Raw genomic sequence first — 57,207 nt, 5'->3', positions numbered from 1 at the left:
TTTGTGCCGTGTTACTGATAACTGTTAATTGAAAACATGCCCACCGTTCAAGACCTGGCCCGCCTGCTAGAGGCCGCCGCGCCCCTCGCCTACCAAGAAAGCTACGACAATGCTGGCCTGCAGTGCGGCGACCCGCACGCCGAAATCAAAGGCGTCTTGATTGCCCTCGATTGCACGCCCGCCGTAGTAGCCGAAGCGCTGCGGCGCGGCTGCAACGTGGTCGTGTGCCACCACCCGGTTATTTTTCGGCCCCTTAAGCGGCTCACTGGTGCCAATGAGGTGGAGCAAACCATCATTGCGGCGCTCAAAAATGATGTGACCATCTACGCCGCTCATACCAACCTCGACAACGTACGCGGCGGCGTCAACGACAAGCTGGCTGAGAAGCTGAGCCTGACCAAAACCCGCGTGCTGGCCCCGCAGAGCGGCATCCTGGGCCGCCTCATTACCTACGTGCCGCATCGGCCCGAAGACCAGCAAGCCGACGTGGCCGGCCGCGTGCTAGCCGCGCTCTACGCGGCCGGAGCCGGCCAGGTGGGCCAGTATTCGGAGTGCAGTTTTCAAACTTCAGGCACTGGCACCTTTACGCCAGGCGCAGGCACCCAACCAGCTATTGGGGCTCAAAATCAGCCCGAAGCGGTGCCTGAGCTGCGATTGGAAGTGCTGCTTCCCCTGCACCGGCAGGCGGCCGTGCTGCGGGCCTTGCGCGCCGCGCACCCGTACGAGGAGGTCGCCTATGAGCTGATTAAACTCGAAAACACGCACCAAGAGGTGGGCGCCGGCTTGGTAGGTGAATTGCCCGCCGCCCTGACACCCGCTGCCTTTCGTGCCCTGCTCAAGGCGCAGCTGTTGGTGCCCGTGGTGCGCCACACACCGTTTGAAAAAGAAATCCGTACTGTGGCCATTTGCGGGGGAGCCGGCGCCTTTCTCATCGGGGCGGCGCGGGCGGCGGGGGCCGATGCTTACGTAACCGGAGATGTGAAATACCACGAGTTTTTTGGAGCCGAGGGGCAGCTCATGCTTTGCGACGTAGGCCATTTCGAGAGTGAACAGTTCACCGGTGAAGTGTTTCGGGATTTGCTAACGGCCGGATTTGAACGTACTTTTGCGGTCTTAATCGCCGAAACCCCTACGAACCCTGTTCAATATGACTGCTAAAAGTGCCGCCGTGGCTCCCGCCGACGTTCCCGTAGCCGCCAAGCTCGAAGCCCTGCTCACCTTGCAGCACCTCGACTCGCAGCTCGATGAAATCCGGCGCGTACGCGGCGATTTGCCCGAAGAGGTTCGGGATTTGGAAGATGAAATTGCTGGCTACGAAGTGCGCGTTAAGAAATTTGACGAAGAGATTCAGGGTCTGAACGACTTTATCAAGAGCCGCAAGCAGGCCAGCAAAGACGCCGAGTCGCTCATTAAGAAGTACGACGAGCAGCAGCAGAACGTCCGCAACAACCGCGAGTTCGAAGCCATTGCCAAGGAAATTGAGCTTCAGCGCTTGGAAATCCAGATTGCCGACAAGAAAATCAAAGAAGCCCAGTACCAGATTGACGTGAAAAACGCCGAAATCAGCGGTACAAAGCAAAAATTGGAGGAGCGCCGCAAAGACCTCGACACCAAAAAAGGCGAGTTGGAAACCATCGTTTCCGAAAACGAGGAAGAAGAGCGCGCCATCATGACTCAGCGCGAGGAAGCCACCAAACCGGTGGAAGAGCGCCTGCTGACGGCCTACACTCGCATCCGTGGCAACGTGCGCAACGGCTTGGCCGTGGTGCTGGTGCGCCGCGACGCCTGTGGCGGCTGCTTCAACACGGTACCACCCCAGCGCCAAGCCGACATTATTTCGCACAAGAAAATCATTGTGTGTGAGCACTGCGGCCGTATTCTGGCCGATGTAGAAGTCCGCACGGCATAATATTCAGCCTCTGCTTGTTAACTGAAAAAGGAACGGTATAGCCGTTCCTTTTTTGTTGCCCTTGCCATGTTCTATTGCTTCAGCGACGTTGCTGTTTTTCGAATCAATGCCCGGCTTGTCGTGCTGCTGATGGTAGAGGCTTTGGCCGGGGCGCTATTGCCTTTGCCAACCAGCGCGGCCCATCAGGCACCCACCGCGCCTACTCAGCAAGAAACCAGCAGCGAAAAACCTCAAGCCCTCACCGCTAATAGCCGCCGAGCTTATGCGGAGGTTCTGAAGCTCCGCATCGGCCCCGCTCGCGACCTGCTGAGGCCCGAGCTGGTCAGCACACCAGCAGCGCCGGCTCCTCTGCTAGTCGCCAACACCGCCGATTTTGTCGAGCTCCTCGTCACTCAGGATGCCGACCGCTACGAGACCTTAGAAGCCAGCCAGGAGGCCCGCTTGGCCACCCTGGATAAAGCGCCTGCCAGCGCGATGCGCGATTACGCCCGCGCCGAAATCACGCTGCATCTGGGGTTAAGCCAGATGCTGTTTAAGCACATAGTCATAGGGGGGTACCATCTGCGCAGCGGCTACCACCAGATGCAGGATGTGGTACGGCATTATCCAACCTTTACTCCGGCTCGTAAGACTTTAGGTGTCTGTCAGTTCGCGGTAGGGTCGTTGCCGCAGGGCTACCACTGGCTCCTGCGCCTGCTGGGCCTGACCGCCAACGCCGACACTGGCTTGAAAAACCTGGCCGTGGCCGCCGCGCAGCCGCACGATTTCCAAACCGAAAGTCAGATTTACCTGGCCATGATTCGGGAAAGCTACTACAAGCAGCCCGAGGAAGCCCTCCGCTTGGCCGAGCGCCTGGCCACTCAGCATCCTGATAATCTGCTATTTGCTTACTTACTTGTGAGCCTCAATAAGCGCCAGCATCGGGGCGAGGCCGCGTTGGCCGCTTACCGTGCCCGGCCTACCGGCCCCGGCTATCTGCCCATCGCCTATCTGCACCACATGGCGGCCGACCTACTACTTTATCGGGGTGATTATGCGGCTTCGGAGCGGGAGAACCTGACGTTTTTGCGCGAGTTTAAGGGCCAGCACTACCGGAAGGATGCGGCTTTCAAGCTTTACCTGGCGGCATGGCTGGGCGGACAGTCCACCGCTGCGGTGGCCCGCTACCGCGCACAAATCAATCTCCCCGGCCCTGCTGACGTGGAGGAAGACAGCTACGCCCAGCATTATTACCAGGAGGCCCAGGGTCTTCATCCCGTCCTCACCCGCGCCCGTCTGCAGTCCGATGGCGGCTACAACCAGGAGGCGCTGGCCACGCTCCACAACTTCCGCGTGCTGCCCACTACGCTGTGGCGCGACCGGATTGAGGAGCCCTACCGCCGCGCCCGCGCCTACCAGGGGCTGGGCCAGCTCGATTCGGCCTGGTTTTACTTCGAGCGCACGCAGACCGTAGCGGGCCCTAAGGCGCCCTATTATTATGCTCCCCAGGCCGCCTTGCAACAAGGGTATATAGCCCAGTCGGTGGGCAATAAGGTGCAGGCGCGGTTTTATTTCGAAAAAGCCCTGAATTACCCCTGGCACGAGTACAAAAATAGCACCGATGCTAAAGCCAACCTAGCTCTGCGCGAACTGAGGTAAGACCAATTCAACGCATTACCTGTTACCACCATGGCCGTGCCTTTTCTGACGCGGCATGCTTATTAATCCGTGTCCACTCCATCCACTGCTTCCTGCATTATTCTTCCCCTCTCGGACTTGCCGGCTGATTTTCGCAGGCGGGCGCTGGCTTGGGCCGCCGCTTTTTTGCACTGTGCTTACTTTGAACCGAATGGGCTGGCTTATCCCCATGGCCCCTTCGACCACGTGCTGGCCGTGGCTACGGAGGCAGCTACTGCCGCTGGCTCGCTGGCCGAACTACGGGCACTAGCCCAGCCAGCCCCCGCACCTAGGCCGCGCTGTGGCTTTATCACCTACGATACCAAAAACGACATTGAAGCTCTGACCAGCCAGAACTTCACTGGATTTGCCTGGCCCCAGCTGCATTTCTTCACGCCTCAGACCTGGCTTTTATGGCGCGCCGACGCGGTAGAAATTCATGGGCAAACAGCGGACATATTAACTCAAATTCTGGCGCAGACGGTGCCGGCCGGACCCACCCTGCAAGTGCCCCTGTTGCGGCCCCGGCTAGCGAAGGCCGATTATTTGCGCGCCGTGGAAGCCATTCGCGAAGATATTTTGAATGGAGAAGTCTACGAACTTAATCTGTGCCAGGAATTTTATGCCGAAAACGTTACGCTGGCCCCCGCAGACGTTTTTTGGCGGCTGATGGAAACTTCGCCTGCTCCGTTTGCGGGCTTCATTCGCTGGCACGACCACTTTCTGCTGTGCGCCTCCCCCGAGCGGTTTTTAGCCCACCGCGCCCCGCGCATTATTTCCCAGCCCATCAAGGGCACCATCCGGCGCGGCACCACACTCGCCGAAGACGAGCAGCAGCGGCAAACCCTATTGCACGACGAAAAAGAGCGCGCTGAAAACCTGATGATTGTGGACCTCGTGCGCAACGACCTGGCCCGCGTGGCCCAAACCGGCACCGTGCGCGTGCCCGAACTGTTCGGCCTCTACCCTTTCCGCCACCTCTGGCAAATGATTTCCACCGTAGAAGCCGACCTACGCCCCGACGCCAACCTGGAGGACGTGCTGCGCGCCACCTTCCCGATGGGCTCGATGACCGGCGCCCCTAAAATCAGGGCCATGCAGCTCATTGAGCACTACGAAAATACCCGGCGTGGCCTCTACAGCGGCAGCATCGGCTACGTATGGCCCGACGGCGAATTCGAATTCAACGTCGTCATCCGCTCGCTCCAGTACCGGCAAGACACTGGCTACCTCAGCTTTCAGGTTGGCTCCGCCATCACCTACGACTCTGACCCCGAGCGGGAATATGCGGAGTGCTTGCTCAAAGCCAAAGCCTTATTAGAAGTACTGGGAACCGTTATTCAGCAAGCTTGATTGCAGGAGCAACTCCCTTCCTCAACTGAGGAAGGCATATTCGGGCCGCAGGCCTGGCCGGGGCTTGCGTCGTCGAACGAGGCCGGAACGAAACGCTGCCGAATCACTCGCTGCCATTCCTCAGCCTCCGCTGCACGGCCGCGTCGCCTCGTTGGCAAGGCGGAAAATGTGATTCTTTCTTCGTCAACAAGCTCTGCCATTCTGTCATTTTGCGTTGCGCTGCCATATCTTTGCACTCCGCCGAAACGCGCTTCTATTATGCCTCAAGCCCTGTTAACCCTTGATTTTTTAGACAAAGCCACTCCCACCCCCGAGGCTACTCCGAGCGGTGAGGTGCGCGTGAGCGCGGCCACTCGCACCGGTCGGCAACGCAAGCTCTACATCGAAAGCTACGGCTGCCAGATGAACTTCTCGGACTCCGAAATTGTGTCGAGCATCTTGTTCGATGAGGGGTTTGATACAACTGACGACCTAGCCAACGCCGACCTGGTGTTGCTCAATACCTGCTCTATCCGCGAGAAGGCCGAGCAAACGGTGCGCATGCGCCTGAAGCAAATTAACTCGCACAAAAAGCGCCGGCCGGGCATGCTGGTGGGCGTGCTGGGCTGCATGGCCGAGCGCCTGAAAAGCAAGTTTCTGGAGGAAGAGAAAATCGTGGACCTCGTGGTTGGCCCCGATGCCTACCGCGACCTGCCACAGCTCATCAGCCAGGTGGATGGCGGGCAGAAGGGCGTGAACGTGCTACTCAGCCGCGAAGAAACCTACGCCGACATCACGCCGGTGCGCCTGAATTCCAACGGGGTTTCGGCCTTCATTAGCATCATGCGGGGCTGCGACAACATGTGCTCGTTCTGCGTGGTGCCCTTCACCCGCGGCCGCGAGCGCAGCCGCGACGCCCACAGCATCCTGCAGGAAGCCCGCGACCTCGTGGCCCAGGGCTACAAGGAAGTAACCCTACTGGGCCAGAACGTGGACAGCTACAAGTGGGCCAGCGCTGATGGCACCGAGCATGTCAACTTCGCCCAGTTGCTGGAACAAGTAGCCCTTGTGAGCCCCGAGCTGCGCGTGCGCTTCTCTACCTCGCACCCCAAGGACATCACCGATGAGGTGCTGTACACCATGGCCCGATACGAAAACATTTGCAAGTACATCCACCTGCCCGCTCAGAGTGGCAATACCCGCGTGTTGGCCCTCATGAACCGCACCTACGACCGGCCGTGGTACGAGGAGCGGGTAAGCGCCATCCGCCGCATTCTGGGCGAGGACTGCGCTATTTCCACTGATATGATTTCGGGCTTCTGCTCCGAAACCGAGGAAGAGCACCAGGACACGCTAACGCTCATCGACTTCGCGCAGTACGACATGGGCTATAATTTCTTCTACTCGGAGCGCCCCGGTACGCTGGCCGCCCGCAAGCTCGAAGATGATATTCCGCTGGAAGTAAAAAAGCGCCGCCTGCAGGAAGTGATTGACCGGCAGCAGGTGCATGCCCGGGCCCGCTACGCTCGCATGGTGGGCAAGGTGCACCGCGTGCTGGTAGAAGGCTCCTCGAAACGTTCGGCCGAGCACCTGAGTGGCCGCAACAGCCAGAACCAGGTCGTCATCTTTCCAAAGCAACACTTCAAGAAAGGTGACTACGTGGATGTGCTGGCTACCAGCACGACCGGTGCTGCTTTATTAGGAGACGCAGTGTAGATGGTCTTTCGCATTCTTTTCATTGATGAAAAACTCCGCCTGACCCTACTGGAGCTAGAAACTTTCTTCCGCATCAAACTTGATAAGGCAGAAATAGAGCGAGTGTTTGTTGATGCTGAGAATGACCAAATTTCAAACAAGAATTACCGCTTCTACCAGGAGAGAAGTCTATTCTTTCCTTGGAAGATTTTAGGAGTAGTTGATGAATACGAGCCTGATACATTGTTTCTGCAAAGCAGCGGCGGATTTGGCAAAAACAAAAAGTTCGAGGACTTTTTTGCTCGCCATGAATAATAAGCGGTTTCTACCTTTCGCTTTAAATACCATCTAGCCTTGACCAGCCAAGAAATTCAATCCATTAAGCTCCGGTTCGGCATCATCGGCAATGCGCCCGCGCTGAACTATGCCATTCAGGTAGCTGCACAGGTCGCGCCTACCGATATGACGGTGCTCATCACCGGCGAAAGCGGGTCGGGCAAGGAGTCATTTTCTAAGATTATCCACGCCTTGTCGCCGCGCAAGCACGGGCAGTTCATTGCCATCAACTGCGGGGCTATTCCCGAGGGCACGATTGACTCTGAGCTGTTTGGCCACGAGAAAGGCTCGTTCACCGGCGCCAACGAAGCCCGCAAGGGCTACTTCGAGGTGACCAACGGCGGCACTATTTTCCTGGACGAAATCGGCGAAATGCCGCTCGGCACCCAGGCCCGCCTGCTGCGCGTGCTGGAGAACGGCGAATTTATTCGTGTGGGCAGCAGCAAGGTGCAGAAAACCGATGTGCGCGTAGTGGCCGCCACCAACGTGAATCTGCTCGACCGCGTGCAGGCCGGCACCTTCCGCGAGGACCTGTACTATCGCCTCAACACGGTGCCCATCACGGTGCCGCCCCTGCGCGAGCGCGGCGAGGATATTTACCTGCTGTTCCGCAAGTTTGCCTCAGACTCGGCTGAGCGCTACCGGACCCGGCCCATCACCCTACTGCCCGACGCGGTACAGGCCCTGACGCGCTTCCGGTTCCCCGGCAACATTCGCCAGCTCAAGAATATAGCAGAGCAAATATCGGTGCTCGAAACCGAGCGAGAGCTGGATGCCCGCCGCTTGGCGCCCTACCTGCCGCAGGACCAGGCCAGCCGCCTGCCCATGCTGCTGGGCCCCGGCGCGGCCGAGGGCGCCACGGCCGGTTACTCCGAGCGGGATTTGCTCTACAAAATCCTGTTCGACATGCGTCGCGACATGACGGACCTGAAGAAAATGGTGCTGGAAATGGCCACCGGCCAACGCCCGCACGAAGCCCAGGAATTACTGCGCCAAAATAGCCACCTCTTCAACAATACACCTTCGTCTGGTGCGTTTGAGAGCGGCCAAGCTGCCGAATACTTCCTGCCCTCGCCGCCCAGCACCTACAATGCCGAGCCTCCAACGAGCTATGACGACGAGGCGCCCGTAGAAGACATTCCGCACGAAACTGAGGAAGAAACCCTCTCTCTGGACGTCAAGGAACGTGAAATGATACTCAAGGCGTTGAAAAAACATAACAACAAGCGCAAGTACGCGGCCCACGATTTGGGCATTTCGGAACGCACCTTGTACCGTAAACTGAAGCAGTATGATTTGGAGCAAGTGTAAAAGGGCTTTTTGCTTTCCGCTAATAGCTCTTAGCCTTTTAATGGGCCTCAGCAGCTGTGGCATCTACTCGTTCAATGGCACCAACATTGACCCGGCCGTGCGCACCATTTCTATTTCTACCATTCAAAACAACTCGCCCACCGGGCCGTCCTTCCTCACCCAGCGCTTCACCGAGGACCTGAAAGACTACTTCCAGCGCAATACCAACCTCAAACTGGTCCCGCGCGACGGCGACTTGCAATTCGATGGCAACATTGTGGCATATGATTTTGCGCCCGCGTCTGTCCAACAAGTCAATGGCCTTGACCAGGCCGGCTCCAACCGCCTCACTATTCAGGTCAAAATCCGTTTCACCAACACGAAAGACGACAAGCAGAGCTTCGAGCAAATCTTTCAGAATTTCGACGACTACCCGGGCAATCGGAACATTGCCACCATCAACAGTGACCCGAACGCGGTTCGCACGACTACAACGAAAATCATTACCGACATTTTTAATAAGTCAGTAGCTAACTGGTAGCGGCCGAACTGGTTGAGCTTTCGCAGACTGAGATAAAGCTATAACTAATCGTAAAAACTCAAGGTAAAGTCAGGGGATTTGGGCGGTAAATGAGGGGGGCTTTGCGTAAATTAGCGTAATGTTGCGCCCCTGTTAATTCGTTCGCAGCGCAGATTAGCAGGAATTGACTCCTTCAATCTGCTTCTCTTACAAAGCCGCCTTTACCTCTGTGACCCGCGCCACGCTTCTGCACGTTCTTGACCACACCACCGCCCTCGGCCCGGCGGAAGTGCGCGAGTTGGAACAGCTAGCCCAGGCCTTTCCCTACTGCCAGACGGCGCACCTGCTGCTGGCCAAAGCAGCGCACGACCAGGGCACCATGCTAGCCGGACAGCGGCTGCGCCGCGCCGCCACCTACGCCGCCGACCGCACTCTGCTCCGCCGCCTCATTGAGCAGGTAGCCCCGGCCGCTGTCGAGCCAGCAGCCACAGAAGAACCAATCCTACCGCAAACAGCAGTTGCTACGGAGGCGGTTGCGGCCGTAGCAATCGCAGTTCCCGCGCCTTCTATAGTAGCTGTACCATCGCCTGCCGAACTGGCAGCCGCGGAATCGGAGGTCTTGGTTTCGGCAGTAGTTCCGCCGACTATAGAAGCCACGCCGCTAACAACGGTTGAGCCGATGCCCGACGTGGAAGCCCCAGTGAGTACGCCCGTAGCAGAGCCTGTTCTGGTAATTGTGGCTTCGGTAGAGATTCCTGATAAGTTGGCCGAGCCGGTTTCGGCAGGTACTCTCACCCCGGAAGAAGCGCTATTTGAGGAGCTGTCTGCACCCATAGAGCCGGAAACGGAGCCCGTGAGTAACGTAGAAGAAGCCGATAATTTCATATTTCTCGATCAGGAAGGCGTTGACATTCTCGCCGCTAATACGGCGCCTGCAATAATTTTAACCCTTGAGACCGAAGCTGAAACGGAGGGAGATTTGCCTGCTCAGGCACCGGCTATCCGCCCGCCCGTGGAGGTAGGAGAAGCACGGTTTGAGTTTGGTTTGGCCGAGACGCCGCCACCGCTCGTGCCAACGTACGAGTTACCCGGCCTGGTTGATGAATGGGCCGCGGCGGCCGTTACCCTGAGCCTGGGTAGCAAAGACCCACTGCCGGAATTCATTGCCCTCACGAGCACAAACAACACGCCAGGGCCCGCAGCTTTTACCCCGGTGGCCTTTACCGGCGATGATACTATAGGCTACGGTTTCGGCGAAAGCAGCCGCCTGGGTTTTTCTATGCAGCTACTGAGCTTGTTGGCGGACAGCATTGAAACTTCGGAAGATACTTCGGCATTGGCTTCTGTGGCTCAGCCGCCGGCAGCGCCGCTGCCGCCGCCGGGCGCTTTTTTCGAGCCCGACCCGCTGCTGCTCGACCACTGGGCTACTCACTACCCACCGCCCCCGGTCTTACCTTCCTCGCTGGACTTGATTAATAACTTCCTGCGCCGCCAACCCCGTCTCACACGGCCCGCCATGCTGCCACCCGCCGCCAACCATCAGGCCGACTTGAGCGTGCGCAGCACCCGCGCCGAGCCCGACTTAGTGTCGGAAAATCTCGCCCGCATTTTCGTGCGTCAGGGCAAAACGGCCCGAGCCATTGAGATTTATGAGAAGCTCATGGTGAAACAGCCGGAAAAATTGGCGTACTTTGCGGCCCAAATCCAACAATTGCAACCCCCGGCGTAATTCGCTTCCTCAGCTTTCCTGCCTCTCATGTATACTGCTCTCGTTATCCTCATTCTCGTTGTGTGCTTCCTGCTGGCCCTCGTGGTACTGGCACAAAACCCGAAAGGCGGCGGAATCTCCAGCCAGTTTAGCGCTGGCGGCGCGGCCAGCATGATGGGCGTGAAACGCACCGGCGACCTCCTCGAAAAGCTCACCTGGGGCTTTGCCATCGGTTTGGTAGTGTTGTCGCTCGGCACGCACATGCTGACTTCGACTGGCGGTGGCCCCGTTCGTAGTGTGAACCAGCAACGTGCCCTCGAAACCAAGCTACCGGCTCCGGCCCCTGCTCCTGGCGCACCGGCTCCGGGTGCCGCAGCCCCTGGCAGTGCTCCGGCCCCTGCTGGCAGCAGCACGGCGCCCGCTACGGCTCCGGCCCAACCTGCTGCTCCGGCAACTCCTGCTCAGAAGCAGTAATTTCCGCTCAACTGACCTGCTAAAGCCGGTGGTTCCTTCGGGAGCCACCGGCTTTTTTGTTTCAAAACATTCCAGTTGGCAACGGGCTTGCTGCCGGCGCACCTCCAGCAGCGCACCAGCTGCTGGCCGGCTCATACCTGAAATTTCTGCCACGCTTTGGTTCCCGATACTGCCTATTTTGTCAGGTTTATGGCGCTGGCACGGGAAATGAGAGAGGGCCGGACACGTAGTTTTTCCACCTAATTCAAACCAAACACACACAGAATGGCACTTAGCATGAAACCGCTGGCCGACCGCGTCATTGTTCGCGCCGCCGCCGCCGAGGAAAAAACCAAATCCGGCATCATCATTCCCGATACGGCCAAGGAGAAGCCCCAGCGTGGCGAAGTAGTGGCCGTAGGCGAAGGCAAAACCTCCGACGCGGGCGCCATCATCAAGCCCCAGGTGCAGGTCGGTGACCAAGTTTTGTACGGCAAATACGCTGGCACGGAAATCACCGTCGACGGCGAGGACCTGCTCATCATGCGCGAGTCGGACATTTTCGCCGTGCTCTAAGCCACTAGCTTAGGCAGACCGAAAATTCTATTATTTCACTCCCCCAATTACTTGAAACCCAGAAATGGCTAAGAACATCCAATTCGACACCGACGGCCGTGCCCGCTTGCAGGCCGGTGTGAATAAACTGGCAAACGCCGTGAAAGTGACCCTCGGTCCGAAAGGTCGCAATGTCATTATCGACAAAAAATTCGGTGCGCCTTCTATCACCAAAGACGGTGTGACCGTAGCCAAGGAAATTGAGCTGCGTGACCCGATTGAAAACATGGGCGCCCAGCTCGTGAAGGAAGTGGCTTCGAAAACGGCCGACCAGGCCGGCGACGGCACCACCACTGCTACCGTACTGGCCCAGGCCATCTACACTGCTGGCTCGAAAAACGTGGCCGCCGGTGCCAACCCGATGGATTTGAAGCGCGGCATCGACAAGGCTGTGCACGCCGTGGTAGCCAACCTGAAATCGCAGTCGAAGAAGATTGAGAACAACTCGGAAATTGCCCAGGTAGGAACGATTTCGGCCAACAACGACGCGGAAATCGGCAAAATGATTGCCGATGCCATGGACAAAGTGGGCAAAGAAGGTGTCATCACGGTGGAAGAAGCCCGTGGCACCGAAACCGAAGTAAAAACGGTAGAAGGCATGCAGTTCGACCGCGGCTACCTCTCCCCTTACTTCGTGACCAACCCGGAGAAGATGGAAGTGGAGTTTGACTCGCCCTTCGTTCTCATCTACGACAAGAAGGTGAGCACCATGAAGGAGCTGCTGCCCGTGCTGGAGAAAGTATTGCAAACCGGCAAGCCCCTCGTCATCATCTCGGAAGACGTGGACGGTGAAGCCCTCGCTACGCTGGTGGTGAACAAGCTGCGCGGCTCGCTGAAAATCGCGGCCGTGAAGGCTCCCGGCTTCGGCGACCGCCGCAAGGCCATGCTGGAAGACATTGCCACCCTCACGGGCGGTATCGTTATCAGCGAAGAGCAGGGCTCCAAGCTCGAAAACGCGAACCTGGAAGACCTCGGTACGGCGGAGAAAATCATCATCGACAAAGACAACACCACCATCGTCAACGGCAAAGGCTCGAAAGACGCCATTGCGGGCCGCATCAGCCAGATTAAGGCCCAGATGGAAACTACGACGTCGGACTACGACAAGGAGAAACTGCAGGAGCGCCTCGCCAAACTGAGCGGCGGTGTGGCTATTCTCTACATCGGCGCTAGCACCGAAGTGGAAATGAAAGAGAAAAAGGACCGGGTGGATGACGCCCTGCACGCTACCCGCGCCGCCGTTGAGGAAGGCGTGGTGCCCGGCGGCGGCGTGGCCCTGGTACGCGCCATCGAGTCGTTGGCTGCTGTTGATACCATCAACGCTGACGAGCGCACCGGCGTAAACATCATCCGCACGGCGCTGGAAGCCCCCCTGCGCACCATCGTAGCCAACGCTGGCGGCGAGGGTTCGGTAGTGGTGCAGAAAGTAGTAGAAGGCAAGGGCGATTACGGCTACAACGCCCGCGAAGACCGTTACGAAAACCTGGTGGCCGCTGGCATCATCGACCCGACCAAAGTAACCCGCCTCGCGCTGGAAAACGCTGCTTCTATCGCGGGCCTGCTGCTGACGACCGAAGCCGTGATTTCGGACGAGCCCGAGCCCAAAGAATCCGGCCATAGCCACGGCGATGGTGGCATGGGCGGTATGGGTGGCATGGGCGGCATGATGTAGACCGCAGATGTAACGAATTAAAACGGGTTTATCCGATTTGATTCGTTCACAAAAAAGCCCCGTTGGCGTTGCCAGCGGGGCTTTTTTGTGCGTGAGGACGTAGTACCAGGGAGTGGAGGGTCAGGAGTCGGGACAAGAAGGTCAAGAGCCCGGACGGAAGGTCAGGAGTCGGGACGAAAGGTTTGGTATCGGGAAGGGTTTGGAAGTAGTCGGGAAGCCTTTGGGAGTGGTCGAAGAGCCTTTGGAAGCAGTCGGAATGGCGTTGGGAGTAGCCGAAGAGCCTTTGGGAGTTATCGGAATAGTGTTGGCAGTTGTCGGGATGACGTTGGGAGTTATCGGGATGGGTTGGTCAGGATTCGGGTTGCGCTGGAAAGTAATCAGGGAGCACGAAAAAGCCCCCGGCAAGCGTAGTGCCGGGGGCTTTTCATTCCATAATCTTATTGGAAGCTGCTTACTCAGCTAAGCAAGAAGCGACCGAGGTAGAGACAGTTGGGGCTTCTAGCCCTGCGCTACGGGCGCCGGATAGTTGCGGGCATCCATCATCTTGGTCAGCTGGCGGCTGATTATGAAGAGGATGAGCGCCGCCGCTGAGGCCGACACGACGAACACCAGGAAGAAGTCGTAGAGGTTGGTGATTTGGAAGCCCAACAGAACGGGGGCGGGCTTATCGGACTTGGGGTCGGGATAGAGGCTGCTCATGTAGCCAGCCAGGTAGTTGGCGGCGGCGTTAGCCAGGAACCACACGGCCATGAGTAGGGAGGCAAACTTGATGGGGGCCAGCTTATTCACCAGCGACAAGCCGATGGGCGACAAGCACAGCTCGCCGATGGAGTGGAAGAAATACAGGGCCACCAGGTAGAACATGCTTACCTTCACGCCAGGCTGCAAGTCGTGCACGCCGAAGCACATCACGAGGTAGCCCACGGCCAGCAGGGCCAAGCCGATGGCCATCTTGACCGGGGAGGGCGGTTCGGACCCGCGCTTGCCCAGGGCCGTCCAGAGCAGGGCCATCACCGGGGCGCCGGCCACCACGAAGAAGGCATTCAGGTTTTGGAAGATACTAGCGGGCAACTCGTAGCCGAAGATCGTGCGGTCCATCTGCTCGTCGGCGAAAAATGTGAGCGAGGCTGGGGCCTGCTCAAACGCCGCCCAGAAGAACACCACAAAGAAGGCCACCGTGAAAATAACCATCACCCGCTGTCTATCGGAATTCGTCAACGTTTTATCAGATAGAATATAGATGACAATACCCAAAGTAGCCACTACCAACAATGTTATAATGATAGGCAACGGAGCATTTGCCCAAGCTGGCAGAGTGTCTGAATTGCTACCAAATAAGTGCTTGACATAAAGAATGAATCCAGATATTGGTGTCGAATCAAGCCATAAAAGACCTAATGCCAACGCCAGCAGCACCGGCAGCAGAGCAAAGACGCCCTTGATGCCGCCCGAAATGGCCGGGGTTTCGCCCACCTGCACGCCTTCGGGGGTGTGCAGGTACTTGGTTTTGCCCCACTGGAAAATACCCGTGCCCAGCAGCATAGCAATGCCGCAGGCCAGGAATGCCCAGCGGAAGTCGCCGGCGCGACCGGTGTCGCCCAGGAGGCTGGTGATGGTGTTGCCGATGAACGAGCCCAGATTGATGCCCATGTAGAAAATGGTGTAGGCCGCGTCCTTACGCTTATCGGTGGCGCTGTAGAGCGAGCCCACCATGCTCGAAATATTGGGTTTGAAGAAGCCGTTGCCCAAAATCATGAAGCCAAGGCCCAGGTACAGGAGTTGGTGGCTGAGCGAATGGGTTTCGGCGGGACCGTAGTTAGAGGCCGAGAAAAACAGGGTGAACTGACCCAACGCCATCAGGATGCCGCCCGTGAGAATGGAGCGCCGGTTGCCCCAGTAGCGGTCGGCAATAAAGCCGCCGATGAGCGGGGTGAGGTAAATCAGGCTGGTGTAGCCGCCGTAGAACTTGGACGCGAAGGCCTTGTCCATCATCATGGCCTTGGTGAGGAACAGCACGAGCACGGCGCGCATGCCGTAGTAGCTGAACCGCTCCCACATTTCGGTGGCGAACAACAGGTACAGCCCGCGGGGGTGGCTCGTGGATTCCGCGGCGAGCGGTTGCTCGGTATGAGCAGGGACAGTTTGCATGTGAGAAGTTAGGGTGAGAAAATAAGAAGGCAAATGAGAAAACCGGGCCCGGTGCACAATTAGTGCAGTAGGGGCACGGTAAATCTAGGAAAGTTTCGGCAGTGTGACGTTCGAATTATTTTTTTACTCCAGCAATTCGGACTTAGCACTTTTAGGTGAGCCTTCGTTGCGGTAGGCTTTGGCGCGGTAGGCGCCGGGCGAGAGGCCGGTTTGTTTGCGGAAAAACCGGGTGAAGTAGCCAGGGTCGACAAACTGCAGCTCGTAGGCAATTTCGGCTACCGAAAGCGAGGTGTAGAGCAGGTAGTTGTGGGCCTTGCGAATGGTATGGGCCTGCACGATTTGCTGGGCCGTTTTGCCCTTCACGGCCTGACAGATGCGGTTTAAATGTACTTGGGTAATCTTGAGTTCCTGGGCAAACTGCGAGATTTTCTTCTCGAAGGGTGCGGCCTGCTCAATGGCTTTCTGAAACTCGCGAAAATAGTGCAGCGCACGGTTGGGGCTTTCCTCCTTACGGCGGTTATGGTGCAGCAGCCGGAATATTTTCACGAACAGCAGCTTGAAATAACCATTGAGAGCCAGCTGCTTGCCGGGCAGCTCGGTATAAATCTCGGTGTGAATCTGCTGTTCCAGGGTCAGCAAATCGGCGAAGCTGACTTCGGAGTTGAAATCGGACAGAATGTGCACCGTGTTTAGCTCGACCAGCACTCCCGGCGTGGCCTGCAAAATGGTGTCGAGCAGGGCTTCGGCCAGCGTGAGGGTGCGGCCCTTCACCTGCGGGCTAAACGTGAAGCCGTGCACGGTATTGGCCGGGATGATAACCAGGCAGGGCGTGCGCAGCTCCACCAGCGTAGTGGCCTTGAAGGAGGCGCGGCCGGCCTCGAGGAAGAACAGCTGGAACAGGTTTTCGTGCAGGTGCGGCTTGAGGCCCCAGTCGGTGAGGCGCTGCCGGGGCACGATGAGCTGGCTTTGCAAGTAATCGTGCGAAATCTTTGCCTTACTGTCGCCGTAAATACCGTTGTATCGAGCAATATCAGTAGCCATAAACAGACATAAAAAGCAGAGACAAAGCAAACCTAATGACCATCAGGAGTTACGACGTGGTTGAATTATTCCTACCCTCACTGCCTTGCACCAGGGCCTTGGTAGGTCAGAAGCGCGGTCAGAGCAGCATTAGGTTTAATTTGTCCCGGTAAAGAAACGAATTGTTTCACTGCCGACAAGCCAGGCAATTCTACCTTTGTGTCCTCACTCACGAGAACTCCCACCCAACACTTTCATAGCCATGCAAGAAGCTTCTCACCTTGCCGTCAATTTTCACAATCGTTTGCAGTCGCTTGGCTTCCGCGAAACGGCTACCATCCACTTCAACCTGACGCCCGCTGAGCTCATCGAGCACGCCCTGCGCAACGGCGAAGGCACACTCACCGACACGGGCGCGCTGATGGCAGACACCGGCAAGTTCACGGGCCGCTCGCCTAAAGACCGGTTCGTAGTAAAGGATGCCAACACCGAAGACAGCGTTTGGTGGGGTGATATCAACATCCCCTTCGAGGCCGATAAATTTGACCGGTTGCACCAGAAAATGGTAGCTTATCTGGCCGACAAGGAGCTATACGTGCGCGAGGCCTACGCCGGAGCCAACCCCGACTACCAGCTCAAGCTGCGCATCGTGAACGAGCAGGCCTGGCACAACTTGTTTTGCTACAATATGTTCCTGCGCCCCGCCGAGGGCGCCGACACCAGCTGGACGCCCGATTTTAGCATCATTTGCGCCCCCGGCTTTGAAGCCGACCCGACTGTAGATGGCACCCGCCAGCCCAACTTCGCCATCATCAACTTCACCAGGAAGATGATTCTCATTGGCGGCACGGGCTACGCTGGCGAGATGAAAAAGGGTATTTTCGGGGTGCTGAACTACCTGCTGCCCCACGAGATGAGCACGTTGCCCATGCACTGCTCGGCCAACGTGGGCAAAGACGGCGACACCGCCATCTTCTTTGGGCTCTCCGGCACCGGTAAAACTACCCTCTCCGCCGACCCCAACCGCGGCCTCATCGGCGACGACGAGCACGGCTGGACGCCGGATGCCGGTATCTTCAACTTCGAAGGCGGCTGCTATGCTAAGGTCATCGACCTTAGCCGCGAGAAGGAGCCTGAAATCTGGGATGCTATCCGCTTCGGCTCCATCGTGGAGAATACGCGCTTCATTCCCGGCACCCACACTGTGGACTACGCCAACAAATCGGTGACCGAAAACACCCGGACGGCCTACCCTATTAACTTCATTCCGAACGCCATCGAGCCCAGCGTGGCCGACGCGCCAAAGAACATTTTCTTCCTGACTGCTGATGCTTTTGGGGTGATTCCGCCCATCAGCAGGCTCGATAAGAGCCACGCCATGTACCTGTTTATGTCGGGCTACACTGCCAAAGTAGCCGGTACCGAAATGGGCGTGGTGGAGCCGCAAACTACGTTCTCGGCCTGCTTCGGCGCCGTATTTCTGCCCTTGCACCCTACCAAGTACGCCGAGATGCTAGGCCAGAAAATGGACGAAAACCCCGACATCAACGTTTGGCTCATCAATACTGGCTGGACCGGTGGCAGCTACGGCACCGGCCACCGCATGAAGCTCAACTACACCCGCGCCATGATTACGGCCGCCCTCAACGGCCAGCTCGATGAAGTAAAATTCACCAAGCACCCCATCTTCGGCATGGCCGTGCCCGGCGCAGTGCCCGGCGTCCCGAGTGAAATCCTGGACCCGCGCAACACCTGGGCCGACAAGGAAGCCTACGACAAAACCGCCGCCGACCTGGCCGAGAAGTTCGTTGAGAATTTCAAGAAGTACGCCGACTTTGCGAATGAGGAAATTTTAGCTGGCGCGCCGCGTGTTGCCGTAGAAGCCTAATTCTACCAAATAGTTAAGTCACCAAAAAGCCCCGTCAGTTGCAGCTGACAGGGCTTTTTGGTGACTTAAAATCTAATGGTCGCACACGCGCTGCTTACTCATGGTTTAATTCTAATCCTACTACTAATCCAATTGTTAAACGATTCGAGCAGGATGCTTCGATTGCGCTCAGCTAGGACTGGCTGATACAAATAAGATTGGCCACGTAAAAGCGCGGTGTTTTGCAGTGCTCATAGGTGAGCAATCCTGCAAAACACCGCGCTTTTACAACATAACGCGAACCCTACCGCTGCCCGTTGACGCTGGCCTTGACTTCAGCGCTTCCCACCGAGCGGCTGTTCAGCCACGCGGCCAAGCCCACGCCGGCACCCGCCAGCACGGCCGCCGTTACTAGCGGATTGGTGGTGGCGGAGGTGTAGATACTGGTTTCGCGGGTGTGGCCGGGGTAGTTGCCGCGCTCTTCCAATTGGCCGGCGGCATGGTCGAGGCCGTTTTTGTGGCGCGGCTGAGGCGGGCGCTTCGACTTCTCCTGCTTAGCAAACACCTTTTCCATGAACTTGTCGGTGAGGCGCGGGGCGTAGTGATTCATGGCCATTATCATCTTGCCACCGCCACCTACCGTCACTTCGGGTTGGCCAGTTTCGGCGCAGTGCAGGATGGCGCGAGCTACGATATCGGGCGCGTAGGCCGGCGGAGCGTGCTGGGGCTCACGGTCCATGAAGTTCTTGGCGTGCAACGGATAGGGCGTGTCGATGGCGGCTGGCTTCACGAGTGACACTGCGATGGGCGCACCGTCCATTTCCAGCTCCATGCGCAGGCCGTCGGTGAAGCCTTTCACGGCGTGCTTGCTGGCGCTGTAGATGGTTTGGAGAATGGCAGTGGTTTCGGACAAGATACTGCCGATATTGATGAGGGTGCCGCCCCGCGTTTTGAGGTGCTGCACGGCTTCAAGCGAGCCGTAAATCAGTCCCCACACGTTGGTATCGAACAGCTTACGCATATCATCCACGGGCATTTGCTCGACTTTGCCGTACATCGACACCCCGGCATCGTTCACCCAGGTATCGAAACCGCCGAACCGGTGGATGGCGGCCTGCGCGATGTGCTTCACGTCGGCTTGGTTGCTCACGTCGGCCACCACGTAAATGGCCTCACCGCCGGCTGCGGTAATTTCATCGGCGAGCTGGCGCAGGGCGTCTTCGCTGCGAGCAGCCAGCACCAGCCGGGTTCCTTCTTTAGCGGCCAGGCGGGCCGTGACCAGACCGATACCCGACGAAGCGCCGGTGATGACCATAACTTGGTCCTGTAATTTCTTGAGGGTGGGTTTCATAAGGTGAAGTGGAAAGGTGATAACCTGAGCCAAGAGGTACGACCAGACCAACCAAGTAGTTGTCGTTCGCCAAGCCGGGTCAAACCGTCCGCTTAGTCGAAGAAACGCCTGGGCGGCCTCGCTCTTTTTATCCCAGTACCGTTCTTTGCCCCATGCACACCTTCTACGCGCCCGACCTTAGCGGCGACACTTATACCTTGCCCGAAGACGAAAGCAAGCACGCCGTACGGGTGCTGCGCCTCGGTTCCGGCCATGCCGTGGAACTACTCGACGGCCGCGGCGGCCGCTACACCGCCGCCGTGGCCGAAGCTAACCCCAAGCGTTGCCAGCTGCGCATCAGCCACCACCAAATCAGCCCGCCCCGCCCCTACTTTACCCACGTGGCCGTGGCCCCCACCAAAAACCTCGACCGCATGGAGTGGTTCGTGGAAAAAGCCGTCGAAGTCGGCGTGGAGCGCATCAGTTTCCTGCGCTGCGCCCGCTCCGAGCGCCGCGAATTGAAGCTGGAGCGCCTGGAGAAAATCGCCATCAGCGCCCTGAAGCAGTCGGGCCAGGCCTGGCTGCCGCAGTTGGATGAGCTGACGGATTTTGGGGCCTTTGTACATGGAGCGGCGCCAGAAACAACCTTCATCGCCCATCTGGAAGAAGGCGAACGTACGGCGCTGGCGCAAGTAGCCGGCGCGGGGCCGAGCTGCTGCGTACTCATCGGGCCGGAAGGCGATTTTACGCCGGGAGAAATTTCGTTAGCGTTAGGCCAAGGTATTCGGCCGGTGACACTCGGCGCCTCGCGGCTACGTACGGAAACGGCAGCCTTAGCGGCGGTGTTTACGGCGCATTTGGTCCGTTGAAATTCAATCGAGCTCACTTACGTGCTGAGCTTGGCGTGCATCACGGCTAGAATAGAGGCAATAACTAACAATACAAGCCACATACTTCTTTTCGTTTTGCCATCCACATGTTTACTCCGTTGTGTAGCGACCAATGAATAGCTCAACATTCCGAGAAGCAACGTTCCGCTAAGGGCTACGACTGTTTTATTGACCGACACATACACTACCACCATTAACACGAGTGTTACTACTGGTAGCATCCATAATGCTCTGGTAACAACCGGTAGGTTTGGCGGTGGTGCCAAAGGACTCAATCGGGCCAGACGCTCCTCCAAAGCAGCAGGATTTTGGACCTGGGCTGGTATCAGGATAGTTTCATTTATTGAGTTTCCTTTTACCGCGTAGCTGCCGTTAGTGTCTTTATAAATTTTCTGTATATCCTCTCGTATTAATCGGATAGTGGGAGTAGTTGCTTGCTCCCGCATAATTCCGTGTTCATCAATAGTAAGACGGTAACTTAAAAAGAGGACCTTTTGCCGCTGAATCCCCCAGTATATTCCTACCGCCAGCAAAACAATAAATAGAGGTGTCATTATAAGCCAAAAACTTAGCTGTTCTTGTCGAGTATCATTATTATGGTAACTCATTCCTATCCCAGCCATCATCGCCAGTACCATCATTGGCAATCCTTTGACCAGAATCAATTTTCGAACTTCACCAAATCGGCCTTTATCTAATTCAAATTGCTGAACACTCATACCTGTAGTAAACTTAATAATTAAAGAGATTACACTACTACTTGGCCGTTTTAGGGTATACCAATAGCAAACCTTGCCCTACTAGAGCCGTTTCGGGGTCTGTTGTAGTCTGCGCTACAACAGACCCCGAAACGGCTCTAGGCTGCTTTTGAGCATTGTCATTCAAGTAGTGGCCGATCCATCTGTTTGCGAATCAGTAGCCACCTGTGCGGCTAAAGCCGCCGCCTTCGCCAGCTTCTTTTTCCGCCAGGGCGCGTCCTGCTCCCAATCGCCGGCCATGATGCAGCCGTAGGGCATAATTTCGTCGATGATGGTGGCCAGCTTGAAGTGCGAAATCTGTCGTTTTACTTCGGCAGCGTTTTTATACGCGCTGGGAAGCTCGGAAATATCAATTCGATTGAAATAGAATCGAGCGTCAATGCCGTGGGTTTCTTCGGCAAACACGTCGTCTATCGCCTGGCTTATTTTGCTGTATTTGTGCTTGGTGCGGCTCAAATTTCGGCCGGCGCCGTGCGGTGCAAATCCCAGGTTATTCTCATTGGTTTCGCCCTCAACAATTAGAATAGGCTGAGCCATATTCAACGGAATAATGCGCGGACCGGTAATGTCCGGCATGAATTTCGGGTCCAGCGGCGTAGCCCCTTTGGCGTGGTAAAACAGGTCGCCGTCTTTGAATACAAAATTGTGCTCGTTCCAGTACCGCTGCTGCACCGCGGCGCCCAGTTTGCCTATAATGGCATCGTGCAGGCACAAGTGGTTTTGCTTGGTCCATTTCCGAATAGTTTGCAGTGCATTCCAATAATTTACGCCTTCCACTGACTCACTTGGTATCCAGGCATTTTCCGGCGAAGTTTCCGGTGAAATCTCCCTCCGAAAAAAGTCGGCTACTTTCATCCCATTGCCATACAGTACGGCCCCTACCCCGCGTGAGCCGTGGTGCGTAACCAGCATGGTTTCGCCGGTATTTTTGGAAACCCCGATATACAAAAAGTGGTTGCCGTCGCCCTGCGTACCAAGGTGCTCACGGGCTAGTTTCAGGCTCCGCTCAGAATTCAAAAAAGGATTAGTCTCAAATTCGGCGACAATTTCAGCGGGCAGTGGAAACTGATTTTCGGCGGGCCGGCCACCGGGACCGAAGTGCGTAATCTGCTGGGCAATATCCAGCGCCGTTTTAGGGTCAATCTTGCCAAGATTAGTAAGCATTACCGAACAGCAGATATCCGCGCTGTGCATGCCGGGGTGAATGGCGTTTTTGGTAACCACCACGCCCCCCACCGGAATGGTGCCAACCGGCCCGGCGGGGCAGGCATCGGGCATAATGGCGCCCGTTACCACGGTTGGCGTGCGCATCAGCTGGTTCATCGACTTTTTTACGTAGTCAATATTCTCCTGCTCCTCAACGGTATCAGCGCTGATGTTCTCGTAAAAACCGACGGGCCTTTCCAGCAAAGGAATGAAGGGCGCCGGTTTCACGGTTTCAAGATACGCCAGCATAGCTTCGCCTTCCAAGCCGTTGGCATTCAAATAGTCCAGCGCCTCCTTAAACCATTTCCCTGGTTTAAAGCCCAGGTCCAGCAAATCTTTGCCCGTAATCATCAGTCGTTCGATTTAATGTTTAGTAACTGAAAAAACTTGCTCACACGTCATGCCGAGTGCAGCCGAGGCATCTCGCGCGGGTCGTTGAACGGCCTAGCGAAGTAAGCGAGATACCTCGGCTGTGCTCGGCATGACGGTTGGCGAAGGGAACGATGATTTCTAAAGAGCCTCACTTCCTTTCCACAATAATTACCGCATTCGCAGTTGGGTAAATGTACAGTAAAAGAGCCCTGCTCGTATTTTTGGTAACCATCGAGATTACCATGAAACGCGATTAAACTTCTGCGCTTAGCGAGTCCGACGCCTGATTCTGGCTGCGGGGATAGTCTCTCATTTTAGCCAAATCTTTCTTTCTGCTAGCCGAGAGCCGGTTTTAACCATCGAACTTTCCTGCGGCCCTGTTACTTTGTAGCTCAAGCTTATTCTAATAACTGCCCGCATTGCTTATGCTGAAAAATCTGTTTCTCGCGGTGGCCCTCCTGCTTTCATTAAGCGCCGCTGGCCCGGCTACCTACAGCTTCCGCATCGCTAAGCTGCACTACGGCGGCGGAGGCGACTGGTACGCCAACAAAACCTCGCTGCCTAACCTTATCAGCTTCTGCAACCAGACGCTGAAAACCAACATCGCGCCCGAAGAAGCTACCGTGGAGCTCGACGCGCCCGAACTGCTCACCTACCCCTTCGTGCACATGACCGGGCATGGCAACGTGAGCTTCACCGCCGCAGAGGCCAAGAACCTGCGCCGCTACCTCACCGGCGGCGGCTTTCTGCACATCGACGACAATTACGGGCTCGATAAATTCATCCGGCCCGAGATGAAAAAAGTGTTTCCCGAGCTGGAATTCGTGGAGCTGCCCTACTCCCACCCCATTTATCACCAGAAATACGCGTTTCCCAACGGCCTGCCCAAAGTGCACGAGCACGATGCCAAACGCGCCCAAGGCTTCGGCCTGCTCTACAAAGGCCGCCTGGTGTGCTTCTACAGCTACGAGTGCGACCTCGGCAATGGCTGGGAGGATGTGGGAACTTACCCCGAAGACACCCCCGCCGTGCACGACGCAGCCCTGCGCATGGGCGCAAATCTCGTGGCCTACGCCCTGACGCAAGACTAGCTTGTGCAGGACGGACATGGGGTGGTGCTAGGCCGTTCCGCTATAGATGGCGCGATTGGTTTAACCTCACGTACCCCGACGGGGCGGGCACCTCTCCCAAGAAGACAAGCTCCTAACACCTTGTATACTATACGAATATCCGCGCTAGTATTTACGCTGGAATATCTCGCTGAGTACAAAGGCCGCCCGTACGCTTTCGGGCTGGCGAAGCAGCTGGCGCACAGTTTCACTTACGGATGCGGGTGCACCCGCAGTGGTGGCGGGCAAGCGACTTGGCATTGGGGCTTCAACTGAGGCCCGCGGCAGGCTCGACGACCGGCGGGCGGGCGGTGCGGGCGCGTTGTGGGGCCGGGCGGTGGCGGGCGCTTCTAAAGAGGTCTGCCGCACGTCGGTTCGCTCCTGTGAGCGGGCGGGGCGGGCTACTTCGCGCGGCATGGGGTGGCCACCCGGGGTGCGTTTGGGCGGAGCCTGGGGTGTGGCGGGAGTATTGGTCGGAGCGGGGACGTTGTTTGGCTCCGCGGTATTGCGGGCCTGCATTTGCCGGAGCATTTCCTGAAAGGTAGCCGTGGGCAGGCTGGGCACGGCCCCACCGGGGCGCGGGGGCCGCTCCCGGCTTTCCCGGGCGCTGGTTTCCTGCATCTTCTTCACCATGCGGAAGACGAAGACTCCGATGCCGAAAAGTATCCAAAGCAGCGTGTGGATTTTTTCCATAGCCGGAAGGTAAGGCTCCGCGCCCAACTCTGCGCGCTACCGCACGCCCTGGTCGGGAAAACGGCCGGCTATGGTACGGTAAAAGGCTTTAATTCGGGCTTCGTCGGCTTCGTAATCGCCGGTCGGGTACACGGCCTCGGCGATGCCGGCTTCTTTCAGCCGGTAGTCCAGATAGCCCAACCGAATGGGTACGTGCGCGTTTAGCGCGGCAAAGTAGTAGCCCTTGCGCCAGCGCGGCTGGTAGGCGCGGGTTCCCTCGGGCGTGATGAGAATGACCAGCTCGTCGTGCTCATTGAAAAGCTTCACCATGCCATCCACCAGGCTATTGTTCTTGCTGCGGTCGACGGGCATGCCACCGATGGCTCGCACCAGCCACCCGAGCGCCCAGTGCTCGGTCCACTCCTTTTTCACGGTGAAGCGCACGTCCACATCCATCAGATAGAAGGCGGCCCGGGCGATAATGAGGTCCCAGTTGCTGGTATGGGGGGCCGCAATCATCATGCTTTTCTTGATTTCCGGGTTGGCAATTCCGCCCAGGTGCCAGCCGGCTACCCAGAACACGAATTTGGCCATGTAGTACCAGAAAGTAGAGGTTTTGCGGGCCGGCATTGAAGAAAGTACTAGTTACTGAAGGATTGATTTTTTGAACGAGCCGGCGCGGGGCTGGACCGTAGCGATTTGCAAAGATGGCCGTTTGCGGCTTGGGAGCAACACTAATCGTCAATCAGGGCGCGCAGGGCAGTGGCCTGGCTCAGGGTGTATCGGTAGCCGATATCGAAGAGCTCCGGCCCCCGCTTGTAGCTCAACGGCCGGTAGTGGCGCAGTTCGGGAGGCTCCAGCAGCAACTGGCACTGTGATTTGCGGGCCGCCGTGTTGGCATTGATTGCCAGGTGCAGCGTGCGCTCGATGAGGCGCCGGAAATTGGGAATCCGGGCCTCGTGGTTGACGGGGTTGCAGTGCACGCCCACCACCCGCAAGTTGTTGTGGCCCAGCAGCGGCTCCACGGGCAGGTTATTGAGCAGGCCGCCATCCACCAATTGTCGGCCCTGAAACTCCACCGGCCGGTACACGATGGGCACAGCCGACGAAGCCAGCAGCGGCGGCAGCAGCAGCCCCGAATCGAAGTAAACCGACTCCCCCGCTATCAGGTCGGTGGCCACAAGGGTGACTGGCAAGCGCAAGTCTTCAAACTTCAGCCCCACTCCCAAATGCCGGGCCAGCAGCTGCTCCACGGCATCGAGGTGCAGCAGGCCAAAGCGGCTGAATGCGGGCCGGGTCAGGCGAAATACATTGGTAGTCAGCAGCAGCCGTAGAATTTCGCGGGGCGGAAAACCGGCCGCGTAAAACACGCTCGCAATGGCCCCCGAACTCACGCCCGCCATTCGCACCACTGGCAGCTGCAGCTCCTCCAGGGCCGTGAGCACACCCAAATGCGCAATTCCCCGCGCCCCTCCCCCGGATAAAGCTAACCCCAGCTGGGCCATTTCGTTGTTCTTTGTTGAATAATAGCTATTTCCAGTTGGCGCCGCCTTGGCGGGCCCCGTCGTTCCTGGGCGTTACGCAAAACCAGCGCCTAACAACCAACCACCAGCCTATAAATCTGCCAGTCGCAGGGTTTCGGCCAGGCGCACGCCTTTATCGGTGTGCTGCACGGTGCAGGCTTCGTTGGTAGGGTCGTGTTCGAGCAGCAAGACCCAATTTTCGTCGGCAGCGCGGCGCAGCACAGCTTCCTTTTCGGTTAGGGTGATGAGCGGGCGCATGTCGTAGCTCATCACGTAAGGCAGCGGAATGTGGCCGGTGCTGGGCAGCAAATCGGCCATAAAGGCCAGCGTTCGGCCTTTATAGTCCATCACGGGCACCATCATCTTCTCGGTGTGCCCATCGGCCAGAATAATTTCGCGGAACTGGGGCAGCGCGGCGGGCGCACCGGCGTGCAGATCCACAAACTTCAAATGGCCGCTTTCCTGAATCGGCAGGATGTTCTCCTTCAGGAAGCTGGCCTTTTCGCGCGGATTGGGCGTTACGGCCCAGTCCCAGTGCGCCTCGTTGCTCCAGTACGTCGCGTTCGGAAAAGCCAGCTGCAAAGCCCCCTCGGGCCCGCGCTGCACCGAGCCGCCACAGTGGTCGAAATGCAGGTGCGTCAGAAAAACGTCGGTAATATCGGTGCTGCTGAAACCCAGCCGGCGCAGGGATTTTTCCAGCGTGTCGTCGCCGTGCAGGTAAAAGTGCCCGCGAAACTTTTCGTCCTGCTTCTCCCCAATGCCGTTGTCGATGAGCAGCAGCCGGCCGCCGTCTTCAATCAGCAGGCAACGCATGGCCCAGGTACACATGTTGTTGGCATCGGGCGGATTCAGCTTTTGCCACATGCTCTTGGGCACCACGCCAAACATGGCGCCGCCATCAAGCTTAAACAAACCGGTATCGAGGGTATGGATTTTCATAGAACCTGTGGCGCGTAGCGTTTGCTGCGCGAGTCGGTGAATAATATTGAAATGGCAACCCAACGCAACACGCAGCAAAGGCTGCGTGCCACACTACGAAATGGCAACCCTAACGCGACATGCAGCAAAAGCTGCGGCGCTACTTTACTCGACCACCACACCCATGGCTGAGAACTTATCAATACGTTGCGAAATCCGGTCCTCAGCCGGAATAGTGGCTAGTTCCTTCAGCATCTTCAGCAGCGTGTTCTTCAGCGTTTCAATCATTTGCGCGGGCGCGGTGTGGGCGCCGCCGAGCGGTTCCTTCACAATGCCATCAACGAGGCCGGCTTTCTGCATGTCAGCGGCCGTGAGCCTCAGGGCTTCGGCAGCCTGCTCCTTATAATCCCACGAGCGCCACAGAATGCTGCTGCACGACTCTGGCGAAATAACCGAATACCAGGTGTTTTCCAGCATCAGCACCCGGTCGCCGATGGCAATACCCAGGGCCCCGCCGCTCGCACCCTCGCCAATGATGACGCAGATAACCGGCACCTTCAGCATGAACATCTCCTTGAGGTTACGGGCAATGGCCTCGCCCTGCCCCCGCTCCTCTGCCTCCAGGCCCGGAAAGGCGCCGGGCGTGTCAATCAGCGTCACAACGGGCACATTGAATTTCTCGGCCAGCTTCATCAGGCGTAGCGCCTTGCGGTAGCCCTCGGGATTGGGCATGCCGAAGTTGCGAAACTGCCGCTGCTTGGTGTTGTGGCCCTTTTGCTGGCCAATAAACATGACGGTTTGGCCGTCAATCTCGCCGAATCCGCCCACCATGGCCTTGTCGTCGCCTACGGTGCGGTCGCCGTGCAGCTCCACAAATTTGTTGGCCATGCCCTCGATATAGTCCAGGGTGTAGGGGCGGTCGGGGTGGCGCGAGAGCTGCACGCGCTGCCAGCGGGTAAGGTTGGCGTAGGTTTCTTTTTTGAGGACCTTGATTTTGGCTTGTAGCGCGGCCACCGCCTCACTCACGTCAACGTCGCTCTCGTCGGCTAGCTTTTGCATTTCGAGGAGCTTGCCTTCGAGGGCGGCAATGGGTTGTTCAAAATCGAGGAGCATGGGCTACGGAGGGGGTTGCGTGGAGTGAGAAGGCGAAAATAACGGTGCTTACGACATCATCGGGATGAGAACCCACCGCCGTAAGCCACCAAATACCGCTTGGGAAGCGGGTGGCAAAGGTAAAACATCCACCGTTGCGGTGCAGCCCTAAAATTAATCAGCCTGAAAAACAACCCACAAGCCTCTCACGAGGGTGTTTTCAGGAAAAATATTAGCGCCTGGCTTGTGAGAAGCTTTTTTCTTCTGCTACCTTTGCAACACCAAAACGGAAAAACACACGGTTTTTCCACTCGGCAAACGGTTTGGTAGTTCAGTTGGTTAGAATGCCGCCCTGTCACGGCGGAGGTCGCGGGTTCGAGTCCCGTCCAGACCGCCAGTTTGCAAGAAAAGGCCCTGTAAGTCATTGACTTGCAGGGCCTTTTTCGTTTTGGGGCTGAATAGCTTTGCTGGCCCACCCCTATCTTACTATTTCTCTAGAGTAGCTTTGTGAAGCTACTGCTTACGTCCGTTGGTGCCCTCCTGCAATAAAACCAGCCAATAAGGTGGGTGCGGCTGCTTTTCATCTATCTACCCTATGGGAGCAATTTACGTTGAGCTGCACGTTGATGGGCGTATTTACGTGCTGGATACGTGCGACTACAGCACCCACCAAAGTACCCACCAGCGGGGCCGCCCTAATGAACAAGTGAGGTTCGGGCACGTAAACGGTGCGCTGCCCGTGCCCAACGACAATTTTTGGGAAGGTTGGTGCCAGCAAGCGAGCCAGTCACATGAAGTAAATATCCTGTTTAGAGATAGCGCGGGGGGTAGCATCGTAGAGACCTTGCATATCCCTACGGCGCATTGTGTGGGCTACAATGAAGGCTTTGACGACGGCACCAACGGCGGCGAGGGAAACTACACGGCTTACATTACCCTGAGTGCACCTAATGGCTTTAAAATAGCCGCTGGTGGGCCACCCGCGGCGTTTATACCGCCACTGGCTCGGGAACATGGCCAGCCGGCCCCGGTTGCGGTACCAGGTGCCTACGAATTGTTGCCCCGGCTGCCCTTTCCGGACAATATACCGCCTGCCGATTGGGATGGAGATAAAGACTTGCCAGCCTACACCGATGAGCACAAAGAGGCCCGTTGGGCGGAATACCAGCGTGATAAAGCAGGGAACCCCAAAATGTGGAACAAAACGCGCTGGGAAAATAATTACGAGGCCAGCAGAAACAATAACATTTTTGGGCTAGGCCGGGAACGGGAGTACCGACAGGTAATGGAGGCGGAAAGCAGGGTCTTTAAAACGGCTTACACCTATCGGCAAATTGACATGTACGTGCACAAAGACTTGTACTGTGGGCAACTCAAAACCGGGCCTATTGCGTTGCGAAAAGGAAATGTTACTGATTTGAAGCGGGACGGCTGGTTGATTGACGAAGGTTTTGCAGTCGAGTACATTTTAGAGAAGGGCGCTAGCAAACAGTTTTTAGCAGCACTATCAAAAATCGGTGGAACATACAAAATAGGCCCTCAAATCCCCTAGCTTAATTACTAATAGAAGATGGCTCTCAAACAGTATAACTTGGAAGAAGAAGAGGAGAGATTAGGTCAATTCATCCTTTACATGAAGGATGCTTTCTTCCCCTTTCTCCGTCACGCCAACACGCAAGGCTACCAATTGAACGAGGCCCACACCTTGGACAGTTTGGAAGACTTGGAAAGGTATATCCGAGAGAAAAAGATATCGTTAGATGGTGCATCGGACGCGGCCTTGCTTGTAAGGTATAACTGCTGGTACTATCTGGGCGAAGTGATGCGCCGAAATTTTGGGGGAAGTTGGGAGTTCTCAATGGATCAAGAAAATGACGGCAATTGGGGGGAGTACGTCATTGTCGGTCATTCACCCGTTCAGGGCCTTGAATTCGTGCCGGAACGGTTGTTTAGAGCCTTCATCCTGCGCGGTTACAAACCGGGGATGTTCAGGAAAGGAATATTTAACCAAGTCAAGCCGGAACCTGTGGACTTGAGCGAATTAGCCAAAGAACAAGAGGAAGAAGACCGCCTGACGGGAGGGCTGCCCGAGTAACCTATTTTATTTACTGAGCACGTAGCGGGAAAAGACATTCCAAAAGACGCGGCCTTGGTGCGCCTGGGTTATCAAGTCGAATATATTTTGGAGACAGGAGGTTCTAAGCCGCACCTAAAAGCGCTGGACACAATCGGCGTTACGCACAAAATTGGTCCTCAAATTCCTTAATTTTTTACTGCTATGGCACAGCTAGAACAATACAACCGCGAAGAGGAAGAAGACAAGTTGTTGATGTGGACAATGAACCGCATCGATGCCCAGCCCGCGTTTCTGCGCCGCGCTAATGTGAAAGGCTATCAACTCAACAAAGAGCATAGCCTAGACAGCGTGGCTGAGTTGGAGCGCTATGCCCGTGAGGAACGGGTTACCTTTGAAGGTAAGTCCGAGGCCGCAATACGGGAACGCCAAGATTGCTGGTTTTATTTGGGGGAATTGGTGCGGAAGAATTTTGGCGGCAGTTGGGAATTTTCGATGGATGAGAAGAACGACGCCAATTGGGGCGAGTACGTGATAGAAGGTGCTGGACCAGCAGACGTAGAGTTCGTGCCGGAGCGTCTGTTTCGCTTCTTCACGCTGCGCGGCTATCCGGCCGGAATGATGCGCACGGCAGTGGAATACCAAGGCAATCCTGTTGACGTTGATTTGAGTGATTTGGTAGCCGAACAAGAGGCCGAAGACCGGGCCAAGGGCATCGTCAGACGAGATGATGAATAGGTATTTTAACTCTACATACAACACCGCTGCCCGAAGGGCAGAACTCAACAAGCTTCTGGCTGAGAAGCATCAATATTTCATTTCCAGCCTAATTTCGCACTTTTCATAAAAAAGGAGGCAAAAGAGGCGGCAAATCAGGCCCCGGGTGCGACGTATTTAGCCACGGTGCTGGGAGAGATGCCCAAGCTCCGGGCAATGTAGCCGTTGGACTTGCCCGCCTCTTTTAGAGTCCGCGCCTGCTCTACGACCGCCAAGCTTTTCGTCGGGGCCCCGAGTTGGATGCCGGCCGCCTTCTTCTTGGCCAGCGAAGCCTTGGTGTTCTCCGAGATCTTGATGAGGTCCTGCGCGGCGATAGTGGCCAACATCGAGACAATCACGTCACCGAAGGACCCTAGACTATCGAGGTAGGGCTCGGTGAAGGATTTGTAATTCACGCCGTGGTCGCGCAGCTCCTTCAGGTACTTGAGCGTGGGCAGGGCGCCTTCCCGACTGAAGCGGTCCAGCCGCCAGAACACGACCAAGTCAAACTTCTTCTGATAAGCTTCGAGGAGCAGCTGCTTAAACTGGCTGCGGTCGGACTTACCGCCGGATACTTCCTCAGTGAATACTTGATAGATCGTGCCGTGCTGCTCGGCAAAGGCCCGCAGCTGGTGCAGTTGGTTTGCCGGGTCTTGGCCCTTGTCCCGGGTCGACACGCGGGCGTAGATAGCGACTCGCATGCCCAAAGTTACTTCTCCTTGTGGCGCATCTCACTGGTTGGGTGTACCGCAGTAAGTCCGTGCTACTCCTCTTGTCGATAGGCAGTATACCCATTGCTAAAGCCTTGCCAGTACACCAGTAGCCGATGACAATGCGGGCACACCAGCATCGGCTTCGTGTCAGCATAAAGCATTTCGGCGTCTATCTGCCCCGTGTAGCGGTCAAATTCAACATCCGAAATAATCTGCCACTCTACCGGATTAGGAATTTCCCCCAAGTAGAGGACCTGACCGCATTTACAAAGTTCCTTGGGCATAGGCCAAAGATAAGAGCGTACTAGAATCTCGTTCCTTATTAGTGAATGGGCACGTCGAGTTAGATACTTAGAAAAATTGCTTCTCCACCCCTCCAATAAACGGTATCAAAAAACGGCTCAGAAAACCGGCGTTTCCAGGCCGTTTGGGCACCCGCAACAACCCTCCAGAAAACGACCGTTTGTTGGAGGCCACCGAGTCTACGAAACTCATCCCCAGCGGACGTTTCGTAAACGTTGATTCGTAGACGAGTTTCTTGAACTCGCCAGGTGCAGCAGTAGCTTGCAGGCGCTTGTTGGCAGGCTGCTGCTAGTAGTTTATCGAAAAGAGGGCATTCGGATGTTAACTTTTGAATTCATGGGCCGCTTGCCATTCTTCAAAGAGAATAAAAAAATCCTTGAGCGCCGTGCTTTCATCTTGCGAGTGGAACAAAATGATTTCAGCCCATCCATGGTCGCTGGTGATGCCGTATTTAGCGGCTATCCAATCCTGAAAAGCCCACATCCACTCGTCTTCAATGGCAATGTCGTGCTGATGAGCCAACAGCGACCAGCCGGACAAATACGCCTTAAGGCACGAGATATAGTTTTTGCTCAAGCACATGGCTGGCCGACGCTTGATAGCAGCAAGCAGCTCTACCAGCGTGGAGAGGCGCTCTGGTGGCTTACCATCCGAGGCAATGTTATGCTCTTCCATCATTGTGCGAGAAGTTAGGCAGATCACGCAACATCGCTAATCTCTTGTAACAAGATAGAATTGCCTTTGGAGTTCGCGAAAACGGTAGTCCAAATTAACGGACAGTTAGCGCGTTCAAATTAGATTTCTTTTTTGAACACTTTTGGACACCCACCAGAAGGTCCCATAAACGCGGTTTTTGGAGCCTTTTTTTCAGAGAGCAATTCGAACACCTGCTATCGATCTGGGCACGCTTAACGTGCTATATCTTCCGTTTTCTGAGCGGACCCCTAAATGCGTATAATTATATGATACGTCAAGCTGGTAGATTCGACTTATCTTATGACACGTTGGGCCATGGTGAGGATGGTATTATAACCCATAATTCAGCTGCTTGGAAAGCTTCCAACTTCACTAAATGGTTTAGGATTATCCCTTGGAGATAGTAATGGCTTCTACTGGAAGAAAATCATAGCAACCCTTTCTCAGCACATGTACAGGCTACTGTTCGTATTTATTGCATTCTTCACAAGGCATTCTGTAGTCGCTGCCCAGAAAATAGCTGACCCTGAATCATTCAGGCGTTATACATGCAGCTACAGGAACTTTGACAAGAAAATAGCAACCCTAAAAAAGGCCCGCACGGATTCTATTATTACGCTTTCGTATAGGTATCGCCAGGGGCCGCGGAGGGAAATGATAGAAACTAAACATATACTATGGAAACAAGGAGGCCAGAGCTATAACCAAAGCTTTTGGGACTGTGAGCCATCCTCGGTTCAACTCCTGAACCGTGTGTTGGTAGATACCCTCTTCGCCCTTTATCGACGAGTTGAGGCCCTACCTCGACTTCCGAGGACGACCCTGCATTATTGGGGAGGCTATTTCTTCACTATATACTTGCGGGGCAATGTCCAGGAATACGCTCTACTTGATTACCAACATGCCTTGATCGCCTCTAAAACAACTGGCCGGAAAGATTCCACTTATTCGTCATTACTCGACCCTGGGTTGGAATGGATTGCCAGCAGCCAAGCCCTGTGGGCTAATAGCCTTCCATTAAAACCCGACCCTCGGATTGAGTGGATAGACTTAGTTGAAAAGACCATTTCGACCAAAGGAGCTATTCCTGGCAAGAAATAAGCTCTCTGATGACCACCGCCTTCTTATCGGGGTTCTTATTGCAAACAAACAGGTGGATTGACACGCTAAGCATTTATCTATTTGACTTATAGATATTTAAAATTGAACTAATGTTCCCTCATCAGAAATATAATCCTTTTTGATGGAATAAGCAGAACATTTTATCTCTATCAGCGCATTAATAATAAGATTTTTAATTACTTTGCATGTAAACCCACCCGTTTGCAACAAGAATCCCTTACACCGGCGAGGGTCTGTCAGGTGGGGGGGGGAACCGGGCTAGTCGGGCTACTTGCATCGCTGTGAACGCCTTGCCACGACGGGTTCGGTAGCCGTAGGTGTTGAGTGTCTGCGCTACTTGCCGCAGGGTTTGCGACTGTGCCAGGAGCAGCTTGATGAGCTGGCTGGCCTGCAGGTTGGCTTGGTTGGTGCGCGCATTCAAGGACCGGACTTCCCGCCCCCGCCGGATGGCTTCGGGGGTTAGGTTGGCGGGCGTACCCATCGCTTCCCCGCGGGCCTTCTTTGCTCCCAGCGCCGCCCTGGTTCTCGCGGAGATGGTTTCCCGTTCATGTTGCGCGATGACGGCAAAAATGCCGACGGTTAGCGTATTGGCGTCGGGCATGTCGCAGCACACGAAATCGACGCCCGAATCCCGCAGCTGGAAGATGAACCCCGCGTTACGGGAGAGGCGGTCCAACTTGGCGATAAGCAACGTCGCCCCGGAAGCGTTGGCTTCGGCAATGGCCGCGGCCAACATGGTCCGGTGATTTTTCTTGCCCGATTCGACTTCGGTGAATTCCCGGGTGATGAGCCCGCGGTGGTGGACGAAGTGTCGAGCCGCCGAGCGTTGGGCCTCGAGGCCGAGGCCGGACTGTCCTTGTTTCTGGGTGGAGACCCGGTAGTAAGCGACGTAGTTTTTCACGGACTTGGATTATTCGGGGTGTATCTCGCCAAAGATAGCGGTCTGTAACGTTTTTTAAATGACCGCGTTTGAATAATGTTACACCCCCCTATCTTTGGCGAGATACACCCTTTCTATCACCAGGTCCCGCCCGCTACTGGTGGGACCGCTCACTCCTGCAGGAGTCCTGCCTTAGTCGCCAAGTCCCGTAAGCAGTTCGGGTGAGAGAAGCGTCCGCTCAGCTGCTCCACCGGTCGAGCGTGCTTTAAGGGGTTCTTGTTGCAAACGGGCGGATTTACACGCTAAGCCCTTTATCAAAAAGGGTGGCTCTCAAACACCTGCAAAAAGAGCGATTCCAAGCAATTGAAAGGGTATGCCAAGCTTATCAAAAAGGAAATCCTTTTTGATAAGCCTCGAATTTGCCGTTGGCAATAATCACTGAATCAATTTATTAACTGCTTAGCGTGTAAAACCGTCCTTTTGGAACAAGAACCCCTATAAGCTTTACGCTCCGCTACCGCCCGCGGTAGCCCGGAGTTGCCATGGCTTTAGTGGCAAACGCTTGCTCCTTGCCAACCGCTGAGCTAGCCCGTGTAACTGTAACTGGTCGAGTCGGAGGTTTTTCCCTATTTGTTTAATAACACCCAACTATATAGTTAGCGTTGGTTTGGTTCCAGTAGCTCTCCCACTGCAATTACTCGCCAGACGCCAGGCCATCTGGCAGATGCGCCTATACACGATATTACAGCAGGCGCTAGAAAAATGAAAGCTTGGCGATTGAAGACCCGCTTTGCAATATTTAACCTATTGCTAATAAACTGCTTGCTGGCCGGGTTTAGGAATGAAGGAATAGTAGATGCTTTTGTGAGAAATTAGCAAGCCCCCGCCCAGCCTCCGGCGGACATTTGTCACAAATCACGGCCTCGTCGCCGGGCTCGTCTCAATCGCTTGCTAGCGAAAACGCTTTGGCAAATACTGGTTGCAAGTGGGAGATCGAACAGCAACCGGCTGCAACATGGCCGAGCGCCGCCCCACCCTACTGGCCGCTGAAGGCAGCGTAGCGCATCAGCCTACGGGACAGATTGGCACCGCGTACCCTACTGCCTCTGCTATGTTCCTACTATTCCCATTTTATGAAAACCCATTTTATGAAAAAACTTCTCCTGATTTTATTGCTGGGCAGGGGTAGTTTCGGTGCCGCATATGCCACCAATTACTACGTGGCCCCCACGGGCACCAACGCCACGGCTAACAGCACCGGGCTGAGCGCGGACTGGCCCTTGCAGACCATTCAGTACGCAGCCGATCGGACCAATCTTGGGGGATACAGTATTTCCCGCGACGTGCAGCAGGCCGCCTTTATCCTGGCATTCCACCCACCCCGACAGTATCAGTACCGATTCATTACCGGACAATGCTTTGATATAATGTATTCAATAAATAAATTCATATATATACTTGTGACTAATAATGTTTTTTATTCATAATAAGTCAGTCAAGCCTTGTCAATTAGAAGTATTAAATTTATATAACATTTAAAAAATATCTATTTGTCTGACAACGATTAAGTAGCAGAATTACATGATGATAACTGAAAATTCAATCTGAGTCAGTTGCTCTGTTTTATAACTTTTTCAATTCAATCACACAGGAAATTTTTCTTTTAACCCAACTCAACCATTCATTCATCATCATTTCTTTACTCATCATCTATGAAAAGAGAATTCCTACTTCTGGGCTTAGCGGGCTTACTCGCGGCGCCGTCGCTCTCAGCGCAATCTTTACCGGCTCAACTGGCCCAAATCAAGAAGCTATCGGCCGGCAAGCTCAATTACGACCTAGAACAAGTTCAGCAAGCGTACCGCAACCGGAATCAACGCACAGCGACGAAGGGCACCATTTCGAATTTCAAACCGGCTGGGCATTTGCAAGTGCGGGACGGCTTCGTGGCCATCGACGCGGCTGCTGAGCCCGGCCAAGTGGAGCAGTTGCATAAGGACCTGCTCAGCCTGGGGCTGAAGGATGGAGCCGTGGCGGCTCCTCTTGTTTCGGGCTGGATTGCAATTGACCAGCTAGACCAGCTAAGAGCCCTGAAAAGCCTGCGCTTTGTGCAGGCGGCATACCAGGGCCGCTCGGGAGCTGGCAAGGCCCTCTCCCAGGGCGATAATACTCAACGGTCGGCGCAGGCCCGCAGCACTTATAACGTCAAAGGCGACGGGGTTAAGGTGGGTATTATTTCCACTAGCTTCAATGCCTTGGGTGGGGCGGCCCAAGGAGTAAAAGATGATGAGCTTCCAGGAGTAGGCAATCCCAAGGGCTTCGTCACCCCCATTGAGATACTGCAGGAAGGAACCACGGTAAAGACGGATGAGGGACGCGCCATGGCTGAAATCATCCACGACGTTGCCCCGGGCGCTAAAATAGCGTTCAATCAAGGCGTGGATGGCGGGGTAGCAAATTTTGTCCAAGCCGTCAACCGGTTAGTAAATGCTGGCTGCCGGGTGATTACGGACGATATCTACCGCTTCGACGAGCCCTTCTTTCAGGAGGGTCAAATTACCAAAGCCATTAATGACGCAGTAGCAAATAAGGGCGTCACGTACACCGTGCTGGCGGGTAATTTCGGATACAATTCGTACGAGAAAGCCTACGTTAACAGTTCCTCGTCAACGCACGACTTCAACCCCAACACGGCTGTTGAAGACGACCGCCAGTCCATTACCATCAATCCGGGCGTGACGCTTGACTTGATTCTGCAATGGGAGCAGCCCTTCTACTCCGTGACGGGCAATGCCAGCAAGGCTGCTACCTCGGACCTCGACATTGGGTTGTTTGACAGTCAATCGAATCTTCTCACCGGTAGCGCGGACAGCAACATTGGTGGCGACCCCATCGAACGCTTCTCATTCACAAATACAGCCGCTACTCCGCTGACCTGTGATTTACTTATTCAACTGGCAGGTGGTCCTGCACCTAAAACAATAAAGTATATCATCTTGAATAGCCCGGACGACGTTAAAATCAACGAATACGCCACCCGGAGCTCAACTATTTATGGTCATCAGAACGCCACTTCAGCAATAACGGTGGGAGCGTCGGCTTTCTTCAACAAAAACGCGGCGGGCCTGCAAGCTATCAACCCGTTTTCGTCGCGAGGAGGTGCCGCGCTGCGGTTCGACATGGCCGGGAACCCCATTTCCATCTCGCGCAACAAGCCCGATGTGGTGGGCCCCGACGGCGGCAACAACTCATTCTTCAGTGCTGATATCCCCGAAGACACCGATACGCAACCGAACTTCTTTGGCACCTCGGCTGCTACCCCGCACGTGGCCGGCATAGTCGCCCTCATGATTAGCCGCGGCTTCAGCCTGAATCTTACCCTGACGCCGGGCACTATCAAAAATGCGATTATCAAGTCCTGCATCGATATGGATGACCCTTACACGGCCGCCTTCGACACCGGTTTCGACTACTATACGGGCCATGGCTTCGTGCAGGCAGACAAGGCTGTGGCGGCCATAGTGGCTCCCCAAAGCAAACTGGCTCAACCCACAAGCACTCAGCTACAACTCGCACCTAATCCGGCCGAAACCGAGTTTAAACTCTCCTTCACCCGGGACGCCGACGCCGATACCGAGGTTGAGATTTACAATACCTGGGGCAAGTTGCTGCAACGCCAGCCCGTGCACGTACATGCCGGCGAGAACGTGTTGCAGCTCACGCCCAACCTACCTGGCCCGGGCGGCTACATTCTCCGCCTGGCTGACCGGCCTGCTGAAAACGCACACCTGCTCAAGCCCTAACCCCGAGCAAGCGATTGACTGTCCTGCATCAAACATCCCGCCGCACAGCCTTTGCATGCGGCGGGATGTTTGTTTTTGTCTGAGGTGGTTTAGGAATAAGGACATATATTTCATCTGTGATGACGAGCAAACCCAGTGGGCCGTCGCCCGACAAACGGCGTAAAATACGACGAGGCCTTCAAGGTCGAGGCCCTGCGCCTGCTGCTAGCGGCCCGGCAACTGGGTATCAGTCCCAAGCTGCTCCGCCATTAGCAGCAAGCCCAGGTTGTGGCCGAGAACGCTGCTTTCAAGACCGCAACACGGATGCTACAAGGCATTCAGAAAAGAAATAAATATTGAGCGGGATGCAGTCGAAAAATCCTATGTCAAAATCCCCGAAATACGCGTTTTAGGGCTTTTAACGTGGGTAGGAAAAACCATTCGAGAAACAGTAATTTTAGGCCGCCTGTAGAGGCTACTTCCCTTGCTGACACTCTGCTTCCTGCTGACATTATGCTTCCTGTCGATGCCACTACGCTTGGCCGTTCCCAGACGCTATTCATCGTTACAATTGGTGCGGCCCTCGCTTACCTACTTGCCGCCGCCGTATTTGGCACAGGCTCTTGGCTTACTTCTCTCTTGTGGCTTGGCTCTTTCGACTATTGGCCGAACGTGTTGGTCGCCGCCGGCGCCCTGTATCTGAGCAGTTGGGTGTATGGTGGCTGGGCCGGCCGCGCCATTTTAGTGGCACACCGCAACGCCTGGGGTGTTGGCATCCTAGTGAGCGAGGCGAGTTTATTGACGGCGACTGTGGTGGCCAGTAGCACCGTTTTTTTTCGAGAAGCCCTTCCGCTACAAGGCACGTTAGCCGACGCGTTGGTGGATTACCTGGGCAAGCCCCTCTGGTGGGTGATGGGCGGGGGCTGGCTGCCCGCCGCAATGCTGGGACTCTGGCTAGGCTACCGTCTGAAAGGATAGCTAAACCCTCCAGAAAACGGTCGTGGCTGTTGCAGAACCATGTTCCACTCTATTAAAGAGAGCTTCAACAGGCCGAACCACAGTAGAAAGACAATTCTAGGTGCCTTTTATACGCCCGTGGTTGCTCGACTACAGTGATTTTACCTGTCTTTAAGAGTTCTGCAACAGCCACGGTCGTTTTCTGGAGAGGTTAGGCAGCACCCTCAAGACATGATAGGGGAGTGCTTTTTCCGGCGTAAAGAGGTGCCCATTTAACGGTGGCAAAAACGTCCCTCAAAAACGGCCTAGGCGAGCTGTTTTTCGAGGGGCGTTTTTGTGCCCATAAAAGACCCGATTGATGGGCGCATTATGGTTAGCTTTGTTTATGACCAGCTACACTAACCTTACCGAATCTACCCACCTGACCGTTCGCCTCGTCACACCTGCCGGTACCGATGATGTCTGTATTCAGTTCGGGGACAAAGACTATCTGCTAAGCCCAGCAGGTAGCGCCGTAGTGCGGCTCCTACTGAACAGGCAGGTGCCCGCTTATACCATTATCACTAGTCTCCTGGAATCCGCCCTGGATTGTGGGCTGTAACATGAGAGTAGGCATCTACGCCCGGGTATCGACCCGCGACAAAGGTCAGAGCACCGAGAACCAGCTGCCGGACCTGCGGCGCTATGCTGAAGTGCATGGATGGATCATCTATAAGGAGTACTCGGAGGAAGAGTCCGGCGGCACGGCCAAGCGCAGCCAGTTCCAGCAGTTGTTTGCCGATGCCCACCAGCGCAAGTTTGGCCTTGGTTAAAAGTTTGGTACCAAAGTCGCGTTTGCGACTGTATGGATTTGACCAACAGCAAATAATGCTCAAAAGAGGCCTTTTGGGTTGCCCATGCTTGTCCCACTGGTGTCCAGTCCTTGACGGCCGCAAAGCGGTATCCGAAACCGGTTTGGGCAATCTAACTTACCCGAAACGTGCCCCCAACAGCGTTCTGATACGCCGCCTGATCGAGGAAACCGGCAAACGCGACTTTGGTACCAAACTTTTAACCAAGGCCTACATTGCAACGGTCTGTTCGCGCATGGTCGGAGTCAGGTTGGGAGGTCAGAGACCCAAACCTAGCCTGTTCCTGCCGAACAGACTTTTTTATGACCCCACTACTCCGCAACTTGGGTTAGGTATCAAGCGCCTGCGCATGCAGGCGGGCTGGGACAAAACCGAAAAAATAAAGGGCCGCTACGATTTCGCCTGGCTTGACGCCATCATCAACGATGCCACCCGGGGCCTGCAACCCTGGTTGCAACTCTCCTACGGCAACCACAACTACCCCGGCGGTGGCGGCTCTAACCTCGGCGCCGGAGTCCCCACGTCGCCGGAAGCCTTGGCAGCCTGGGACAAGTGGACGGCGGCGCTGGTGGCGCGCTACCAAGACCGGGTCACGAACTGGGAGATCTGGAATGAGCCCAACTTCGGCGACAACTTGGAAAATATGCCCGCCAAGTGCGCAGCCCTTCACATTCGCACCCTCGACATCATCAAGCGCCTCCAGCCCGCCGCCAAAGTGTCCGGTTTGGCACTAGGGCACATTGACCTGAACTACGCCGAGGCGTTTTTCCGGATTATGACGGAGAAGGGCAAGTTGAAACTGTTGGACAACATCACTTACCACGACTACACGTACAACCCCGATTCGCACTACCCCAAAGTCATGCAGTTACGGGCCATTCTGCATAAGTATGCGCCGGGGATGCCCCTACGCCAGGGGGAAAATGGCTGTCCGTCGGGTGGCGGTAGCGGCCGGGGGGCCTTATGGGACTACGACTCGAGCGAGCTAACCCAGGCCAAGTGGGATACGCGCCGGATGCTGGGCGACTTGGGCCATGACATCGAAACCAGCATTTTTGGCATCGTGGAAATGGCCTATACCAACGGCCCCATCAACCGGCTCAACTACAAGGGCATCATCAAGTCGGACTCCACCAAGCGGGTCATTCAACCCAAAATGGCCTACTATGCCATCCAGCATGTTACTTCCATCTTCGACCACTCCCTGCGACGTATTAAGCAAGTAGAATCCACTCACAACCAGGACTACGTACCCCAACGTGCCGACCAGATTGCGTATACCAAAAGCACCGACCGCAGCCTGGCCGTGTACGGCTACGAGCACACCCAGACCCGCCAGCAGGTATTCACGATTTGGGTAGACGAGTACATTCCCACGGAATCCAATAAAACTAAAAATCTGAATTTCACCTTCACTAACGCCCATTTTGACCAGCCCGTTTACGTGGACATCGTGAGCGGACGCGTACACGAAATTCCAGCTAGTCAATGGTGGGGTTCTTGTTGCAAAAGGGCGGATTTACACGCTAAGCCCTTTATCAAAAAGGGTAGCTTTCATACAACTGTAAAAAGGGCGATTCCGAGCAATTGAGAGGGTATGTCAAGCCTATCAAAAAGGATTTCTTTTTTGATAGGCTTCGAATTTGTCGTTGGCAATAATCACTGAATCAATTAATTAGCTGCTTAGCGTGTAAAACCGTCCTTTTGGAACAAGAACCCCATGGTCAAAGAAGGGCAGTGTATACACTTTCACCGACATCCCGGTGTATGATGCCCCCATTCTGATTGCTGATAAGAGTCTGATTACACTACTGTAGGCGCTCCGCTCTTGCTTTCGGGGTCGCGCCAGATGCTGTGATGAAAGGGTTGCCACTCGGGTAAGAGCGCTACATTTTTAAGCTTGTTAAAGGAGGGCTTTAGGGTTCATCCGGTGTAGCCTCGGCCCGTTCATGTGGTCGGGGCTACTTCTTTTTCAGCCAGGTGTGGCCTCGGTTAAAAGTTTGGTACAAAAGTTAAACGGGCAGCTCCACAGCCTGCTTGAATCACCGTTTCGCTGAACCCACATGGTGCTTTACTGCTCACGCCCGCTCCGCGACCAGCCGGTACAGGTCTTGGGCGTTTTCAAACGCGGCGCCCATGGTGTTGTTGAAGTAAGCGTACACGTCTTTCCCCTCTCGGAGGTAGTCGTGTACCTGCTCGGCCTGGTCGTGCAGAAAGTCGCGCTCGTAGGACGCGCGGTAGTTGCCCTGCGGGCCGTGGAAGCGCAGGTACACAAAGTCGGCCCCCTCGTTGAGCCGGGCGTTTCGGGCGGGGCCTTTGTCGTGCAGCACCAGGCTGGCGCTGTGCTGGTCCAGCATCTCCAACGCATCCTCGGCGTACCAGCTGGTGTGGCGAAACTCCACCGCTGTGCGCCTGGGCGTAGGCGGGGTCGTGCGGGTTGACGGGCTGGCCGGTGTAGGCCCACAAGTCGTACTGGTCAAACGAGGCGTTCAGCCGGCGGGACATGAGCCGCCAACATTCGCTGCCCCGGTACACGCGCAGCACCGCGAACACGGGATAAGCATTGCACATTTGCCCCGGATCTAATAAAAAACCCCGCCGGCCAGGTGCCGGCGGGGGGCTGGGGGGCGCTGCCGGGCTTACTGGGCCAGCTACGTCCTCACGGGCCTGAACCCCACCAGCACGTACTTCCACCGCGTGCGCGCCCTCACGGTGCCCGACCAAGGCGCCTACTCCAACGTGGTCGGCCAGGCTACTCCGCTGCCGGTGACGCTGACGACCTTCACGGCCACGGCCGAGGGCACCCAGGCCGTGCGCCTGGCCTGGGCCACGGCCTCAGAAACTAACAGTGCCCGCTTCGAAGTGGAGCGCAGCCTCGACGGTGCCCGATTCGACCGCAGCGGCGCGGTGGCGGCGGCTGGCAATAGCAGCAGCGCGCACCTACGAATGGCTCGACACTAAGCTGCTGACCAATGCCGCCACGCTCTACTACCGCTTGCGGCAGGTGGACCTGGACGGCACCGCCGACTACTCGCCGGTGCGCACCGTGGCCCGGGCCGTCCGCCTGATGGTGGAATAACCCGTTGGGTTAGCAATTGACACGAAAAGCCCCGGCGTTAAACGCCGGGGCTTTTCGTTTTCAGTCCAAATGCAGGTACTGGCGCTGGGCGCGCACCCGGAGTGGCGCTCATTCTGCACTCAATTTCCTGCTGCTGCATGAAACCTCTGTACCCCGTCGTGGCGGCCTTGCCCACGCTGCCCGCCGGCCCCGACCGCACCAAGCAGGACAACGAGCTGCGCAAGAGCAACGACCGCCGCGAGGAGCTGGTGGCCCGCCAGCAGCAGAGCGGCTCCAACAAGCTCCTCGAGCGCGAGCTAAACCAGGCCCTCATTGCCGCGCAGGTGCCCGTCGTGCAGGACCTCATCGCCCAGGTCACGGCTCACCGCGCCACGGTGCTCGCGTAGGCGCCGGGCGGGGAAACGTGGCGTTCCCGGCTGGCTCAGGCCCCCTCGCGGCCCGGCTGCTCCTGCCGGAGCGGCCGGGCTTTTTGCTGGGTGGCCAGCGGCCGTGGCGGCTAGATAGCAGTTGTCTCATCTATAGGAACGGGTGAATGCAAGGGGTACTTTTGCCGGCGCTGATGCTCAGCCCGGTAGGCCTTCCTGGTGGAAGCGGCGCCGGATGGTTCCCCGTCCCAACCCTGCTCTTGTATGCGTGCTCCTGTTTTTACCGTCCGCTGCCGGCCCGTCGGCCGGCGTCGCGCCCTGGCCGGCCTGGCCCTGCTGCTGGCCCTGCTACCACCGGCGGCCCGCGCCCAGGCCCCCACCGTGACCGTGACCCCGGCCGGCCCGCTCACGCTCTGCCCCGGCAGCAGCCAAACGCTCATGGCCGCCGTATCCGCGTTCAACGCGGCCGGCAGCGGGGTCAATCTCCCCGTGGAGGCGCTGGCCGTGCAGGCCGACGGCAAGCTGGGCCAGCGGCATCGTGAATGTGCTGGCCTTACAGCCTGACGGCCGGGTAGTGGTCGGGGGCAACTTCGTCAACTACAACGGCAATGCTGCTGCCCCGAACCGGGTGCTGCGCCTCAACGTTGACGGCTCGCTCGACAACACTTTCAATGCAGGCACGGGCACCCGCGGGACCGACGGCACCGTAGTCGCGCTGGCCTTACAGCCCGATGGCAAAGTGCTGGTCGGGGGTGAATTCAACGCCTACAACGGCCTCACCTCCGCCCCGGACTACGTGTTGCGCCTCAACGACGACGGCAGCTTGGATACCGGCTTCAACGCGGGCACGGGCACCCGCGGCACCAACGGCGTCGTGCTCGCGCTGGCCTTACAGCCCGATGGCAAAGTGCTGGTCGGGGGTGAATTCAACGCCTACAACGGCCTCACCTCCGCCCCGGACTACGTGTTGCGCCTCAACGACGACGGCAGCTTGGATACCGGCTTCAACGCGGGCACGGGCACCCGCGGCACCAACGGCGTCGTGCTCGCGCTGGCCTTACAGCCCGATGGCAAAGTGCTGGTCGGGGGTGAATTCAACGCCTACAACGGCCTCGCCTCCGCCCCGGACCGGGTGCTGCGCCTCAACGCCGACGGCACCCCCGACAACGGGGTGCTGGCCGGGCTGGCCTACACCTGGAGCAACGGGGCCACCGGGGCCAGCATCACGGTGAGCCAGCCGGGCGACTACCAGGTCACGGCCACCACTACCGCCAACGGCACCGGCTACAGCAACACCGTGCGCGTGAACGCCCCGCCCGCGGCGACGGTGAGCCTGACGCCGGCCGGCCCGCTGGCCCTGCCGGCCGGCGGCAGCGCCACGCTCACGGCCACGGCCACGGTGGCGGGCTTCAACACGGCGGGCAGCGGCGCCAGTAGCATCGTGTTCGCGCTGGCCGTGCAGCCCGACGGCAAGGTGCTGGTCGGCGGTGGCTTCACCGGCTACAACGGGGTTGCTACCGCCCCGGACCAAGTGCTGCGCTTGAACGCCGACGGCACCCCTGACCCCACCTTCAACCCCGGCGGCAGCGGCGCCAACGGGGTCGTGCGGGCGCTGGCCGTGCTGCCCAGCGGCAAGGTGCTGGTCGGGGGCGACTTTAGCGAGTACAACGGAACGGCCACCCCGTTCGGGGTGCTGCGCCTGAACGCCGACGGCACCCTCGACCCCGCCTTCAACACCGGCGGTAGCGGCGCCAACAGCAGCGTGTTCGCGCTGGCCGTGCAGCCCGATGGCAAAGTGCTAGTCGGCGGCGACTTCACCGGCTACAACGGCATCGTCCCCTTGGTGGGGGTGCTGCGTCTCAACGCCGACGGCACCCGCGACAACACCTTCAACCCCGGCGGCAGCGGCACCAACAACACGGTGTTTGCGCTGGCCGTGCAGCCCGACGGCAAGGTAGTCGTTGGGGGCGGCTTTACTGGCTACAACGGCACCACGGCCCCGGTCGGGGTACTGCGCTTGAATGCCGACGGCACCCGTGACAACACCTTCAACCCCGGCGGCAGCGGCACCAACACTACCGTGCGGGCGCTAGCCGTGCAGCCCGATGGCAAGGTGCTCGTCGGCGGGCAGTTTACGCTCTATAATAACGGGGCCGCCGCCCCGGACTACGTGTTGCGCCTCAACGCCGACGGCAGCTTGGACAATGCCTTCAACCTCGGCGGCAGCGGGCTTGACAATGCCGTGTACGCGCTGGTCCGGCAGCCCGACGGCAAGGTGCTGGTGGGCGGCGACTTCACCGCCTACAACGGGGCCGCCGCCCCGGACCGCGTGCTGCGCCTCAACGCCGACGGCAGCTTGGATGCCACCTTCAACGCGGGCAGCGGCACCAACGGCAGCGTGCTGGTGCTGGCCCCGCAGGCCGACGACCGGGTGCTGGTGGGGGGCATTTTTACCACCTACAACGGGGGCGCCGCTCCGGATTATCTGCTGCGCCTCACCGCCAGCGGCAGCCTCGACAACGCGGCCACGGCCCTGCCGGGCGCCGCGTTCGTCATTGGCCCCGGCGGCACCCCCGGCCCCACCCGCACCGTGAGCACGGCCGGCACCTACACGGCCACGGCCACCGACCCGGCCACGGGCTGCGCCTACCTCTCCAACGCCGTGGTGGTGACCACCGCGCCCTTGCCCGTGGAGCTGACGGCCTTCACGGCCGTGGCCGAGGGGCCGGCCGCCGTGCGCTTGGCCTGGGCCACGGCCTCGGAGCTGAACAGCGCCCGCTTCGAGGTGGAGCGCAGCGCCGACGGCACCCGCTTCGAGCGCATGGCCACGGTGGCCGCGGCCGGCAACAGCAGCAGCGCCCGCGCCTACGAATTGCTGGATTCCAAGCTGCCCGCAGGCGTAGTTACCTTCTATTACCGCCTGAAGCAAGTGGACACGGACGGCACGTTCAGCTACTCGCCGGTGCGCGTAGTGGTCTTCAGCCACAAGTCGGTTGAGGGGCTGCTGCTGGCTCCCAACCCGGCCCGGGCCACCACCCTGACCGGCGCCGTGGCCGGCGCTTCGGTCACGGTGTTTGACGCCGTGGGCCGCGCTGTGCTCTCTGCCACGGCCGATGCAGCGGGTACGGCGCAGCTGGTGCTGCCCGCCGGGCTGCCGACGGGCGTGTACGTGGTGCGCGTGGGAGGCAAAGCCCTGCGCCTCATGGTGGAGTAAAGCAGGGCGCTCCATCCAGCCGCTGACCCATCGGTTGCCGGGCGAACTGCCGCCGCGACCGGTTACAGGCTTCCCGACTTCTTCTGTGGCGAACCGGGGGATTACGCCGACCTGCTCCGCCGCGCCGGGCGCCGTGCTTTACGGCCGCACCTGTCAAATACATTACTTTATGAGAATTCACTAGATGAATCCCAGTTTATACAAAAGTTGTTTAAGTGGCTCAGCATGAGTTTATAATCTTGAATTTGTGCTACTTGTAGACAGGCATTATTTTACAATAGTGGCCTTGGTTAAAATTTTGGTCCAAAAGTTAATCAGACGGTGCCGTTGCCTGTTCCCAGTTGAAGGCAAAGAGGGCTTCGAGGTCAAAGCGGAGCGAGTCTTTGAGAGCATCGTCGGAGAAATCAAATTCGCCGTGCAGGTTGATGTGCTGCCAGCTCACGGGCGAACTGGCCGCAATGGCGTCGGCTACCTGCTGGCACTCAGCCCCGGGCGCCTGGAATAAGTACTGATTGAGGTAGAGGCAATTCCAGCAGACAATCACGTTTTGCACCAGCTGTTTGCAGGCATCGGCCACCTGCTGTTCTTCCTTGCCAGCGTAGGGAATCTGCCCGTTTTGGCCATAGAACACGGCCCGGGCGAAGGTATGCGTGCTTTCGAGCTTATCCAGCTGCTCGTCGATGCGCTTGCGCAGGCTTTGGTCGTCCATGTACCGGATCAGAAACTCGGTGCGCATCACCCGGCCCAACTCGCGCAGGGCCAGGTAGACGGGGTGCTGCTGCGAGTAGGAGTTAAGCCGACGCAGCAGCGTGGAAGCCGTGACGTGCTTTTGCTTGAGGCTCACCACCAGCCGCAGCAGCGTTCCCACTGGGCCCCGATAAGGGTATGGTCGACATACTTGACCGGGGTCAGGCCGTAAGCCGTCAGGTCGGGCACGTCCATGTCGGCGAAGGCGTAGAGCTGCTGGTCCTGAAAGGAGTGGATGCGCGGCGCGAATTCAATCCCCAGCAAGGCGGTGAGGGCGAAATTGACTTCCGTAAAGCCGTGGGTATCCGTACTGTGGATGGTGGACTCCACAACGTCGTTGTGCAGCAGGCCGTCGACCAAATAGGCGGCTTCGCGCTCGGACGAGCTGAACGTGGTCGAGTAGAAGAGCCGGTGCCGGTCGTCGAGAAAGCCGGCCTTGGTTAAAAGTTTGGTACCAAAGTCGCGTTTGCCGGTTTCCTCGATCAGGCGGCGTATCAAAACGCCGTTGGGGGCACGCTTGGGGTAAGTTAGGTTGCCCAAACCGGTTTCGGATACCGCTTTGCGATCGTCAAGGGCCGGATACCAGTGGGACAAGCACGGGCACCCCAAAAGGCCTCTTTTGGTCATTGTTTGCTGTCTGTCAAATCTTTGCAGTCGCAAGCGCGACTTTGGTACCAAACGTTTAACCAAGGCCATCACTCTTTGGGACTATACACCTAGGGGCTGTTGTTAGATAAATAGAAGACCAATGCCGGGCTAAGCGTTCAGCAATCTTCTCTTAGTCTACTTATTCCGCCCGAAAGTGTAGCCGATGCCCAAATTATAGCTCAGGCCCATTTTCACGGCTTCGTGGGTTTTGGTCACGTCCCGGTTATCGGTGAAAGTGAACTTGTCATCCTTCAGTGAGGTAGCCACGTCGTACCAGTAGCGGGTGGAAAGCTCCACGTTAAGACCGGTTTTCTTGCCCAGGTAGCGGCGGTAGTAGATGCCGGGTCCCAAGGTGTACGTGGTGTATTTGGCTTCGGCTTTGGTGTCGGCGAACGTGACGTTGTAGCGGTGAGCCTTCACCTCCATGCGGATGTCGAGGGTGGGAGCCAGGCGGTAGCCCACGCCGAAGCCCGTGGTCCACGGCACTTTAATGGTAGCACCCTGGGCTTTTTGCTCACTATTGCTGAGGCTGCTAGGATATTTCAGGAAGCCGCCGTGTGAATATTCCAGCGTCAGACGGTTTTTGGCGTAGTACACCCCGTTGAGGTTGAAGCCCCCCAGCAAGATGGGTTGCACCAGTTTGGCCCCGAGCGTGAAGGTGTTGCCGTAGGGCAGTTGCTTCTGCGGGCGGCTCTCGGTCTGAGCGTGGGCGTGGGCGGCCGTGAGGCAAAGAACGGCGGCGGTCACAAGCTTTTTCATGGTCCTAAGAAGTTGAGGGGTGATGAGGTGGTTGAACGAGGCAAAGGTGAGGCCTCCCCTGACCCAGAATCGTTGATCTGAGTTAAGAAAGACCGGCCTGGCAGCAGCCCCCGCGCCGCCCGCCCCGGCCCGCATCCAGGTCGGCCAGTGCGACAAGCAGGTGGCCTACAACCTGCCCGCCCAGCGCTTCGACGAAACCGCCCGGGCCATCGCCCGCGCCACGGGCTGCTTCATCCGCTACCCCGACCGCTCGCTCGTCAACGTGCCCGTCCAGCCCGTGCGCGGTCGGGGTAGCGGATGAAGCAGCCCGTGGCGCGGGCGATGGCCCTGCGCATCGTGCGCGAAACCCCCAACCTGATCGAGGTCGCCCGCCAACCCGTCCGCTAGGCCAACCGTGGCTGTTGCAGCACGCTGTTCCACTCTGTTAAAGAGGGCTTCGATAAGTCGGATCACGGTAGAAAGACAATGCTGGCCTCGGTTAAAAGTTTGGTACAGAAGTTAAGCGCGTCACCTCCAAACGTGCTACCCACCTGCTAGCAACCTGCCTTCAGAGGTGTTTAGGGCGGTTTGTGCAATCCGAAGACAGGTAAAGTAGAATTCCCGGTCGTGCTGCCCCTACCTCACCAGTCAGAGCTTTTTTGTAGCTTGCCTATCTATGGCCGCTGACCTCATCACCCTCGCCGAGGGCGCCTTGCTTACCCAGTTCCTCACCCCCACGGCCAAACACTACGGCGAGGCGGCGCTCAAGCGCATTCAACAACTCAGTGAACGGGCCAAGGCGCTGCTAGGTGCCGCTGGCCGGGACGCCCAGCCCATCGAGGAAAAGGTATTGTTTCCATTGGTGCAGGCGGCGGCGCTGGAATCAGATGAATCTCTAGCCGAGAAGTGGGCGGCGCTGCTGGCCAACGCGGCGGACCCGGCCCAGCGAGTGAACATCGGCCGTGGCTTCGTCGAAGTGCTGCGACAGCTTGAGCCTGCCGACGCCTTGGTATTGGAGCGCCTTTACCAAGCCATACGCTCGGATGACCGCGACGCCCTTACCTGGGAATCGGCCCCTGTCCACACGAAAAACTTCGGTAAGGAGTTAGGGTTGGCTCCGAAGCAATTTGCGGTTAGCATTGATACGCTGCTACGGCTGCGGCTCTGTGCATTGCCCACACCTCGGAAGCGAACCCTCGACAGCGGAATGGAGCCGACTTCCGCCGCCACTTTTCAGGTATGCCCAACCGTTTTCGGGCGCGAGTTCTTAGCTGCCTGCACCCCGCCTGCTGAATAGGACTTGTTGCCTGCTTATTCCACCCCTAGTTGGGGGCCGCTCAGAAAACGGAAAATATAGCACGTTAAGGGCTGCCAGGGCTAGGCGTCAATTCAAAGTCTGCGACCCGGAGGTTTTGCCCTATTTGTTTGACAACACCCAACTGTAGAGAAAAGCACCGTTTGGCTGAACGCAAGTTCTGCTAGGCTGACCAACCAGGTGGACCCGGCCCCCCGCGCCTGGGTACTGGCCTCTTTTTCTTTCCTATCTTGGCCCGCCGGAAGGACTCCCCTTTCTGCTATTGCCGCCCCGCCATATGCCCCTGCTCCCGTTCTACGCCCATCTGTTGTTCCGGGCGGCCGCGCTGCTCGCGGCGGGGTTCGCCCTGGCCTGCCTCGCGGTCATCAACGTGCTGGGTGGGGCCCTGCCGGGCGTGGAACTGAACGAGCTGGTGGCCCGCGCGGCGACGGCGTTGCACCGCGACGCCGGCCGGCTGCTGGCTTCGGCCCGGGCCCGCACAGCCCCGGAGCCCCCCGTTTCCAGGTCCGGCGACGCCGGGTAAGCCCCGGGGAGTGACTCCCTCGACAAGCCGCGGCACCTGCCGGGTCGTAGCGCATTTTGGGTGGGTATTTATTTTCATATAACCCCCAAAATGAGGCGCTGGGGCCCGTTTATTGCCAGGAAAGTGCTTGGTAGCTTCCCCGTAGAGGCCAGAGCGAAGGGAGCATTAGCTCGACCAGTCGGCTGGCATATTCCTCCTTTGCTTGAACCACCGTTTGGCTGAACTCTCTTATGGTAGTTAATTAATGCTAATCCGTTCAATGCGCCATTGCTTAACAGGCGTCCCGGGCTGGATGCGCTCGTAGTACTGAATTTTGTCTAGAAACATCTTCACCTGCTCGCCACTGGGGGCCGAAGAAATGAATTTAAAGGCCTCGGGGTACTCCTTTTTCAGCAGCTCCCGGAAACGAACAATGGCGCTGTCTTCTTGATAATAAAATTCCGACAGCTCGACCCTCTTTCTCACCTGCGTCGTCGTGGCGAAGTCGTAGCGGGTGAAGGTCTGGTAGAGGACATGATAAGCGGTCACAGGCATCCGGTGGGAAAGTAGGTCAGGACGCAAAGTAAAGGGGAAGCCCAGCGTACAAGAACGCTACCTTGTTTGAACCACCCTTTCGCTGAACTACAGGCAGTCAAGCTTCTCTACTTCTTTTCAAACAAAGCGAGAATGGCAGCAAACGTGGGGTCACCCGCCAACGGGGCTGCCCACTGCTCGGGTAGTTGAAAGTCGGCGGAAGGGTGTAGCAAGGGGGACATGGGCGTTGTAGCAGCGGCATGCATGTGGGCAACCAAGTTCTGCACGTCGGTTAAGGCTTCCCCGGTGCACTGCGTCGAGACGACCAGCCCGCACGCGCGGTCCGGCAGGGCAATCCAGTAGCCCTCCGGGAAAATGCGCCGCAACTCGGCTTGCAATAACACCTTGCTGGAGCTGCACGTGTCCTCGTCGTTCACAAACGCAATCCACTCCAGTGCGCCTGTTTCGGACTCCTTGCTTTGGCGATGAAACCACTGCGTCTGCCGCACATTGTCCAGGGCCTGTTGTGGCCACTGTGCGGACGCGGCTTCGAGTTCGACGTACTCGTCGCGGGTCAGATAGGTCAAGCCCTCTCCAAACGCGACCCACGTCAGCAAAAAGGCCGGGTTTGGCAGCGGCAGGTGCGGCAAGTCCCAGTTGTTGAGCTGCACATACTCGGCCGGAACAATCAGCGGCTGCAGGTGGCGTAGGTCAACCATTCAAACAAGGGAATAAGCGATGAGCTGGTAAATGTATTCCGGGTTTAGCTTCGCACCATTTCGCTGAACTAGGTTTCTACTTTTGTCGGCATTCCTAAAACCGCGTCCCTATGAGTACCCACTTTGCCATTCGGCGCGATGACGAAGCCTTGGATAAGCTCATTCAATCGGCCCAGCTTCAGCCCCTGCTGAGCAATGCCAAGTGGGTGAAGCTGCTCGATGCCTTGGTGAAGAATTGGCCCTTCGTCCACACGTGTACCGTCAAGCTCATTTGGGAAGAGGCAAGCGGGGAACGAAGGCTGCTGTTCGACGAGAATACGAGCTTTGCGTTTGACTACTACGCCAACGCCATGGAAGCCATGGTGAGTGGTAGCCCCCGGTTGGGGGGCTGGGTGGCCTACAAGGAGATTGAATGGCTGGATTTTCCCCGATTTGCAGGAGATGCAGAGCAGAATCTCGGGCATCTGCAGCAGCACCTGGCTCAAATCGGGCAGTTTAGGGTGGAGGAATCAGCCGATAACTTGCGCCTCTACGCTTACCTGCGGCCCTAGTGCTCTTTGGCCCCTTTTTCTATACTATCCTGCGTGGTTGAAAAGCGTAATTAAGCTGCTACTTCCGCAATGGAGATTGCCGCTACATCTGCCACTAAGCAGGATACTAGGCGGCCATACCCAATCAAGGAAAGAAGATGTGTCCACGCGGCGGCCTTCCTCCCATACGCTAGGTGATAGTTGGCCCGGGTCTGCTGCATGAGCTTGTCAAAGCCGGCAGCGGGCATATAAACCCCGTTTTCGATGGAAAGCACCTGGGACAATTCCTCAAGGGCCAGAAAGCAGGTGCGGGAGGAAGTTTCTGTATTGGCTAAGGTGGCGCCGGCAAAAGCGAGGTAGTCCGTTGACAGGGACAGGACGACTTTCTGGTCGTTTTCGCCCAAGACGAGTACCAGCTGCAGGTGACCTTCGGCATAGGTATAAGACTCCAGCACGGAATCGCCGCTGTTGCTAACTACGTCGGCTAGGGTTATCATCGTAAAAGGCTAAGAAGCTGTTTGAGTTAGCCCGTCCGGTGTAGAGACGCCACCCTTCGCGTCTCGTCGTTGAACGAATACGGGCGCACGGCGCGAACGACGAGACACGAAGGGTGGCGTCTCTACATTGTTCTCGCAGCTTCTTAGCCCTTCAGCCGCACTTTATCAAAAATGGTATCCTTCTATGAATAAGAAAGCAGTGGTTCTCTTGACTGCCTGAAACCGCCTTTTTACGGCCGCTTTGGAGCTATTCTTTCTTGCGAAGCAAATGAACAGTTTTTAGTAATATATGATAAATACAGGAAAAATATGCTTATTATATAAATTTACCCGTTTGCAAGAAACTCCCCTTTTCCGAGTGGCTTCGCCAGTTGGCGGGCTAAGCCACCCGGTTAGGCGAGCGGGGCGGAGAAATTTATCCCACTATACAACCTTCTGTCCTCTGGCTACCTCATGCCTACAATTGCCCCACGCTAACTGGGGTTGAAGAACCCCTAAGCGGGCATTTTACTTAATTCTAGCCACCAAAATCCTTACTCACTTTTTACTGAAATCTGTGAAAACTCCTGTTCATCACCTGCTGACCGTAGGTTTATTCCTCACAAGTACCGCCTTTCAACCTGCTGTCCAGCCCCCCGATAACGTTGCAACGGTGTATATCTACCGGAATGGCCGGTATAGAGGGGCCCCTCTTAATCACGCTATTTATATCAATGGGGTGCAGGTTTGCAAACTCAGTAACAAGCGGTACATCGAGTATAAAGCTAATCCAGGAACTATAGACATTATCGCTCAAAGCGGCGGTATAGAAGTTCTTAAATTTGAAACCGCTTTAAAATTACCGGTCGAGGCGGGTCACACGTACTATGTGCGCGGCAAGTTGAAAACGAACCTTGTTCACTCAAGCCTTGAGCTCTCGGAAGTAGCCGAAGATATTGCCAAGCCCGATATCGCCAAGCTCACGGTTGACAGATGTCAAAATAAGGACAAGTAACGGCTATTTAGGGGCTCTCTCAGGAAACGGATAATGTAAGGGTATCACAGTACTAGGGAAGTACATGCTTAGCGTGTACTTCCCTAGTACTGTGATACCCTTACATTACTTGCTTCATCAGAAAGGAAATCCTTTTTGATGGAGCAAAATCTGCTTAATCTGATTGTTCGAACTCCCAACCAACCTTCCCGGAATTCCTGGCCTCAGTGGGTACACAACTCCCAAAACATACTCTTACATTTTTTCACCAGCTTTCATGTTAAGAAACATTTATTCCTCACTGTTAATTGCTGCTCTCGCCCTGACCGGCTTAGGGGCCAACGCGCAGGGCCAACTCAACAAAGGCAGCCGCGAGTGGTGCGGTACGACGGCCGAGCGGGAGCGCTACTTCACGGAGCATCCGGGTGCCCGCGCGGCCGAGCAGGCGCTCTACCAGCGGCTGAAGGCCATGCCCTCGCTTGGGCAGCGCGGCCCGGCCGCCGCCCCCGACGTGACCATTCCGGTGGTCGTGCACATCATTCACTCCGGTGGTGCCGACAACATCAGCGACCAGCAGCTGGACCGGGCTATTGGCCAACTGAACGCCGATTTTCAGAAACTGAATACCGATGCCTCCCAGACCATCCCGCTGTTTCAGCCGATTGCGGCGGCGGTAGGCTTCCAGTTCCGGCTGGCTAAGAAGGACCCCAACGGCAATTGCACGACCGGCATTACGCGCCACTATGCCCCCGCGCTCGTGTCCGACGACCTATCGGGCGCGGTGCAGGCCCTGTCCACCTGGGACCCCACCCGCTATCTGAATATTTGGGTGGTGAGTACTATTCGTGGTGCACTCGGAGGATCTGCTTTGGGTTATGTGTCCTCGCCCGCAAACCCAACCAATCCACGCGACGGCATCACCATACGCAGCGACCGGTTTGACGACCAAAGCACCATCAATCTCGATCCCTTGCTCTCTCAGCCTCGGACAATCACCCACGAAGTTGGCCACTATTTCGGCCTGAGGCATACCTGGGGAATCACCATCTTCGGCACCGGCGACTGCACCGGCACCGACAACGTGGCTGACACGCCGCCTACCGACGGCACCTACATCTGCAACCTGGCTTATGCCCCGTGCGGCCCCGTCGCCAACGTGCAAAACTACATGGACTACGCTGGGTGTGCGACAATGTTTACCGAGGGCCAGAAAACGCTGATGCGCAATGTAGTGACGACCGTCCGGCCCGTCCTTGTTAGCCAAGCCAATCTGGGCGCCACTGGTACCAACGACGGCTACGTAGCGCCCGGCTGCGCTCCCATCGCGGCCTTCGGCCCGGCGCCGGGCTCTTCCACCAGTGTGTGCGTGAACACGCCCGTGACCTTGCGCGACTACTCCTCGAACTTCACCGCCGCTGGCGGCGTGCCCACCTACACCTGGTCGTTCCCGGGTGGCACCCCCGCCACTGCCACCGGCCCCACCGCAACCGTGGTTTATGCTACCGCCGGATTCTATACCGTGACCGAGACCGTACGTAACAGCTTCGGTAGCAGTACGGCCACCACTACCATCCGGGTAGATGGCCCAACGGGGGGCGAAACGGCGCCACTGAGGCAGTCGTTTGAAGATCCCAACTTCCCCGACCTGTTTCCGGCGCCTACCTTGCGCAACTACGAGAGGTTCAGTACCTTCGGAGCTGGTTGGCAGCGGCAAACGGGCCCTTCGGCTTCCAACGGCAGCGCCTACCTTTTTGTGAAAAACCTGGATCCGGGGGGGGCAGTTTCCACGCTTATTACGCCCAACATCAATCTGGCGAGCTTGACCGGCCCTGCGGTGCTCACCTTTGCCCGCGCCTACGCACTGCGCACGGTCGCCAGCGATGACCAACTACGCATCTCCTTTAGCAATGATTGCGGCACCAATTGGTCGCCCCCTGTGATCCTGCAAGCAACAACTCTTAGCACCGAGGGGCTCACGCCAATTAGAGACTACGCGCCCACCGCTTCTTCCGACTGGCAAACCCTGGTGGTACCCATTCCCGCACAGTACCAGGGCAGTGGTCTGTTTAAGATTCGCTTAGAAATGTTTGGCAGTCTTACTCCGAGTAACGACTTCTTCCTAGATGACCTGCGTGTGACGAGCCCGGTGGCAACTAAAACCACTGCCCTGACCCGCCACGGCATCAGCGTATATCCCAACCCGCTCACCAACGAAACGGCCGTCCATCTCAATCTGACTGCTGCCACCCAGGTGCAAGTGTACCTCACCGACATGCTCGGCCGCGAGGTGCTCGCGCTGCCGGCTAAAACGTATGGCGTGGGTGCCCAGACCTTGCCTCTACCAGTTGCTAGCCAACCCCTGAAAGCCGGCGTGTACGTGATGCGCATCGTGCTCAATGGGGAAACGTTCACCAGTAAGCTGACGGTGAAATAGCTTCACTAGAGTTTTCTCTACTACCGACGAATAATAAGCAAGGACACTCCACGGAGTGTCCTTGCTTATTAGAAGCTGTTTGCGTTAATTTCGGGTTATGCCTTCAGCACTTATTCCTGCGGCTCGCAAGCGGTATAGTTCCGATTTGTCGCTCCGAGACTGGCAGCGCTTAGCACCGTTGTTCGTAGTAGAACGACGCAGTAAATGGCCGCTGGCCGAAGTAGTTAACGCCATTTTGTACGTGCTCAAAAACGGCTGTGTATGGCGGGATTTGCCAGGCGATTTCCCCCCGTGGGGCACGGTTTACTGGTATTTCACGAAGTGGGAAGTCGACGGCACATGGACACGGGCCAGCACCTGCCTGAACGTGAGTGCTCGCGAAACGGCCCAAAAAAAGCCGGGCCCACGGCCGTGATTATCGACACGCAAAGTGTGAAGAACGCGGCGACGGCCACGGGCGCAACCGTGGGCTTCGACGCGGGCAAGCTGGTGAAAGGACGCAAGCGGCTCGTGCTGACCGATACGCTGGGCAATATCCTGGCTAGTCGGGTATTACCGGCCAACGAACACGATGGCACGGCGGCGATTGCCTTCTGGGACGAGGTCGTGGCCACCCATGACTTACTAGGCCACGTGCAGGTCGTTTTTGTGGATGGCACGTTTCAGGGGGCCTTCCGTGAACACTTG

At 57.0% G+C, this 57,207-nt stretch carries 55 protein-coding genes, 1 tRNA gene and 2 pseudogenes; 37 read left to right on the top strand and 21 right to left on the bottom strand.

Going from position 1 to position 57,207, the window contains the following annotated elements; translation table 11 throughout:
- Positions 1-36 precede the first annotated feature (36 nt).
- The 12 genes from WX88_RS00295 (at position 37) to groL (ending at position 13,186) form a co-directional block, all read left to right on the top strand.
- Complete coding sequence (locus tag WX88_RS00295; RefSeq protein WP_046242333.1) at positions 37-1,158, top strand: Nif3-like dinuclear metal center hexameric protein; 1,122 nt, start codon at positions 37-39, stop codon at positions 1,156-1,158.
- Complete coding sequence (locus WX88_RS00290; protein ID WP_046242332.1) at positions 1,148-1,909, top strand: zinc ribbon domain-containing protein; 762 nt, start codon at positions 1,148-1,150, stop codon at positions 1,907-1,909. The genes WX88_RS00295 and WX88_RS00290 overlap by 11 nt, the downstream gene beginning before the upstream one ends.
- 66 nt (positions 1,910-1,975) lie before the next feature.
- Positions 1,976-3,547, top strand: coding sequence for a hypothetical protein (locus tag WX88_RS00285; protein ID WP_052732201.1), 1,572 nt, complete (start codon positions 1,976-1,978; stop codon positions 3,545-3,547).
- Between the two features lie 69 nt (positions 3,548-3,616).
- Positions 3,617-4,918 (top strand): anthranilate synthase component I family protein, encoded by a 1,302-nt coding sequence (locus WX88_RS00280; RefSeq protein WP_231590587.1) that lies wholly within the window; start codon positions 3,617-3,619, stop codon positions 4,916-4,918.
- A 258-nt stretch (positions 4,919-5,176) separates the two neighbouring features.
- On the top strand, positions 5,177-6,613 hold the full coding sequence (miaB, locus tag WX88_RS00275) for a tRNA (N6-isopentenyl adenosine(37)-C2)-methylthiotransferase MiaB (RefSeq protein ID WP_046242331.1): 1,437 nt from the start codon (positions 5,177-5,179) through the stop codon (positions 6,611-6,613).
- Positions 6,614-6,907 carry a hypothetical protein gene (locus WX88_RS00270; RefSeq protein WP_046242330.1) on the top strand — a complete coding sequence of 98 codons (294 nt, stop codon included), beginning with the start codon at positions 6,614-6,616 and terminating at the stop codon, positions 6,905-6,907. It begins immediately after the preceding gene.
- 39 nt (positions 6,908-6,946) lie between these two features.
- Positions 6,947-8,239 (top strand): sigma-54 interaction domain-containing protein, encoded by a 1,293-nt coding sequence (locus WX88_RS00265; protein WP_046242329.1) that lies wholly within the window; start codon positions 6,947-6,949, stop codon positions 8,237-8,239.
- Positions 8,240-8,279: 40 nt separating this feature from the next.
- On the top strand, positions 8,280-8,759 hold the full coding sequence (locus WX88_RS00260) for an LptE family protein (RefSeq protein ID WP_046242328.1): 480 nt from the start codon (positions 8,280-8,282) through the stop codon (positions 8,757-8,759).
- A gap of 163 nt (positions 8,760-8,922) precedes the next feature.
- Positions 8,923-10,467 (top strand): hypothetical protein, encoded by a 1,545-nt coding sequence (locus tag WX88_RS27010; RefSeq protein ID WP_156175861.1) that lies wholly within the window; start codon positions 8,923-8,925, stop codon positions 10,465-10,467.
- A gap of 27 nt (positions 10,468-10,494) precedes the next feature.
- Positions 10,495-10,920 (top strand): preprotein translocase subunit SecG, encoded by a 426-nt coding sequence (gene secG, locus WX88_RS00250; RefSeq protein WP_046242327.1) that lies wholly within the window; start codon positions 10,495-10,497, stop codon positions 10,918-10,920.
- A 264-nt stretch (positions 10,921-11,184) separates the two neighbouring features.
- The gene (gene groES / locus WX88_RS00245; RefSeq protein WP_046242326.1) at positions 11,185-11,475 is read left to right on the top strand and encodes a co-chaperone GroES; all 291 of its coding nucleotides are present in this window, start codon (positions 11,185-11,187) and stop codon (positions 11,473-11,475) included.
- 64 nt (positions 11,476-11,539) lie between these two features.
- Complete coding sequence (gene groL, locus WX88_RS00240) at positions 11,540-13,186, top strand: chaperonin GroEL (protein ID WP_046242325.1); 1,647 nt, start codon at positions 11,540-11,542, stop codon at positions 13,184-13,186.
- A 141-nt stretch (positions 13,187-13,327) separates the two neighbouring features.
- On the opposite strand, the gene WX88_RS29780 is transcribed toward groL, so the two are convergent.
- The 3 genes from WX88_RS29780 to WX88_RS00225 all read right to left on the bottom strand — a co-directional run bounded on the left by WX88_RS29780 (position 13,328) and on the right by WX88_RS00225 (position 16,375).
- The gene (locus WX88_RS29780) at positions 13,328-13,591 is read right to left on the bottom strand and encodes a hypothetical protein (RefSeq protein ID WP_156175860.1); all 264 of its coding nucleotides are present in this window, start codon (positions 13,589-13,591) and stop codon (positions 13,328-13,330) included.
- 93 nt (positions 13,592-13,684) lie between these two features.
- On the bottom strand, positions 13,685-15,334 hold the full coding sequence (locus WX88_RS00230) for a peptide MFS transporter (RefSeq protein WP_046242323.1): 1,650 nt from the start codon (positions 15,332-15,334) through the stop codon (positions 13,685-13,687).
- 123 nt (positions 15,335-15,457) lie between these two features.
- Positions 15,458-16,375 (bottom strand): AraC family transcriptional regulator, encoded by a 918-nt coding sequence (locus tag WX88_RS00225; RefSeq protein ID WP_046242322.1) that lies wholly within the window; start codon positions 16,373-16,375, stop codon positions 15,458-15,460.
- Between the two features lie 241 nt (positions 16,376-16,616).
- Here WX88_RS00225 and pckA point away from each other — a divergent pair, with 241 nt between their 5' ends.
- Complete coding sequence (pckA, locus tag WX88_RS00220; RefSeq protein ID WP_046242321.1) at positions 16,617-18,242, top strand: phosphoenolpyruvate carboxykinase (ATP); 1,626 nt, start codon at positions 16,617-16,619, stop codon at positions 18,240-18,242.
- Between the two features lie 283 nt (positions 18,243-18,525).
- Here the strand turns inward: pckA and WX88_RS00215 are convergent, their stop codons facing one another.
- Positions 18,526-19,572: an SDR family oxidoreductase gene (locus WX88_RS00215; protein WP_046242320.1), complete on the bottom strand. Its 1,047-nt coding sequence runs from the start codon at positions 19,570-19,572 to the stop codon at positions 18,526-18,528.
- A 152-nt stretch (positions 19,573-19,724) separates the two neighbouring features.
- On the opposite strand from WX88_RS00215, the gene WX88_RS00210 reads away from it, so the two are divergent.
- On the top strand, positions 19,725-20,420 hold the full coding sequence (locus WX88_RS00210) for a 16S rRNA (uracil(1498)-N(3))-methyltransferase (RefSeq protein ID WP_046242319.1): 696 nt from the start codon (positions 19,725-19,727) through the stop codon (positions 20,418-20,420).
- 17 nt (positions 20,421-20,437) lie between these two features.
- On the opposite strand, the gene WX88_RS00205 is transcribed toward WX88_RS00210, so the two are convergent.
- Positions 20,438-21,160 carry a hypothetical protein gene (locus tag WX88_RS00205; RefSeq protein WP_046242318.1) on the bottom strand — a complete coding sequence of 241 codons (723 nt, stop codon included), beginning with the start codon at positions 21,158-21,160 and terminating at the stop codon, positions 20,438-20,440.
- A 162-nt stretch (positions 21,161-21,322) separates the two neighbouring features.
- Positions 21,323-22,756 carry an RtcB family protein gene (locus tag WX88_RS00200; protein WP_072052910.1) on the bottom strand — a complete coding sequence of 478 codons (1,434 nt, stop codon included), beginning with the start codon at positions 22,754-22,756 and terminating at the stop codon, positions 21,323-21,325.
- Positions 22,757-23,202: 446 nt separating this feature from the next.
- On the opposite strand from WX88_RS00200, the gene WX88_RS00195 reads away from it, so the two are divergent.
- Positions 23,203-23,868, top strand: a complete 666-nt coding sequence (locus WX88_RS00195) for a DUF4159 domain-containing protein (RefSeq protein WP_082115834.1) — start codon at positions 23,203-23,205, stop codon at positions 23,866-23,868.
- 144 nt (positions 23,869-24,012) lie between these two features.
- Here WX88_RS00195 and WX88_RS00190 read toward each other — a convergent pair whose 3' ends face one another.
- From WX88_RS00190 to WX88_RS00170, 5 genes are all read right to left on the bottom strand, one after another.
- Complete coding sequence (locus tag WX88_RS00190; RefSeq protein ID WP_046242316.1) at positions 24,013-24,579, bottom strand: hypothetical protein; 567 nt, start codon at positions 24,577-24,579, stop codon at positions 24,013-24,015.
- Positions 24,580-24,615: 36 nt separating this feature from the next.
- Complete coding sequence (locus WX88_RS00185) at positions 24,616-25,188, bottom strand: 1-acyl-sn-glycerol-3-phosphate acyltransferase (RefSeq protein ID WP_046242315.1); 573 nt, start codon at positions 25,186-25,188, stop codon at positions 24,616-24,618.
- Positions 25,189-25,292: 104 nt separating this feature from the next.
- On the bottom strand, positions 25,293-26,063 hold the full coding sequence (locus tag WX88_RS00180) for a patatin-like phospholipase family protein (protein WP_046242314.1): 771 nt from the start codon (positions 26,061-26,063) through the stop codon (positions 25,293-25,295).
- Positions 26,064-26,171: 108 nt separating this feature from the next.
- Complete coding sequence (locus WX88_RS00175) at positions 26,172-27,020, bottom strand: MBL fold metallo-hydrolase (RefSeq protein ID WP_046242994.1); 849 nt, start codon at positions 27,018-27,020, stop codon at positions 26,172-26,174.
- A gap of 144 nt (positions 27,021-27,164) precedes the next feature.
- Positions 27,165-28,112, bottom strand: coding sequence for an acetyl-CoA carboxylase carboxyltransferase subunit alpha (locus WX88_RS00170; RefSeq protein ID WP_046242313.1), 948 nt, complete (start codon positions 28,110-28,112; stop codon positions 27,165-27,167).
- A gap of 299 nt (positions 28,113-28,411) precedes the next feature.
- On the opposite strand from WX88_RS00170, the gene WX88_RS00165 reads away from it, so the two are divergent.
- The 4 genes from WX88_RS00165 to WX88_RS00150 all read left to right on the top strand — a co-directional run bounded on the left by WX88_RS00165 (position 28,412) and on the right by WX88_RS00150 (position 30,903).
- Positions 28,412-28,488, top strand: a tRNA-Asp gene (locus WX88_RS00165).
- 198 nt (positions 28,489-28,686) lie between these two features.
- Positions 28,687-29,643 carry a type VI secretion system tube protein TssD gene (gene tssD / locus WX88_RS00160; protein ID WP_046242312.1) on the top strand — a complete coding sequence of 319 codons (957 nt, stop codon included), beginning with the start codon at positions 28,687-28,689 and terminating at the stop codon, positions 29,641-29,643.
- An 18-nt stretch (positions 29,644-29,661) separates the two neighbouring features.
- Positions 29,662-30,186 (top strand): hypothetical protein, encoded by a 525-nt coding sequence (locus WX88_RS27005; RefSeq protein WP_052732198.1) that lies wholly within the window; start codon positions 29,662-29,664, stop codon positions 30,184-30,186.
- 183 nt (positions 30,187-30,369) lie between these two features.
- Positions 30,370-30,903 (top strand): hypothetical protein, encoded by a 534-nt coding sequence (locus WX88_RS00150; RefSeq protein ID WP_046242311.1) that lies wholly within the window; start codon positions 30,370-30,372, stop codon positions 30,901-30,903.
- A gap of 134 nt (positions 30,904-31,037) precedes the next feature.
- Here WX88_RS00150 and WX88_RS00145 read toward each other — a convergent pair whose 3' ends face one another.
- From WX88_RS00145 to WX88_RS00125, 4 genes are all read right to left on the bottom strand, one after another.
- Complete coding sequence (locus WX88_RS00145; protein ID WP_046242310.1) at positions 31,038-31,622, bottom strand: recombinase family protein; 585 nt, start codon at positions 31,620-31,622, stop codon at positions 31,038-31,040.
- Between the two features lie 62 nt (positions 31,623-31,684).
- Positions 31,685-31,918, bottom strand: coding sequence for a hypothetical protein (locus WX88_RS00140; protein WP_046242309.1), 234 nt, complete (start codon positions 31,916-31,918; stop codon positions 31,685-31,687).
- A 340-nt stretch (positions 31,919-32,258) separates the two neighbouring features.
- Positions 32,259-32,615: a hypothetical protein gene (locus WX88_RS00135; RefSeq protein ID WP_052732197.1), complete on the bottom strand. Its 357-nt coding sequence runs from the start codon at positions 32,613-32,615 to the stop codon at positions 32,259-32,261.
- A gap of 1,357 nt (positions 32,616-33,972) precedes the next feature.
- Complete coding sequence (locus WX88_RS00125; protein ID WP_046242307.1) at positions 33,973-34,656, bottom strand: recombinase family protein; 684 nt, start codon at positions 34,654-34,656, stop codon at positions 33,973-33,975.
- Between the two features lie 1,112 nt (positions 34,657-35,768).
- Between WX88_RS00125 and WX88_RS00120 the strand changes: the two genes are divergently transcribed.
- From WX88_RS00120 to WX88_RS00095, 6 genes are all read left to right on the top strand, one after another.
- Positions 35,769-36,122 (top strand): hypothetical protein, encoded by a 354-nt coding sequence (locus WX88_RS00120; RefSeq protein WP_046242306.1) that lies wholly within the window; start codon positions 35,769-35,771, stop codon positions 36,120-36,122.
- A gap of 225 nt (positions 36,123-36,347) precedes the next feature.
- Positions 36,348-38,438, top strand: a complete 2,091-nt coding sequence (locus WX88_RS00115) for a S8 family serine peptidase (protein ID WP_052732196.1) — start codon at positions 36,348-36,350, stop codon at positions 38,436-38,438.
- A gap of 492 nt (positions 38,439-38,930) precedes the next feature.
- On the top strand, positions 38,931-39,395 hold the full coding sequence (locus WX88_RS00110) for a hypothetical protein (protein WP_046242305.1): 465 nt from the start codon (positions 38,931-38,933) through the stop codon (positions 39,393-39,395).
- A 364-nt stretch (positions 39,396-39,759) separates the two neighbouring features.
- Positions 39,760-39,975, top strand: a complete 216-nt coding sequence (locus tag WX88_RS00105) for a hypothetical protein (RefSeq protein ID WP_046242304.1) — start codon at positions 39,760-39,762, stop codon at positions 39,973-39,975.
- 1 nt (position 39,976) lies between these two features.
- Positions 39,977-40,186, top strand: a complete 210-nt coding sequence (locus WX88_RS00100; protein ID WP_052732195.1) for a recombinase family protein — start codon at positions 39,977-39,979, stop codon at positions 40,184-40,186.
- Between the two features lie 388 nt (positions 40,187-40,574).
- The gene (locus WX88_RS00095; RefSeq protein ID WP_231590586.1) at positions 40,575-41,816 is read left to right on the top strand and encodes a hypothetical protein; all 1,242 of its coding nucleotides are present in this window, start codon (positions 40,575-40,577) and stop codon (positions 41,814-41,816) included.
- A gap of 487 nt (positions 41,817-42,303) precedes the next feature.
- Here WX88_RS00095 and WX88_RS00090 read toward each other — a convergent pair whose 3' ends face one another.
- Positions 42,304-42,705, bottom strand: a complete 402-nt coding sequence (locus tag WX88_RS00090) for a DUF72 domain-containing protein (RefSeq protein ID WP_082115764.1) — start codon at positions 42,703-42,705, stop codon at positions 42,304-42,306.
- 217 nt (positions 42,706-42,922) lie between these two features.
- Here WX88_RS00090 and WX88_RS00085 point away from each other — a divergent pair, with 217 nt between their 5' ends.
- The 5 genes from WX88_RS00085 (at position 42,923) to WX88_RS00070 (ending at position 46,883) form a co-directional block, all read left to right on the top strand.
- Positions 42,923-43,186 carry a hypothetical protein gene (locus tag WX88_RS00085; RefSeq protein ID WP_046242303.1) on the top strand — a complete coding sequence of 88 codons (264 nt, stop codon included), beginning with the start codon at positions 42,923-42,925 and terminating at the stop codon, positions 43,184-43,186.
- Complete coding sequence (locus WX88_RS29775) at positions 43,107-43,304, top strand: hypothetical protein (protein WP_156175859.1); 198 nt, start codon at positions 43,107-43,109, stop codon at positions 43,302-43,304. The genes WX88_RS00085 and WX88_RS29775 overlap by 80 nt, the downstream gene beginning before the upstream one ends.
- Before the next feature lie 137 nt (positions 43,305-43,441).
- Positions 43,442-43,690 (top strand): hypothetical protein, encoded by a 249-nt coding sequence (locus WX88_RS00080; RefSeq protein WP_046242302.1) that lies wholly within the window; start codon positions 43,442-43,444, stop codon positions 43,688-43,690.
- Positions 43,691-43,933: 243 nt separating this feature from the next.
- Positions 43,934-44,233 carry a hypothetical protein gene (locus WX88_RS00075; RefSeq protein WP_046242301.1) on the top strand — a complete coding sequence of 100 codons (300 nt, stop codon included), beginning with the start codon at positions 43,934-43,936 and terminating at the stop codon, positions 44,231-44,233.
- Positions 44,214-46,883, top strand: a complete 2,670-nt coding sequence (locus WX88_RS00070; RefSeq protein ID WP_046242300.1) for a T9SS type A sorting domain-containing protein — start codon at positions 44,214-44,216, stop codon at positions 46,881-46,883. The genes WX88_RS00075 and WX88_RS00070 overlap by 20 nt, the downstream gene beginning before the upstream one ends.
- A gap of 310 nt (positions 46,884-47,193) precedes the next feature.
- On the opposite strand, the pseudogene WX88_RS32045 reads toward WX88_RS00070, so the two are convergent.
- Positions 47,194-48,257: pseudogene (locus WX88_RS32045) on the bottom strand (Tn3 family transposase).
- A gap of 156 nt (positions 48,258-48,413) precedes the next feature.
- On the bottom strand, positions 48,414-49,037 hold the full coding sequence (locus WX88_RS00055; RefSeq protein ID WP_046242297.1) for a porin family protein: 624 nt from the start codon (positions 49,035-49,037) through the stop codon (positions 48,414-48,416).
- Positions 49,038-49,692: 655 nt separating this feature from the next.
- Between WX88_RS00055 and WX88_RS00045 the strand changes: the two genes are divergently transcribed.
- The gene (locus tag WX88_RS00045) at positions 49,693-50,313 is read left to right on the top strand and encodes an Abi-alpha family protein (RefSeq protein WP_046242296.1); all 621 of its coding nucleotides are present in this window, start codon (positions 49,693-49,695) and stop codon (positions 50,311-50,313) included.
- Between the two features lie 295 nt (positions 50,314-50,608).
- A complete protein-coding gene (locus WX88_RS00040; protein WP_046242295.1) occupies positions 50,609-50,854 on the top strand; it encodes a hypothetical protein in 246 nt (81 codons plus the stop codon).
- A 237-nt stretch (positions 50,855-51,091) separates the two neighbouring features.
- On the opposite strand, the gene WX88_RS00035 is transcribed toward WX88_RS00040, so the two are convergent.
- Both WX88_RS00035 and WX88_RS00030 read right to left on the bottom strand, forming a co-directional pair.
- Positions 51,092-51,388, bottom strand: a complete 297-nt coding sequence (locus WX88_RS00035; protein ID WP_046242294.1) for a hypothetical protein — start codon at positions 51,386-51,388, stop codon at positions 51,092-51,094.
- A 107-nt stretch (positions 51,389-51,495) separates the two neighbouring features.
- Complete coding sequence (locus WX88_RS00030; RefSeq protein ID WP_046242293.1) at positions 51,496-52,086, bottom strand: hypothetical protein; 591 nt, start codon at positions 52,084-52,086, stop codon at positions 51,496-51,498.
- A 110-nt stretch (positions 52,087-52,196) separates the two neighbouring features.
- Between WX88_RS00030 and WX88_RS00025 the strand changes: the two genes are divergently transcribed.
- On the top strand, positions 52,197-52,637 hold the full coding sequence (locus WX88_RS00025) for a hypothetical protein (protein WP_046242292.1): 441 nt from the start codon (positions 52,197-52,199) through the stop codon (positions 52,635-52,637).
- 50 nt (positions 52,638-52,687) lie between these two features.
- On the opposite strand, the gene WX88_RS00020 is transcribed toward WX88_RS00025, so the two are convergent.
- Positions 52,688-53,113 (bottom strand): hypothetical protein, encoded by a 426-nt coding sequence (locus WX88_RS00020; protein WP_046242291.1) that lies wholly within the window; start codon positions 53,111-53,113, stop codon positions 52,688-52,690.
- Between the two features lie 556 nt (positions 53,114-53,669).
- On the opposite strand from WX88_RS00020, the gene WX88_RS00015 reads away from it, so the two are divergent.
- The 4 genes and pseudogenes from WX88_RS00015 to WX88_RS30655 form a co-directional block, all read left to right on the top strand.
- Positions 53,670-54,107: a DUF2846 domain-containing protein gene (locus WX88_RS00015; RefSeq protein ID WP_046242290.1), complete on the top strand. Its 438-nt coding sequence runs from the start codon at positions 53,670-53,672 to the stop codon at positions 54,105-54,107.
- Positions 54,108-54,363: 256 nt separating this feature from the next.
- Positions 54,364-56,520, top strand: a complete 2,157-nt coding sequence (locus WX88_RS27000) for a M43 family zinc metalloprotease (RefSeq protein ID WP_052732193.1) — start codon at positions 54,364-54,366, stop codon at positions 56,518-56,520.
- Between the two features lie 214 nt (positions 56,521-56,734).
- A pseudogene (locus tag WX88_RS32305) lies at positions 56,735-56,837 on the top strand (transposase); the annotation flags it as partial.
- Positions 56,838-56,931: 94 nt separating this feature from the next.
- Positions 56,932-57,207 (top strand): transposase (locus tag WX88_RS30655; protein ID WP_197076623.1); only part of this gene is annotated, 276 nt, incomplete at its 3' end.

It is taken from the genome of Hymenobacter terrenus, assembly GCF_000972495.1.
GTDB lineage: Bacteria > Bacteroidota > Bacteroidia > Cytophagales > Hymenobacteraceae > Hymenobacter > Hymenobacter terrenus.
Note: the sequence above shows the minus strand (reverse complement) of the source record. Positions and strands in the feature narration are given on the sequence as shown.

Bases quoted from the DNA above. Each gene is read 5' to 3' on its own strand.
- WX88_RS00295 (WP_046242333.1), top strand. From the start codon at position 37: ATGCCCACCGTTCAAGACCTGGCCCGCCTGCTAGAGGCCGCCGCGCCC.
- WX88_RS00290 (WP_046242332.1), top strand. From the start codon at position 1,148: ATGACTGCTAAAAGTGCCGCCGTGGCTCCCGCCGACGTTCCCGTAGCC.
- WX88_RS00285 (WP_052732201.1), top strand. From the start codon at position 1,976: ATGTTCTATTGCTTCAGCGACGTTGCTGTTTTTCGAATCAATGCCCGG.
- miaB (WP_046242331.1), top strand. From the start codon at position 5,177: ATGCCTCAAGCCCTGTTAACCCTTGATTTTTTAGACAAAGCCACTCCC.
- WX88_RS00270 (WP_046242330.1), top strand. From the start codon at position 6,614: ATGGTCTTTCGCATTCTTTTCATTGATGAAAAACTCCGCCTGACCCTA.
- WX88_RS00260 (WP_046242328.1), top strand. From the start codon at position 8,280: ATGGGCCTCAGCAGCTGTGGCATCTACTCGTTCAATGGCACCAACATT.
- secG (WP_046242327.1), top strand. From the start codon at position 10,495: ATGTATACTGCTCTCGTTATCCTCATTCTCGTTGTGTGCTTCCTGCTG.
- groES (WP_046242326.1), top strand. From the start codon at position 11,185: ATGGCACTTAGCATGAAACCGCTGGCCGACCGCGTCATTGTTCGCGCC.
- groL (WP_046242325.1), top strand. From the start codon at position 11,540: ATGGCTAAGAACATCCAATTCGACACCGACGGCCGTGCCCGCTTGCAG.
- WX88_RS00230 (WP_046242323.1), bottom strand. From the start codon at position 15,334: ATGCAAACTGTCCCTGCTCATACCGAGCAACCGCTCGCCGCGGAATCC.
- WX88_RS00225 (WP_046242322.1), bottom strand. From the start codon at position 16,375: ATGGCTACTGATATTGCTCGATACAACGGTATTTACGGCGACAGTAAG.
- pckA (WP_046242321.1), top strand. From the start codon at position 16,617: ATGCAAGAAGCTTCTCACCTTGCCGTCAATTTTCACAATCGTTTGCAG.
- WX88_RS00215 (WP_046242320.1), bottom strand. From the start codon at position 19,572: ATGAAACCCACCCTCAAGAAATTACAGGACCAAGTTATGGTCATCACC.
- WX88_RS00210 (WP_046242319.1), top strand. From the start codon at position 19,725: ATGCACACCTTCTACGCGCCCGACCTTAGCGGCGACACTTATACCTTG.
- WX88_RS00205 (WP_046242318.1), bottom strand. From the start codon at position 21,160: ATGAGTGTTCAGCAATTTGAATTAGATAAAGGCCGATTTGGTGAAGTT.
- WX88_RS00200 (WP_072052910.1), bottom strand. From the start codon at position 22,756: ATGATTACGGGCAAAGATTTGCTGGACCTGGGCTTTAAACCAGGGAAA.
- WX88_RS00195 (WP_082115834.1), top strand. From the start codon at position 23,203: ATGCTGAAAAATCTGTTTCTCGCGGTGGCCCTCCTGCTTTCATTAAGC.
- WX88_RS00190 (WP_046242316.1), bottom strand. From the start codon at position 24,579: ATGGAAAAAATCCACACGCTGCTTTGGATACTTTTCGGCATCGGAGTC.
- WX88_RS00185 (WP_046242315.1), bottom strand. From the start codon at position 25,188: ATGCCGGCCCGCAAAACCTCTACTTTCTGGTACTACATGGCCAAATTC.
- WX88_RS00180 (WP_046242314.1), bottom strand. From the start codon at position 26,063: ATGGCCCAGCTGGGGTTAGCTTTATCCGGGGGAGGGGCGCGGGGAATT.
- WX88_RS00175 (WP_046242994.1), bottom strand. From the start codon at position 27,020: ATGAAAATCCATACCCTCGATACCGGTTTGTTTAAGCTTGATGGCGGC.
- WX88_RS00170 (WP_046242313.1), bottom strand. From the start codon at position 28,112: ATGCTCCTCGATTTTGAACAACCCATTGCCGCCCTCGAAGGCAAGCTC.
- tssD (WP_046242312.1), top strand. From the start codon at position 28,687: ATGGGAGCAATTTACGTTGAGCTGCACGTTGATGGGCGTATTTACGTG.
- WX88_RS27005 (WP_052732198.1), top strand. From the start codon at position 29,662: ATGGCTCTCAAACAGTATAACTTGGAAGAAGAAGAGGAGAGATTAGGT.
- WX88_RS00150 (WP_046242311.1), top strand. From the start codon at position 30,370: ATGGCACAGCTAGAACAATACAACCGCGAAGAGGAAGAAGACAAGTTG.
- WX88_RS00145 (WP_046242310.1), bottom strand. From the start codon at position 31,622: ATGCGAGTCGCTATCTACGCCCGCGTGTCGACCCGGGACAAGGGCCAA.
- WX88_RS00140 (WP_046242309.1), bottom strand. From the start codon at position 31,918: ATGCCCAAGGAACTTTGTAAATGCGGTCAGGTCCTCTACTTGGGGGAA.
- WX88_RS00135 (WP_052732197.1), bottom strand. From the start codon at position 32,615: ATGATGGAAGAGCATAACATTGCCTCGGATGGTAAGCCACCAGAGCGC.
- WX88_RS00120 (WP_046242306.1), top strand. From the start codon at position 35,769: ATGAAAACCCATTTTATGAAAAAACTTCTCCTGATTTTATTGCTGGGC.
- WX88_RS00115 (WP_052732196.1), top strand. From the start codon at position 36,348: ATGAAAAGAGAATTCCTACTTCTGGGCTTAGCGGGCTTACTCGCGGCG.
- WX88_RS00110 (WP_046242305.1), top strand. From the start codon at position 38,931: ATGCTTCCTGTCGATGCCACTACGCTTGGCCGTTCCCAGACGCTATTC.
- WX88_RS00105 (WP_046242304.1), top strand. From the start codon at position 39,760: ATGACCAGCTACACTAACCTTACCGAATCTACCCACCTGACCGTTCGC.
- WX88_RS00100 (WP_052732195.1), top strand. From the start codon at position 39,977: ATGAGAGTAGGCATCTACGCCCGGGTATCGACCCGCGACAAAGGTCAG.
- WX88_RS00095 (WP_231590586.1), top strand. From the start codon at position 40,575: ATGCAGGCGGGCTGGGACAAAACCGAAAAAATAAAGGGCCGCTACGAT.
- WX88_RS00080 (WP_046242302.1), top strand. From the start codon at position 43,442: ATGAAACCTCTGTACCCCGTCGTGGCGGCCTTGCCCACGCTGCCCGCC.
- WX88_RS00075 (WP_046242301.1), top strand. From the start codon at position 43,934: ATGCGTGCTCCTGTTTTTACCGTCCGCTGCCGGCCCGTCGGCCGGCGT.
- WX88_RS00055 (WP_046242297.1), bottom strand. From the start codon at position 49,037: ATGAAAAAGCTTGTGACCGCCGCCGTTCTTTGCCTCACGGCCGCCCAC.
- WX88_RS00045 (WP_046242296.1), top strand. From the start codon at position 49,693: ATGGCCGCTGACCTCATCACCCTCGCCGAGGGCGCCTTGCTTACCCAG.
- WX88_RS00040 (WP_046242295.1), top strand. From the start codon at position 50,609: ATGCCCCTGCTCCCGTTCTACGCCCATCTGTTGTTCCGGGCGGCCGCG.
- WX88_RS00035 (WP_046242294.1), bottom strand. From the start codon at position 51,388: ATGCCTGTGACCGCTTATCATGTCCTCTACCAGACCTTCACCCGCTAC.
- WX88_RS00030 (WP_046242293.1), bottom strand. From the start codon at position 52,086: ATGGTTGACCTACGCCACCTGCAGCCGCTGATTGTTCCGGCCGAGTAT.
- WX88_RS00025 (WP_046242292.1), top strand. From the start codon at position 52,197: ATGAGTACCCACTTTGCCATTCGGCGCGATGACGAAGCCTTGGATAAG.
- WX88_RS00020 (WP_046242291.1), bottom strand. From the start codon at position 53,113: ATGATAACCCTAGCCGACGTAGTTAGCAACAGCGGCGATTCCGTGCTG.
- WX88_RS27000 (WP_052732193.1), top strand. From the start codon at position 54,364: ATGTTAAGAAACATTTATTCCTCACTGTTAATTGCTGCTCTCGCCCTG.